The 57,671-nt window shown below is 42.9% G+C and carries 50 protein-coding genes and 6 tRNA genes (1 of these 56 running past the window's edge); 12 read left to right on the forward strand and 44 right to left on the reverse strand.

The window, feature by feature from the left end; all coding sequences use genetic code 11:
• Positions 1-397: 397 nt before the first annotated feature.
• From clpB to rluD, 3 genes are all read right to left on the reverse strand, one after another.
• Entirely contained in the window at positions 398-2,971 is a 2,574-nt protein-coding gene (gene clpB, locus Xets_RS01185; RefSeq protein WP_187651065.1) for an ATP-dependent chaperone ClpB, read from the reverse strand.
• 129 nt (positions 2,972-3,100) lie between these two features.
• Positions 3,101-3,832, reverse strand: coding sequence for a purine nucleoside phosphorylase YfiH (yfiH, locus tag Xets_RS01190; RefSeq protein WP_099131072.1), 732 nt, complete (start codon positions 3,830-3,832; stop codon positions 3,101-3,103).
• Between the two features lie 4 nt (positions 3,833-3,836).
• Entirely contained in the window at positions 3,837-4,814 is a 978-nt protein-coding gene (gene rluD, locus Xets_RS01195; RefSeq protein WP_187651066.1) for a 23S rRNA pseudouridine(1911/1915/1917) synthase RluD, read from the reverse strand.
• A gap of 147 nt (positions 4,815-4,961) precedes the next feature.
• On the opposite strand from rluD, the gene bamD reads away from it, so the two are divergent.
• From bamD to pheA, 3 genes are all read left to right on the forward strand, one after another.
• Complete coding sequence (gene bamD, locus Xets_RS01200; protein ID WP_187651095.1) at positions 4,962-5,684, forward strand: outer membrane protein assembly factor BamD; 723 nt, start codon at positions 4,962-4,964, stop codon at positions 5,682-5,684.
• Positions 5,685-6,136: 452 nt separating this feature from the next.
• On the forward strand, positions 6,137-6,469 hold the full coding sequence (gene raiA / locus Xets_RS01205) for a ribosome-associated translation inhibitor RaiA (RefSeq protein WP_099131069.1): 333 nt from the start codon (positions 6,137-6,139) through the stop codon (positions 6,467-6,469).
• Positions 6,470-6,783: 314 nt separating this feature from the next.
• Entirely contained in the window at positions 6,784-7,938 is a 1,155-nt protein-coding gene (gene pheA, locus Xets_RS01210; protein WP_099131068.1) for a bifunctional chorismate mutase/prephenate dehydratase, read from the forward strand.
• Between the two features lie 47 nt (positions 7,939-7,985).
• Here the strand turns inward: pheA and tyrA are convergent, their stop codons facing one another.
• Entirely contained in the window at positions 7,986-9,107 is a 1,122-nt protein-coding gene (gene tyrA / locus Xets_RS01215) for a bifunctional chorismate mutase/prephenate dehydrogenase (protein ID WP_099131067.1), read from the reverse strand.
• 5 nt (positions 9,108-9,112) lie between these two features.
• Complete coding sequence (locus Xets_RS01220; protein WP_304952506.1) at positions 9,113-10,207, reverse strand: 3-deoxy-7-phosphoheptulonate synthase; 1,095 nt, start codon at positions 10,205-10,207, stop codon at positions 9,113-9,115.
• Positions 10,208-10,741: 534 nt separating this feature from the next.
• On the opposite strand from Xets_RS01220, the gene Xets_RS01225 reads away from it, so the two are divergent.
• Positions 10,742-12,085 (forward strand): anaerobic C4-dicarboxylate transporter, encoded by a 1,344-nt coding sequence (locus Xets_RS01225; RefSeq protein ID WP_187651068.1) that lies wholly within the window; start codon positions 10,742-10,744, stop codon positions 12,083-12,085.
• A 117-nt stretch (positions 12,086-12,202) separates the two neighbouring features.
• On the opposite strand, the gene rplS is transcribed toward Xets_RS01225, so the two are convergent.
• From rplS to ffh, 5 genes are all read right to left on the reverse strand, one after another.
• Positions 12,203-12,556 carry a 50S ribosomal protein L19 gene (rplS, locus tag Xets_RS01230; protein ID WP_074020138.1) on the reverse strand — a complete coding sequence of 118 codons (354 nt, stop codon included), beginning with the start codon at positions 12,554-12,556 and terminating at the stop codon, positions 12,203-12,205.
• A gap of 62 nt (positions 12,557-12,618) precedes the next feature.
• Positions 12,619-13,371 (reverse strand): tRNA (guanosine(37)-N1)-methyltransferase TrmD, encoded by a 753-nt coding sequence (gene trmD / locus Xets_RS01235; RefSeq protein WP_099131065.1) that lies wholly within the window; start codon positions 13,369-13,371, stop codon positions 12,619-12,621.
• Between the two features lie 37 nt (positions 13,372-13,408).
• Positions 13,409-13,957, reverse strand: a complete 549-nt coding sequence (gene rimM / locus Xets_RS01240) for a ribosome maturation factor RimM (protein ID WP_099131064.1) — start codon at positions 13,955-13,957, stop codon at positions 13,409-13,411.
• 18 nt (positions 13,958-13,975) lie between these two features.
• Positions 13,976-14,224 carry a 30S ribosomal protein S16 gene (gene rpsP / locus Xets_RS01245; protein ID WP_074020141.1) on the reverse strand — a complete coding sequence of 83 codons (249 nt, stop codon included), beginning with the start codon at positions 14,222-14,224 and terminating at the stop codon, positions 13,976-13,978.
• A 136-nt stretch (positions 14,225-14,360) separates the two neighbouring features.
• Positions 14,361-15,722, reverse strand: coding sequence for a signal recognition particle protein (ffh, locus tag Xets_RS01250; protein WP_099131063.1), 1,362 nt, complete (start codon positions 15,720-15,722; stop codon positions 14,361-14,363).
• Positions 15,723-15,920: 198 nt separating this feature from the next.
• Here ffh and Xets_RS01255 point away from each other — a divergent pair, with 198 nt between their 5' ends.
• Positions 15,921-16,712 carry an inner membrane protein YpjD gene (locus tag Xets_RS01255; RefSeq protein WP_099131212.1) on the forward strand — a complete coding sequence of 264 codons (792 nt, stop codon included), beginning with the start codon at positions 15,921-15,923 and terminating at the stop codon, positions 16,710-16,712.
• A gap of 52 nt (positions 16,713-16,764) precedes the next feature.
• On the forward strand, positions 16,765-18,039 hold the full coding sequence (locus tag Xets_RS01260; protein WP_143707506.1) for an HlyC/CorC family transporter: 1,275 nt from the start codon (positions 16,765-16,767) through the stop codon (positions 18,037-18,039).
• 252 nt (positions 18,040-18,291) lie between these two features.
• Here Xets_RS01260 and luxS read toward each other — a convergent pair whose 3' ends face one another.
• From luxS to gpt, 20 genes are all read right to left on the reverse strand, one after another.
• Complete coding sequence (gene luxS, locus Xets_RS01265) at positions 18,292-18,807, reverse strand: S-ribosylhomocysteine lyase (protein ID WP_099131062.1); 516 nt, start codon at positions 18,805-18,807, stop codon at positions 18,292-18,294.
• A 162-nt stretch (positions 18,808-18,969) separates the two neighbouring features.
• Positions 18,970-20,529 (reverse strand): glutamate--cysteine ligase, encoded by a 1,560-nt coding sequence (gene gshA / locus Xets_RS01270; RefSeq protein ID WP_099131061.1) that lies wholly within the window; start codon positions 20,527-20,529, stop codon positions 18,970-18,972.
• Between the two features lie 193 nt (positions 20,530-20,722).
• Positions 20,723-20,799: transfer RNA gene (locus tag Xets_RS01275), tRNA-Arg, on the reverse strand.
• 86 nt (positions 20,800-20,885) lie between these two features.
• Positions 20,886-20,962: transfer RNA gene (locus tag Xets_RS01280), tRNA-Arg, on the reverse strand.
• A gap of 85 nt (positions 20,963-21,047) precedes the next feature.
• Positions 21,048-21,124: transfer RNA gene (locus Xets_RS01285), tRNA-Arg, on the reverse strand.
• Between the two features lie 85 nt (positions 21,125-21,209).
• Positions 21,210-21,286: transfer RNA gene (locus Xets_RS01290), tRNA-Arg, on the reverse strand.
• An 82-nt stretch (positions 21,287-21,368) separates the two neighbouring features.
• Positions 21,369-21,445, reverse strand: a tRNA-Arg gene (locus Xets_RS01295).
• Positions 21,446-21,452: 7 nt separating this feature from the next.
• Positions 21,453-21,545, reverse strand: a tRNA-Ser gene (locus tag Xets_RS01300).
• A gap of 429 nt (positions 21,546-21,974) precedes the next feature.
• On the reverse strand, positions 21,975-22,160 hold the full coding sequence (gene csrA, locus Xets_RS01305; protein ID WP_010845367.1) for a carbon storage regulator CsrA: 186 nt from the start codon (positions 22,158-22,160) through the stop codon (positions 21,975-21,977).
• Positions 22,161-22,407: 247 nt separating this feature from the next.
• Positions 22,408-25,035: an alanine--tRNA ligase gene (alaS, locus tag Xets_RS01310; protein WP_187651069.1), complete on the reverse strand. Its 2,628-nt coding sequence runs from the start codon at positions 25,033-25,035 to the stop codon at positions 22,408-22,410.
• A gap of 338 nt (positions 25,036-25,373) precedes the next feature.
• A complete protein-coding gene (gene recA / locus Xets_RS01315; RefSeq protein WP_099131059.1) occupies positions 25,374-26,450 on the reverse strand; it encodes a recombinase RecA in 1,077 nt (358 codons plus the stop codon).
• 103 nt (positions 26,451-26,553) lie between these two features.
• Entirely contained in the window at positions 26,554-27,057 is a 504-nt protein-coding gene (pncC, locus tag Xets_RS01320) for a nicotinamide-nucleotide amidase (protein WP_099131058.1), read from the reverse strand.
• Between the two features lie 25 nt (positions 27,058-27,082).
• Positions 27,083-28,267: a lysophospholipid transporter LplT gene (lplT, locus tag Xets_RS01325; RefSeq protein ID WP_187651070.1), complete on the reverse strand. Its 1,185-nt coding sequence runs from the start codon at positions 28,265-28,267 to the stop codon at positions 27,083-27,085.
• Between the two features lie 4 nt (positions 28,268-28,271).
• Positions 28,272-30,422 carry a bifunctional acyl-ACP--phospholipid O-acyltransferase/long-chain-fatty-acid--ACP ligase gene (gene aas / locus Xets_RS01330; RefSeq protein ID WP_187651071.1) on the reverse strand — a complete coding sequence of 717 codons (2,151 nt, stop codon included), beginning with the start codon at positions 30,420-30,422 and terminating at the stop codon, positions 28,272-28,274.
• Between the two features lie 128 nt (positions 30,423-30,550).
• The gene (gene aroL / locus Xets_RS01335; protein ID WP_099131055.1) at positions 30,551-31,081 is read right to left on the reverse strand and encodes a shikimate kinase AroL; all 531 of its coding nucleotides are present in this window, start codon (positions 31,079-31,081) and stop codon (positions 30,551-30,553) included.
• 167 nt (positions 31,082-31,248) lie between these two features.
• Entirely contained in the window at positions 31,249-32,502 is a 1,254-nt protein-coding gene (gene proA / locus Xets_RS01340; RefSeq protein WP_187651072.1) for a glutamate-5-semialdehyde dehydrogenase, read from the reverse strand.
• Positions 32,503-32,531: 29 nt separating this feature from the next.
• Complete coding sequence (gene proB, locus Xets_RS01345; RefSeq protein WP_099131210.1) at positions 32,532-33,635, reverse strand: glutamate 5-kinase; 1,104 nt, start codon at positions 33,633-33,635, stop codon at positions 32,532-32,534.
• A 129-nt stretch (positions 33,636-33,764) separates the two neighbouring features.
• Positions 33,765-34,166 (reverse strand): sigma factor-binding protein Crl, encoded by a 402-nt coding sequence (gene crl / locus Xets_RS01350; RefSeq protein ID WP_099131053.1) that lies wholly within the window; start codon positions 34,164-34,166, stop codon positions 33,765-33,767.
• A 71-nt stretch (positions 34,167-34,237) separates the two neighbouring features.
• Positions 34,238-35,485: an esterase FrsA gene (frsA, locus tag Xets_RS01355; RefSeq protein WP_187651073.1), complete on the reverse strand. Its 1,248-nt coding sequence runs from the start codon at positions 35,483-35,485 to the stop codon at positions 34,238-34,240.
• A 15-nt stretch (positions 35,486-35,500) separates the two neighbouring features.
• Positions 35,501-35,962, reverse strand: a complete 462-nt coding sequence (gene gpt / locus Xets_RS01360) for a xanthine phosphoribosyltransferase (RefSeq protein WP_099131051.1) — start codon at positions 35,960-35,962, stop codon at positions 35,501-35,503.
• Positions 35,963-36,225: 263 nt separating this feature from the next.
• Here gpt and pepD point away from each other — a divergent pair, with 263 nt between their 5' ends.
• The gene (pepD, locus tag Xets_RS01365; protein WP_187651074.1) at positions 36,226-37,686 is read left to right on the forward strand and encodes a beta-Ala-His dipeptidase; all 1,461 of its coding nucleotides are present in this window, start codon (positions 36,226-36,228) and stop codon (positions 37,684-37,686) included.
• A 62-nt stretch (positions 37,687-37,748) separates the two neighbouring features.
• On the opposite strand, the gene dinB is transcribed toward pepD, so the two are convergent.
• Together dinB and Xets_RS01375 are read right to left on the reverse strand one after the other, a co-directional pair.
• Positions 37,749-38,804, reverse strand: a complete 1,056-nt coding sequence (gene dinB, locus Xets_RS01370) for a DNA polymerase IV (RefSeq protein ID WP_187651075.1) — start codon at positions 38,802-38,804, stop codon at positions 37,749-37,751.
• A 259-nt stretch (positions 38,805-39,063) separates the two neighbouring features.
• Positions 39,064-41,100, reverse strand: a complete 2,037-nt coding sequence (locus tag Xets_RS01375; RefSeq protein WP_187651076.1) for a choline transporter — start codon at positions 41,098-41,100, stop codon at positions 39,064-39,066.
• A 209-nt stretch (positions 41,101-41,309) separates the two neighbouring features.
• Between Xets_RS01375 and betI the strand changes: the two genes are divergently transcribed.
• Genes betI through betA form a run of 3 tightly spaced genes read left to right on the forward strand, consistent with a single transcriptional unit; the run spans position 41,310 to position 45,113 of the window.
• The gene (gene betI / locus Xets_RS01380; RefSeq protein ID WP_099131044.1) at positions 41,310-41,906 is read left to right on the forward strand and encodes a transcriptional regulator BetI; all 597 of its coding nucleotides are present in this window, start codon (positions 41,310-41,312) and stop codon (positions 41,904-41,906) included.
• A 36-nt stretch (positions 41,907-41,942) separates the two neighbouring features.
• Positions 41,943-43,421, forward strand: a complete 1,479-nt coding sequence (gene betB, locus Xets_RS01385) for a betaine-aldehyde dehydrogenase (RefSeq protein WP_099131043.1) — start codon at positions 41,943-41,945, stop codon at positions 43,419-43,421.
• Between the two features lie 27 nt (positions 43,422-43,448).
• Positions 43,449-45,113, forward strand: coding sequence for a choline dehydrogenase (gene betA / locus Xets_RS01390; RefSeq protein WP_099131042.1), 1,665 nt, complete (start codon positions 43,449-43,451; stop codon positions 45,111-45,113).
• Between the two features lie 138 nt (positions 45,114-45,251).
• Here the strand turns inward: betA and Xets_RS01395 are convergent, their stop codons facing one another.
• The 3 genes from Xets_RS01395 to Xets_RS01405 form a co-directional block, all read right to left on the reverse strand.
• Entirely contained in the window at positions 45,252-45,692 is a 441-nt protein-coding gene (locus Xets_RS01395) for a GNAT family N-acetyltransferase (RefSeq protein ID WP_099131041.1), read from the reverse strand.
• 185 nt (positions 45,693-45,877) lie between these two features.
• Complete coding sequence (locus Xets_RS01400; protein WP_187651077.1) at positions 45,878-46,315, reverse strand: YtxH domain-containing protein; 438 nt, start codon at positions 46,313-46,315, stop codon at positions 45,878-45,880.
• 32 nt (positions 46,316-46,347) lie between these two features.
• Positions 46,348-46,500, reverse strand: a complete 153-nt coding sequence (locus Xets_RS01405; protein WP_167450544.1) for a hypothetical protein — start codon at positions 46,498-46,500, stop codon at positions 46,348-46,350.
• A 22-nt stretch (positions 46,501-46,522) separates the two neighbouring features.
• On the opposite strand from Xets_RS01405, the gene Xets_RS01410 reads away from it, so the two are divergent.
• A complete protein-coding gene (locus Xets_RS01410) occupies positions 46,523-48,820 on the forward strand; it encodes a TonB-dependent hemoglobin/transferrin/lactoferrin family receptor (protein ID WP_099131039.1) in 2,298 nt (765 codons plus the stop codon).
• Positions 48,821-48,951: 131 nt separating this feature from the next.
• Entirely contained in the window at positions 48,952-49,467 is a 516-nt protein-coding gene (locus tag Xets_RS01415) for a sigma-70 family RNA polymerase sigma factor (protein WP_187651078.1), read from the forward strand.
• An 88-nt stretch (positions 49,468-49,555) separates the two neighbouring features.
• Here the strand turns inward: Xets_RS01415 and nqrM are convergent, their stop codons facing one another.
• The 9 genes from nqrM to Xets_RS01460 form a co-directional block, all read right to left on the reverse strand.
• Complete coding sequence (gene nqrM / locus Xets_RS01420) at positions 49,556-49,780, reverse strand: (Na+)-NQR maturation NqrM (RefSeq protein ID WP_074020165.1); 225 nt, start codon at positions 49,778-49,780, stop codon at positions 49,556-49,558.
• Positions 49,781-49,796: 16 nt separating this feature from the next.
• Positions 49,797-50,777 (reverse strand): FAD:protein FMN transferase, encoded by a 981-nt coding sequence (locus tag Xets_RS01425; protein WP_370588194.1) that lies wholly within the window; start codon positions 50,775-50,777, stop codon positions 49,797-49,799.
• A 159-nt stretch (positions 50,778-50,936) separates the two neighbouring features.
• Positions 50,937-52,163, reverse strand: a complete 1,227-nt coding sequence (nqrF, locus tag Xets_RS01430; RefSeq protein ID WP_099131036.1) for an NADH:ubiquinone reductase (Na(+)-transporting) subunit F — start codon at positions 52,161-52,163, stop codon at positions 50,937-50,939.
• A 15-nt stretch (positions 52,164-52,178) separates the two neighbouring features.
• On the reverse strand, positions 52,179-52,775 hold the full coding sequence (nqrE, locus tag Xets_RS01435; protein WP_038235359.1) for an NADH:ubiquinone reductase (Na(+)-transporting) subunit E: 597 nt from the start codon (positions 52,773-52,775) through the stop codon (positions 52,179-52,181).
• An 8-nt stretch (positions 52,776-52,783) separates the two neighbouring features.
• Positions 52,784-53,413 carry an NADH:ubiquinone reductase (Na(+)-transporting) subunit D gene (locus tag Xets_RS01440; protein ID WP_047769693.1) on the reverse strand — a complete coding sequence of 210 codons (630 nt, stop codon included), beginning with the start codon at positions 53,411-53,413 and terminating at the stop codon, positions 52,784-52,786.
• Entirely contained in the window at positions 53,406-54,200 is a 795-nt protein-coding gene (locus tag Xets_RS01445; RefSeq protein ID WP_099131034.1) for a Na(+)-translocating NADH-quinone reductase subunit C, read from the reverse strand. Before Xets_RS01445 ends, Xets_RS01440 begins: the two co-directional genes overlap by 8 nt.
• A complete protein-coding gene (locus Xets_RS01450; protein WP_187651080.1) occupies positions 54,193-55,431 on the reverse strand; it encodes an NADH:ubiquinone reductase (Na(+)-transporting) subunit B in 1,239 nt (412 codons plus the stop codon). Before Xets_RS01450 ends, Xets_RS01445 begins: the two co-directional genes overlap by 8 nt.
• Positions 55,432-55,434: 3 nt before the next feature.
• Positions 55,435-56,778 (reverse strand): Na(+)-translocating NADH-quinone reductase subunit A, encoded by a 1,344-nt coding sequence (locus Xets_RS01455; protein WP_187651081.1) that lies wholly within the window; start codon positions 56,776-56,778, stop codon positions 55,435-55,437.
• 559 nt (positions 56,779-57,337) lie between these two features.
• On the reverse strand, positions 57,338-57,671 hold the final stretch of the coding sequence (locus Xets_RS01460) for a class II glutamine amidotransferase (RefSeq protein ID WP_099131031.1). 434 nt of this gene lie beyond the right edge of the window; the window shows 334 of its 768 coding nt (coding positions 435-768); its start codon lies off the right edge, out of view; its stop codon occupies positions 57,338-57,340.

Raw genomic sequence — 57,671 nt, forward strand, 5'->3', positions numbered from 1 at the left:
CAGGTCACTCTTTAAGACTTTAATCTTTTTTGCCTTTCGGCATATCGATAGTGTCTTGCGAGTGCCCACACAGATTGTCTGATTAATTTGTTAAAGAGCGTTGGCAACCGGAAGTGCCTTCCGGGTTGCGAGGCTGCGTATCTTACGCTTTCCTCTTATCGTGTCAAGCCTTATTTTCCAAGGCTTTTCACGTTGTCATCCCGACAGGTTTGTGTGTTTGTCGTGACAACGGAAGCGCATTATAGGGAGTTTTATGATACTGGCAATAGTTATTTTGAAAAAAAGCCTCAACCGCTTATTTATCATCCAAAACAACCCGATTTGGTGTTTTTCCAATCTAGAAAAAGAAAAAAGAGGTGCAAAAAACACCTCTTAAAAACTTTCTAAGTAATCAATATCATTGTGTTGCAACAATACGATTGTCTTCTAACCCTAAAGTCACTAATTTACCTGGGATCAATTTGCCAGAAAGAATTTGCTGGGCCAGTGGATTTTCAATCTCTTGCTGGATAGCTCGTTTCAATGGACGGGCTCCATATACAGGATCGAAACCAGCTTCGCTTAGTTTTTCCAGCGCTGGAGGTGTTATCTCCACCTGATAACCGTGCTCTTCCAAACGCTGATATAAACGCTGCAATTGAATATTCGTAATAGACTTCAGATGCTCTTTTCCTAATGGGTGAAACACAACAACTTCATCAACCCGGTTAATAAACTCAGGCCTGAAATGGTGACTAACCACTTCCATCACCATATTTTTCATACCTATATAATCCAATGTACTAAAGCGTTCTTGAATCATATCGGAGCCTAAGTTAGAGGTCATAATTACAACGGTGTTACGAAAATCAACTGTTCTTCCTTGACCATCAGTCAAACGGCCATCATCCAATACCTGCAACAAGATATTGAAAACATCTGGGTGGGCTTTCTCTACTTCATCCAGCAAAATGACAGAATAAGGACGACGACGCACCGCTTCTGTCAGATACCCACCTTCTTCATATCCAACATATCCGGGAGGCGCTCCCACCAACCTTGAAACGGTGTGTTTTTCCATAAACTCCGACATATCAATGCGCACCATAGCATCATCACTGTCGAATAAGAAATTAGCCAACGCCTTACACAATTCTGTTTTACCCACCCCAGTCGGCCCCAAAAACATGAAAGAACCGATCGGACGATTGGGATCAGATAATCCCGCTCTACTACGACGAATTGCATTCGATACAGCATCAACCGCTTCATTCTGCCCTATTACGCGCTTATGCAATTCTTGCTCCATGCGCAGTAATTTATCTTTTTCACTTTCCAGCATTCTGGATACAGGGATCCCTGTCCAGCGTGCGAGTATTTCAGCGATTTCAGCATCTGTGACTTTGTTACGCAGCAGCTTCATATGACGATTTTCTGCTGTTGTTGCTGTCGCTAAACGTTTTTCCAATTCCGGAATTTTTCCGTACTGAATTTCAGACATTTTGGCCAAGTCACCACTACGGCGAGCTTTCTCTAATTCAATACGAGTATTTTCTAATTCAGCCTTGATATTCTGGGTGCCACTAAGTTCAGCTTTCTCCGCTTTCCACTCTTCTTCCAATTCAGAATATTCACGTTCTTTTTCTGCTAATTCTTCGTTCAGCATCTCTAACCGTTTTTTACTGGCATCATCAGACTCTTTTTTCAGTGCCTGCTGCTCAAGCTTTAATTGAATAACGCGGCGCTCAAGGCGATCCAATGCTTCTGGTTTAGAATCCATCTGCATACGCAAGCTTGCCCCTGCTTCATCAATCAGATCAATGGCTTTATCAGGTAGCATACGATCAGAAATATAGCGATGAGATAGTGTTGCAGCCGCCACGATTGCCGGATCAGTGATTTGGACGTGATGATGCAATTCATATCGCTCTTTCAGTCCACGTAAAATAGCAATCGTGTCCTCAACCGTAGGTTCTGCCACATAAACTTTCTGGAAACGACGCTCTAAGGCCGCATCTTTTTCTATATACTGACGATACTCATCAAGTGTTGTTGCCCCAACGCAATGCAGTTCTCCACGAGCCAGAGCGGGTTTTAACATGTTACCTGCATCCATTGCGCCTTCGGCTTTGCCAGCTCCTACCATGGTATGCAATTCATCAATAAATAGAATGACTGAACCTTCCTGTTTGGCAAGATCGTTCAAAACACCTTTCAAACGCTCTTCGAATTCACCACGGTATTTAGCACCGGCTAATAATGCTCCCATATCAAGAGACAGAACACGTTTGTTTTTCAGCCCCTCTGGAACTTCACCATTGACAATACGCTGTGCCAAACCTTCAACAATCGCGGTCTTCCCAACTCCTGGCTCACCAATGAGAACTGGGTTATTTTTGGTTCTGCGCTGCAATACCTGAATAGTTCGACGAATTTCTTCATCACGCCCAATCACAGGATCTAATTTTCCTTGTTCAGCACGCTCAGTCAGATCAATGGTATATTTCTTTAACGCTTGGCGCTGATCTTCTGCGCCTTGCTCATTCACTTTTTCACCACCGCGCATTTGTTCTATTGCCTTAGTGATTTTATCTTTGGTTGCTCCCGCCGCTTTCAACATGTCACTTAATGTTCCACGTTCTTCTATCGCTGCCAGAACAAAGAGTTCAGAAGAAATGAAGTTATCACCTGATTTTTGTGCAAGTTTGTCACACAGGTTTAAATAACGTCCCAACTCGTTGGATACCTGCACATCTCCACCATTGCCTTCTACTTTCGGCAATCGGTTCAGAGCTTGATTCAGTTGATTATTGAAGTTTCCCGTATCCACCCCTGCCGAGGCCAATAAAGGACGCACTGAACCGCCTTCTTGATTAATTAATGCACTCATCAAGTGGATAGGTTCGATGAATTGATTATCACGCCCTAATGCGAGGGATTGGGCGTCAGCAAGAGCAAGCTGGAATTTATTGGTAAGACGATCCAGACGCATAACACCTCCAATACTGGTCAGAATTTGCTACTGGAGACTAGATAAGGTCATTCCTTAAATATTCAAGGTCTTCTGAAAAGTTAATTGGAAACTTACCGCTATACGCCAAAGATCGTCCTGTAAAGTAGGTTATCGCAACCAGATTAAAGTTGCCATTCGCCCGGTATTACCATCACGACGATAGGAGAAAAAGTTTTCCCCCTCCGTGACTGTACATGCGGCTCCACCAAAAATTTCTGTTATTCCTACTGACTGTAACTTTAATTTAGCCAGTAAGTAAATATTTGCCAGAAACTTATCGCCATAAGGCGTAAAAGCTTGTTCCAGATCAGGATTGGTTGCGATGAAAGCTTCCCTAACCTCAGCCCCCACCTCAAATTTTTCAGGGCCAATAGCAGGCCCCAACCACGCACGGATCATGTCAGGTTTTGCGCTAAATCGAGACACAGTATTCTCCAACACTCCGGCACATAATCCGCGCCATCCGGCATGAGCCGCCGCAACCTCATCACCAGAAATACTGCAAAAAAGAACTGGCAAACAATCTGCTGTCATCACAGCACAAACCTGATCAGGTATATTCGTGTAAACAGCATCGGCCTGATTATTCACCAATGGCTGACCATCAAGTGTGATCACACGTGTTCCGTGTACTTGCTCCAACCATGTAGGTTGCTGCGGTAATTGGGCATATTCAACCAATAGCGTTCTATTCCGTTCCACGTATTCTGGAACGTCCCCAACATGATTACCCAGGTTTAAACTGTCATATGGGGGCTGGCTTACTCCACCTAAACGGGTAGTACTGCAAGCACCAACATTATCAGGCTGTGGCCAATCAGGAAAAATCAGTGGCGTCATTTACCTACCAATCCATCTCGTCTTTGAAAGTCTCAGCATCCACTTTCATCACTTCAATCAACTTAACCATATCGTCCGGTAATGGAGCATGCCATTCCATCTCAATTCCAGTGATCGGATGGTAAAGACGTAACATGGTTGCATGCAATGCCTGACGATCAAAATTGCGCATCGCTTCGCGAAATTCATCAGAAGCTCCTTTTAAGGGACGAGGCCGCCCACCGTACAGAGGATCACCCACCAACGGGTGTTTTATATGTGCCATGTGCACACGAATTTGGTGTGTTCTGCCTGTCTCCAAACGCAGACGCAATCGAGTATGCGCCCGGAAATGTTCCATAACACGATAATGGGTAACAGCAGGTTTACCCATAGGGTGTACTGCCATGTGTGTCCGTTTTGTTGGATGGCGGGAGATAGGTTCTTCTACCGTTCCTCCAGCCGTCATACATCCCAGAGCAACCGCTTCATATTCACGGGTTATTTCACGTAATTGCAAAGATTCCACCAAACGAGTTTGTGCCGGAACGTTTTTTGCCACAACCATTAGCCCTGTCGTATCTTTGTCAAGACGATGAACAATACCTGCACGGGGAACATCTGCAATTTCAGGATAATGATATAATAAGGCATTCAACACTGTACCGTCAGGATTACCTGCTCCCGGATGAACAACCAAATCACGTGGTTTATTGATTACCAAAATATCGTTATCTTCATAGACAATATTCAGTTCGATATCCTGAGGCTCCCAACGTGCATCTTCTTCAATGATAGCATCAACGGAGATTTCTTCACCGCCCAGGACTTTTTCTTTTGGTTTGCTAATTAATTTGCCATTAACTTGAACTTTATTATCCAAGATCCACTCTTTTATACGTGACCTGGAGTAATCAGGGAACAATTCAGCCAAAGCTTGATCTAAACGTTGACCAAGCTGAGATTCAGCGACTATTGCATTAAGTCGGATTTGTTGTGCCATATATAACTTCTATATTTTACGTTGAGTTTTGACGGCGAGGCCGTTTCATTTAAAATAGTGTGTTATTGTAACCCCATATTTTGCCGGGAGCTTCACGGACAGTCTCCCAGAAAACACTCAGAGGATAATCAACACGTGATGATTCGCATGAAATATCTGGTGGCAGCGACCACATTGAGCTTGGTTCTATCTGGATGCTCCAGCAATAAAGATGCTGTTCCTGATATTCCGCCATCTCAAATTTATTCAATTGGACAGGAAATGCTGCAAGAAGGTAACTATAAAGCGGCTATCAAGCAATTGGAATCCCTTGATAACCGATATCCTTTTGGCCCTTACTCCCAGCAAGTTCAACTTGATCTGATCTACGCCTATTACAAATCAGCGGAATACCCATTGGCTCTCGCATCCATTGACCGTTTCATGCGCCTAAATCCAACCCATCCTAATATCGACTATGTACTCTATATGCGTGGTTTGGTTTCGCAAGCTCTGGATGACAGTCTATTACAAGGCCTTTTCGGCATTGATCGATCAAATCGTGATCCTGAACATGCCCGTGCGGCATTCCGTGATTTCAACCAACTGGTACGCTATTACCCAAACAGTCAATATTCAACTGATGCTACCAAGCGGTTAATCTTCCTCAAAGAACGTTTAGCCAAATATGAACTTGAAGTTGTTCAATATTACACTAAACGCAATGCTTACGTAGCTGTTGTCAATCGGGTAGAACAGATGCTACGAGACTACCCTGATGCTAATGCAACTCGGAAAGCACTCCCTTATATGGAGTTAGCTTATAAAGAATTAGGATTGACGGCTGAAGCCAATAAAGTGGCACAACTGATCGCTGCCAACCCCGTATAAAATCTCATTCCATCAGGTTTGAACAAGTAATCAAAAACAGTAGCTAAATGGCTGCTGTTTTTTTATCTATTGTTTTTTATCTAATCATGAAGTTGCCAGGAATATCACTGCTGGGATGTGATTTTGTAAGACTTGCCTTTTTGTTTTGTTTAGCCAACAAACCGAACGCATCAGCACATTTTGTTCATGTTTGGCTATATCTTCATTATTTTCACCTTGAAAATAACTCAAGCTCTGTAATTATAACTTGATTTAATAATCCCATAACTGACTAATAATGACGCATAACTCTTTCCTTCGCAACAAATATTCTCCATATCTTCCTTAGCTATCACAATTCCGTCACTTACTGCCAAAATCACTCAATAAAAGTGATTTAGATCATTCTTTTTATGCCAAATGGCGCTATGCTGAATACATCAGAGACGGAGTAACATCAAAGAGGTAACTATATGTTAGTGAACATTACCAGCAAACAAATGGAAATTACCCCCGCAATTCGTAGCCATGTAGAAGACCGTCTAAGTAAGTTGAGCAAATGGCAAGTTAATCTAATCAATCCACATATCGTACTATCAAAAGAACCGCAAGGATTCTTAGTTGATGCCACAATTGGCACACCAAATGGCACGTTAGTGGCCAGCGCTAAACATGAAGATATGTACGCAGCAATCAATGATCTACTGACAAAATTAGAGCGCCAGCTCAATAAAGTGCAGCATAAAGCAGAAGCTCGTCGCACAGACAATAGTGTTAAAGAGTCCAATATCAACTTAGAAGTATAATCCCCCCTGATTCTTGTCCTAACGCGCTCATTGAGCGCGTTTTTACTGCCTGTTGACACTCCAAGCTAAATAGGTTAATTAAAATACATTATTGAAACCATAAAGTAGCATGCTAACAGGTCAAATGATTATCAAACCGTCTTTGTTATTTTTCTTTTTTTTCACCTTCTCATAAGGAGGTTGATTCGTTTCAAAGAAACTTTAAGAAGACGAATAAAAGCCTCCCATCGACAGGGAGGTTTTTTGTTTTACTGATCACAAACATATCTACGATACACAGGCTACACTCATAATAAGAATATCAGGAACATACTATGGAACGAGACTTAGTGAGTTTACGAGAAGAAATTAGTCATATTGATGCGGAATTGCTGGATCTACTTGCTAAACGCCGACAATTAGCCAGTGACATCGCCCAGACAAAACTGCTCGATCATCGCCCTATCCGAGATAAAAATCGTGAACGAGAGTTATTGAATGTATTGATTGATAAAGGAAAATCACGTGGATTAGATGGATTTTACATTACACGATTATTTCAGATGATCATTGAGGATTCTGTTCTCACCCAACAGGCATTATTACAACAATATCTGAATCAGACACCTTACGATTCTGCCCGTATTACTTTTTTAGGGCCAAAAGGTTCATATTCTCATATTGCAGCTCGACAATTTGCTGCTCGTCACTTTAATCAGTTGGTTGAATGCAGTTGTCACAAATTCTCAGATATTTTCTCACTGGTTGAGATTGGTCAGGCTGATTATGGCATCCTGCCACTGGAAAATACCAGCTCAGGGGCAATTAATGAGGTTTATGATTTATTGCAACATACCCCCTTATCCCTTGTTGGAGAGATAACTCTGCCAATCAACCACTGTCTATTGATTGCTGGGCAAACTGATATCTCAAGGATAAAAACCGTTTATAGCCATTCCCAACCTTTTCAACAATGTAGCCAATATCTCAATAAATATCCTGACTGGAATATTGTTTACTGTGAAAGCACTGCTGCTGCTATGCAAAAAGTGGCAGAACTCAACTCACCAGAAATAGCAGCATTAGGCAGTGAGGCTGGCGGCACTCTTTATGGATTACATGTTTTAGAAAACAACCTAGCAAATCAGCAAGAGAATAGCACTCGCTTTATTGTTGTTTCCCGCAAATCTATTGACGTATCCGAGCAAGTTCCTGCCAAAACCACGTTTATTATGTCAACCGGACAGCAAGCAGGAGCACTGGTTGATGCTCTCATTATCCTAAAGAAACATGATATCCCTATGAGTAAATTGGAGTCTCGCCCAATAAATGGCAAACCGTGGGAAGAGATGTTTTATATTGATGTACAAGCCAATCTACGTTCCATGAAAATGCAACAAGCATTGAAAGAATTGACGGAAATTACTCGTTTTCTGAAAGTGTTAGGATCTTACCCATCAGAAAATGTCATTCCTATCGATCCTATCTAAAGTAAAAAAACAAAACCGGATATTTCTATCCGGTTTTAAAATAAAACCTATACTCGGTTGTCACTTGCCTGCTGCAAGAGCACTCGACTTTCCTTCATAAATCGAGCTGCTTCATCGCCAAACCAATCACTCACTTGGTTAAAGCTCTCAATAAAAGCTGACTTATCTTGATGTTCCAAGATTTCCAGCACCTGCCCGAAACTTTGGTAATACCGACGTATAAGTGCAATATTTTCAGGACTAGACATAATAATATCAGCATACAATTGGGCATCTTGTGCAAATAATCGTCCTACCATCGCTAGCTCCAATCGATATATCGGTGAAGATAGTGAAAGCAATTGCTGTAAGTCGATATTTTCCTTTGCAAGATGTCGTCCGTAAGAGAAGGTAGTGAAATGACGCAACGCCTGAATGAAACTCATATTTTTATCATGCTTCTCTGCGGTGATTTGATGCAACCTCGCTCCCCATACTGATATCTGTTCCAAAAACCATTGATACGACTCTGGATAGCGTCCATCGCAATACACAACCACTTGCTTAGCAAAGCTACCTACATCTGGCCCAAACATAGGGTGCAACCCTAAAACAGGCCCTTTATGTACTTCAAGCATCGCATTTAACGGTCTTTGCTTGATTGAAGCCAAATCAACTAGAATGCACTGTTCTGGCAAAGGAGGTAATCGACGGATAATCTTGTCTGTCAAGTGAATAGGAACACTGACGATCACCATCCCTACTCCGGCTAATATATGTTCGGCGTTATCCCAATCGTCAGCTTCGAGCACCCTGACTTCATAGCCAGACAGCGTCAACAATCGACTGAATAATCGGCCCATTTTGCCTGAACCACCTACAATGACCACAGATCCCAAATGAGTACCGAGTTTTTTAAAGCCCTTGTTATTTTCACTGACATAAGACTCTCGCATAATTCGGCGTAATATATCTTCAATCAAATCAGGTGGAATTCCCATATTTTCCGCCTCCTGACGGCGGGAGGCCAACATAGTAGCCTCCCTATCAGGATCATAAATCGGTAAGCCGAGTTGACTTTTAACTTCACCAACTTGCGCTACTAAATTCATTCTTCTTGCCAGCAACGATAATAAGGTTTTATCTACCTCATCAATTTGAGCTCTCAACTGTGACAATTCTGTTGTCATATTGGTTATCCTGCTTTTTCCATCATTATGTTTCGATTAACCAAATATGGAGCGATTTGTTGGTGCAGTTTTCTCAATATTTGCTCCGTAGTCTGCCAGTTAATACAGGCGTCTGTCACCGAAACACCATATTTCATCTCAGAGCGAGGCTGTTCGGAGGATTGGTTGCCCTCATTAATATGGCTTTCCAACATAATCCCAATGATGGATTGGTTTTTGGACATCATCTGTTCAACAACAGAATCCACAACGATACTCTGGCGACGAAAATCTTTATTGGAATTACCGTGACTGCAATCAATCATCAGTGATGGTATCAGCCCTGCTTTAATCATTTGTCGTTCACAATCAGCAACATGTTCTGCACTGTAATTCGGCCCTACGCCGCCCCGCAATATCACATGTCCATTCGGATTACCCTGAGTTTGCAGCAAACAAACTTGACCTGACTGATTTATCCCCATAAAGCGATGAGGCATTGCTGCTGCTTTCATGGCATTAATTGCGGTATTCAAACTACCATCTGTGCCATTTTTAAATCCGACGGGTACAGACAATCCTGATGCCATTTCACGATGAGTTTGAGATTCCGTTGTTCTAGCACCAATTGCTGACCAACTAAATAGATCCCCTAAGTATTGTGGATTATTGGGATCAAGTGCCTCATTAGCCAAAGGCAATCCCATTTCTACTAGGTTCAACAGCAGGCGACGGGCAATATGCAGCCCCGCATCCATATCAAATGAACCATCCATATAGGGATCACTAATTAGCCCTTTCCAACCAACGGTTGTACGAGGCTTTTCAAAATAGACACGCATAACAATATACAGACAATCACTCAATTCAGAAGAAAGCGCTTTCAAACGACTGGCATAGTCCAGGGCAGCATCCACATCATGAATTGAACATGGACCACATACCACTAATAAACGAGGATCACGATGCTGAATAATGTCAGCGATAGTATTACGCGCGTTTGTGATGGCATGTCGATCATGGCTATTCAACGGATATTTCTGTTTCAACTCTTCCGGTGTGATGAGGACTTGCTCATCAAGGATATGAACGTTATTCAGAGCGTCTTTTTGCATGATCATTTCTACCTGCCTTGTCTGTTTAATGTTTGTCTAAGTGTCTGCTGGATAACATACCATGAGCCGTAAAGAATACAATCCAAAAACGTAAATATTTTCCACATACCGTAAATAATATTTTACATTAAAATGCAAAGACTATTGATATAGTGGAGATACTAACAATCCATTGAATTTTATTTTCATGTCAAAATATATAAATAATTTTTAAAGTTAATTCATTGTAAATGACAACTAACAATCGCATCAAAATAGAAATAATTTATTAACCACTTACATATAATTTATTACACAAATAAATACCTTTATAATCAAATAATAAAAACAAGATCTCAATCTCATTTTTATATAAATATTCTAATAATATTAAATATGTGTTTTTAATGTTTATATGAAACTATAAAAAAATTTTTATAAACAATAGCCATATCCAATAGATCTAAAGCTATGACTAACAGCATGTATATAAGTCATGCAGATGCAAAAATCCGTATTACCAACTTTTATTTATTTTTTAAACATTTGTTAAGGATAGATATGATAACGCTGCAATTTATTGTAATAATCATTTGCTTATTGATAGGTACGCGTTATGCGGGAATGGGATTGGGACTGATCAGTGGTATTGGACTCTTTATACTGACATTTGTCTTTGGCTTGGAACCAGGTAACCCTCCCGTTGATGTAATGCTGACTATTCTTGCTGTAATCGGTTGTGCATCCGTTTTACAAACAGCAGGTGGGCTAAATGTTATGATGCAATTTGCAGAACGCTTACTGCGTCGTCACCCGCAACATATCACCATTTTGGCACCACTGACTACTTGGATGCTCACTTTTCTTTGCGGTACCGGTCATGTGGTTTATACCATGTTCCCAATCATTGGCGATATTGCCTTGAAAAAAGGTATTCGCCCTGAACGGCCAATGGCTGTTGCTTCTGTCGCTTCCCAAATGGCAATTACCGCTTCTCCTGTATCTGTCGCCGTTGTTTCTTTGGTGTCAATTATTGCTGCCAGTCATGGTATTGGGCAGGCGTACGGGATCTTGGACATTTTGGCTGTTTCAATACCAGCATCACTCACTGGAGTAATACTTGCTGCATTATGGAGCTTACGTCGAGGAAAAGATCTTGATCAGGACGAAGAATTCCAGGCGAAAATCAAAGATCCAAAGCAACGTGAGTTTATTTATGGTGGTTCTGACACTCTATTGAATCAAGTCTTTCCTAAGCAAGCTTATTGGGCAACCTGGATTTTCTTTACCGCAATTGCTGTCGTAGTCTTATTTGGTGCATTCACCGAATTACGTCCTGCTTTTGAAGTAAAAGGTACACTAAAACCCCTTTCTATGAATCTGGTGATCCAGATGATGATGTTAATTGCAGGCTCCATTATATTGATGGCCTGTAAAATCAAAACCAGTGAAATCGCCAATAGTGCCGTGTTCAAAGCAGGTATGGTTGCGATTTTTTCTGTCTTTGGTGTGGCATGGATGAGTGATACCTTCTTCCACTCACATTTAGGTGAATTAAAACTAGTCCTAGAAGATGTGGTCCAGGCACAGCCGTGGACTTATGCCCTTGTACTGTTTTTAGTATCAAAACTGGTTAACAGCCAAGCCGCCGCCTTAACGGCCATTGCGCCAATGGGATTACAACTTGGAGTTGATCCTAAACTTCTGATTGCTTTCTTTCCTGCTGCCTATGGCTATTTTGTTTTGCCTACTTATCCAAGCGATTTGGCTTGTATTGGTTTTGACCGTTCAGGTACAACAAAAATCGGGAAATTCATTATCAACCACAGCTTTCTTTTACCAGGATTGCTTGGCGTCAGTGGCGCTTGTACAGTAGGATATATTTTAGCCAGTACGTTTATGTAACTTACTGTCTCCCTAACCTGACTTACAACTGAAAAAATAAGTTTCCTGATTTATAGCATGTAAAAAGGCCAGCATATGCGCTGGCCTTTGATAACTTTCGGATGTAGCGAAAGCGTATTATTTTGCGTTCAGACGCTCTTTAATACGAGCAGCCTTACCAGAACGCTCACGCAGGTAGTACAGTTTAGCTCTGCGAACAGCACCACGACGCTTAACGCTGATGCTGTCTACGACTGGGGAGTGAGTCTGGAATACACGCTCAACGCCTTCGCCGTTAGAAATCTTACGAACAGTGAATGCAGAGTGCAGACCGCGGTTACGAATCGCAATAACCACGCCCTCGAATGTCTGCAGACGCTTTTTAGAACCTTCAACGACCCATACCTTAACTTCCAAGGTGTCACCCGGACGGAATGAAGGTACGTCTTGCTTCATCTGCTCTTGTTCAAGTTGTTTAATAATGTTGCTCATAATAACTCTCTTACCCTAGGTAAACTGATATATCAAAGACATCCCTTTAGGATATGTCTGGATTAATTCGTTGCTTGATCTTGATATTCCCGTTGGAACTCAGATAGCAACATCCTTTGCTCGTCAGTCAGAGCTAGGTTTTCTAGAAGTTCGGGCCTTCTTAGCCAGGTTCGACCAAGCGACTGTTTCATTCGCCAGCGATTAATTTCAGCATGGTTTCCCGACAGCAAAACTGGGGGGACTTCCATACTATCTAACACTTCAGGGCGAGTATAATGTGGGCAATCCAACAATCCATCAGCGAATGAGTCTTCTTCTGCCGATGCTTGACGCCCTAATACGCCCGGAATAAACCGCGATATCGAGTCAATCATCGTCATTGCAGGAAGCTCTCCCCCGCTAAGAACGTAATCACCGATAGACCATTCTTCGTCAATTTCGGTTTGGATGATACGCTCATCAATACCTTCATAACGCCCGCAAACCAGAATTAATTTCTCATTTGCTGCCAGCTCACAAACTCCCTGTTGATCGAGTTTGCGTCCCTGAGGTGAAAGATAAATCACCTTTGCACCATCACCTGCCGAAGCTTTAGCTGCATGAATGGCTTCTCGTAATGGTTGCACCATCATCAGCATGCCTGGACCACCGCCATAAGGGCGATCATCAACAGTACGATGCCGGTCGTAGGTAAAATCCCTTGGATTCCAGCATTCGATACTCAACAGGCCATTTTTTACTGCCCGACCAGTTACCCCGTAATCGGTTATTGCGCGGAACATTTCAGGAAACAGGCTAATAACCCCAATCCACATACTGTGTCCCACTCATTTAAACCGTTTTTACCGGAGATTAAAAACCAGGATCCCAATCTACCTCGATGGTTTTGGTAGCGAGATCAACTTTCTTGATAACCTGCCCATCAAGAAACGGAACCAACCGCTCCTTGATACCGAATGCATCTTTCAGGTTTGCTTTTATTACCATCACATCGTTAGAACCTGTTTCCATCATGTCATGAATAGTTCCAAGGTTATAACCGACTGTATTTATTACTTGGCAGCCAATAAGGTCTTTCCAGTAATAATCACCCTCTTCCAGTGCTGGTAACTGGCTACAATCCACCACAACTTCACAGTTAGTGAATAAATTCGCCGCATCCCGATCGTCAATACCTTTGATTTTGACGATAATATCTTGGTTATGGTATTTCCATGCTTCCAGTTCAATGTGTTGCCACTGGCCTAAGCGTTGAATAAACCACGGTTGATATTCAAAAATGTCTTCGGTGTGTTCGGTGGAAGAAAAAACTCTGAGCCAACCACGAATGCCATATGCAGACCCTAACTTCCCCAATACAATTGGCTCAACAGGGTGCTTCAGGCCAGATTGTTTGCTCATTGTTACCACCGCGACAGATTAAGCTGCTTTCTTAGCGTCTTTGATCAGTGTAGCAACACGATCAGACACAGATGCACCCAGACCAACCCAGTGTTCGATACGGTCCAGATCTAAACGCAGAGCTTCTGCTTTTCCTGAAGCGATTGGGTTGAAGAAACCAACACGCTCAATAAAACGACCATCACGCGCATTGCGGCTATCGGTCACGACTACTTGATAAAACGGACGCTTTTTTGCGCCGCCACGAGCTAAACGAATTGTTACCATAACATCCTCATTAGTTAGCAAAACAACCAGACTCCATCGAGGAATGGAGTCCGGCTGTCCATTAAAAGCCCGAAAATTTTACTCACTTTGGCGCAAAAAGCAATCCAAAGAACATTTTCTTTCGCAACTTTGTCGATTATCGCCCCATAAATCCCGGTGGCAGCATACCTTTCATGCCTCGCATCATTTTTGCCAAACCACCTTTCTTCATCTTTTTCATCATACGTTGCATTTCATCAAACTGTTTCAGCAAACGGTTGACATCCTGCACCTGTGTGCCCGATCCCATCGCAATACGGCGCTTACGCGAACCTTTGATGATTTCTGGTTTTTCCCGCTCTTTACGGGTCATGGAATTAATGATGGCTTCCATTTTAACCAGAAGCTTGTCATCCATTTGCGATTTGACGGCATCAGGGATCTGCGACATTCCCGGCATTTTGCTCAACATGCTAGCCATTCCGCCCATATTACGCATCTGTTTAAGCTGTTCCAGAAAATCGCTTAAATCAAAGCCGTCACCTTTTTTCAGTTTAGATGCCAATTTTTCCGCTTGGGTACGATCAACTTTGCTTTCAAGTTCTTCGATCAGTGAAAGCATATCCCCCATACCCAGAATGCGGGATGCAATGCGATCAGGATGGAAAGGTTCTAATGCATCCGTTTTTTCACCAACGCCGAGGAATTTGATAGGCTTACCAGTGATATGACGGATAGAAAGCGCAGCACCGCCACGCGCATCACCATCTACCTTGGTCAGCACAACCCCAGTTAATGGCAATGCTTCATTGAATGCTTTTGCTGTATTTGCTGCATCTTGACCCGTCATTGCATCAACAACAAACAGGGTTTCAACAGGATTAATAGCCGCATGAATCGCTATGATTTCATCCATCATAGCTTCATCAACATGCAGACGGCCTGCTGTATCGACTAACAATACATCATAAAATTTCAGCTTAGCATGTTGGATCGCTTTATTGACAATATCAACAGGTTTTTCCTGTGGATCAGAAGGGAAAAAGTCAACTCCAACTGTTTCAGACAAGGTTTCAAGCTGTTTGATCGCCGCGGGTCGATATACGTCAGCAGAAACAACCAAGACTTTTTTCTTGTTTTTCTCTTTCAGCAACTTACCTAATTTAGCAACGCTGGTCGTTTTACCTGCACCTTGCAAACCGGCCATAAGAATCACAGCGGGAGGCTGTGTGGAAAGGTTCAGTTCACTGTTAACCTCTCCCATCGCCTTAACCAATTCATTTTGAACGATTTTGACGAATTCCTGACCTGGAGTCAGACTTTTGTTAACCTCATGTCCCACAGCGCTTTCTTTGACTCGTGCAATAAAATCACGCACGACAGGTAATGCAACATCCGCTTCGAGCAAAGCCATACGAACTTCGCGCAGCGTATCTTTAATATTATCTTCAGTCAGCCGTCCGCGACCGCTGATATTGCGCAATGTGCGCGATAGTCTGTCAGTTAAATTATCAAACATTGTCTCAGCTCAGATATCTACAAGTGGGTCTACCTGTAAGGCAAATTTCGCAAATTATAGCACGATGATTATGTGATCTCTGCAAAGAGATTCCCAAGTATGATTAACAGCGGTTGGAGGCTACTCCTGCTAGCGGTATACTTAAATTTCAGGTTCAATCCATACCCAATGGATTTCATTGCGAAAACGATAAATGTTATGCTGATATTTTCAATTATTGCTTTATTTGCCTATCTCATTAGCCTGACGCTCATCGTGCCAGGTTTATTGCGCCAACAAAACAGTTATCAAAAACTGGCACTTTCTTTTGCCATTGTAGCGTTAGTCGCTCACGCGATTGCATTAAAATACCAAGTTTTTCATGTCAGCAGCGGGCAAAATCTCACTTTATTGAATTTAGGCTCAATTGTTAGCTTGCTTATGTGCATCATCATGACAGTCGTCGCTTTCCGTGGACGTGCATGGTTTTTACTGCCGGTTGTTTACAGTTTCGCCATGATCAATTTGATACTGGCTAGCATGATGCCGGGAGAATTCATTACTCATCTTGAAGATAGTATCGAATTATTTATTCATATTGGGCTGGCATTACTTGGCTATGCTACTTTACTCATTGCAGCTCTTTATGCATTGCAACTTGGTTGGTTGGATCATCAGCTTAAAAAGAAAAAACTCACATTTACCTCTGGTATTCCTCCATTGATGACAATTGAGCGGAAAATGTTTCACATTACCCAGGTTGGTGTAATTTTACTAACATTGACGCTCTGTACTGGCATTATGTACATGGATGATATTTTCAGTAAAGAAAATATCCATAAATCTGTTTTATCTATTATTGCATGGTTTATTTACGTTATTTTGCTTTGGGGGCATTATCATGAAGGGTGGCGTGGCAAGCGTGTTATTTGGTTCAATTTGATTGGTGCATTTATTCTGACACTTGCTTTTTTCGGTAGCAGGCTATTACAGGAAATGATGGTTTATTAATAAGTTAATTTATCATCGCCAATCTATATAATTATTAGGAAGGAATTCTGTTTTGGAGAATGTCTCAACAAGTACACTGATTATAATTCTTGTTGTTATGGTTATTGTTTCGGCTTATTTCTCTGCCTCTGAAACTAGCATGATGACAATCAACCGATATCGCTTACGCCATTTAGCTAAACAAGGGAGCAATCCCGCACGCAGGGTGGAATCTCTGCTGCGTCATCCAGACAGACTCATTAGCCTGATACTTATCGGTAATAATCTTGTCAATATTTTGGCGTCCTCCCTTGCTACTATCGTTGGTATGCGACTCTATGGCGATGCCGGTGTTGCTATTGCAACAGGTGTACTCACATTCATTATTCTTATTTTTTCTGAAGTGATGCCAAAGACCATTGCAGCGCTTTACCCTGAAAAAATTGCATTCCCAAGTAGCTTCCTGTTACGCCCACTAGAAAAAATTATGCTGCCCCTTGTTTGGTCATTTAATAAGATCAGTTTGCTGTTTATGCGCTGTTTGGGTATCAAAACCTCTAATATCCGCAGTGATGCCGTCAGTAAAGACGAGCTACGCACAATTGTAAATGAATCAAACGTCAATCTATCACGCCGAAATCAAGATATGCTGCTCTCAATATTAGATCTTGAGAAAGTCACCGTTGGTGACATTATGATCCCACGTAATGAAATTGTCGGTATTGATATTAACAATGATTGGAAGTGCGTTATCAAGCAACTGACACACTCTCCACATGGACGTATTGTGTTATATCGAGATTCCCTTGATGATGCTATCGGTATGCTCCGAGTACGTGAGGCCTATCGACTGATGATGGAGAAAAAAGAATTTACAAAAAGAAATTTACTCAAAGCCGCAGATAAAATCTATTTCATCCCAGTTAGCACGCCATTAAATATCCAGCTTATTAATTTCCAACGTAACAAACAAAAAGCTGGCCTAATCGTTGATGAATATGGCGATATTCAAGGATTAGTGACTGTCGAGGATATTTTGGAAGAAATTGTCGGCGATTTTACCACTTCCATGTCACCAACTCTGGCAGAAGAAGTCCTTCCACAAAGTGACGGCTCCGTTCTGGTTGATGGCACAGCCAATATCCGTGAATTAAATAAGGCTTTCGGTTGGGCGCTTCCCGAAAACGGTCCAAGGACAATGAATGGAATGATTTTGGAAGAACTAGGTGAAATTCCTGAATTAAATGCTAACGTACAGATTAATAAATACAATTTTGAGGTTATTGCGGTGCAAGATAATGTTATCAAGCAAGTTCGTGTAACGCCGATACACCAAAATACAGAATAAAGTATAAAATTAATTCAGTGAATAATTTAACCACTATAAAACATTCAAATTAATACTCAATCTAATTTGTCTATGTAACTAAAGGAAAATAATCAAAAAAATCTGGTAATTTCAAAAATATAAAGAGAAAAGAACACCAATGCAGGGCTAGCAGAATAAGCTAGCCCCTCAATAATATAAAACAGATCTGACTACTTAACCAAAAGCTCCATCACCAAATGTAATAGTCGTTGAGGTACCATATCTAACAAACTAAACTTGAAGCCCCACCAGTTTTTCTTCAGGCAATGCCAATTCATCGTTATAATTGACACGAACACCAGAATCAAGGATACGCTGAGCAATATCTTGAGCTTCTTTCAATGAGTGCATTTCATATGTACCGCACTGATAAATGTTTAATTCTGGGATCTGGTTCTGATCTTGAACTTTTATCACATCTTCCATTGCCGCTTTCCAAGACTCAGCCACTCTCAATTCTTCTGGAGCACCAATTAAGCTCATATAAAAACCAGTACGACATCCCATTGGAGAAATATCAATGATTTCAACACCGTCACCGTTCAAATGATTGCGCATAAAACCCGCAAACAAATGCTCAAGTGTGTGAATACCTCGTTCTGGCATCACTGCTTTATTAGGAACACAAAAACGTAAATCAAATACTGTGATAGTATCGCCGTGAGGCGTTTTCATTGTCTTGGCAACTCTAACAGCAGGTGCCGCCATACGAGTATGGTCAACTGTAAAACTATCCAACAAAGGCATAATACTACCTCCTAAGGTATCAGATTTTTTACGAAGATTTTTTCAGATAGATGAAACCTTTTCATTTGCGGCTGGTCATAAGATATGAAGACGCGCAAAATTGTTATCATCCCTATTCTCTAAGATATTTTATTTGGCCACCAGTGGTGGCCATTTTCTTTTTTAACGCCCTGCATGAAGTTTTAAATACTCTTCAAAGCTCATGTTATCTTGCTGTTCAAGGTCATGCTGACGCGACACAGAAGCTTCACGCTCAACAGAAAAATTTTCATCATTCAGAATTGAATAATGTTCTTCAATCAATTCGTTATGATACTGACCTGCCAGTTCCAACCCAAAACCAACTATCCCCTGAGATTTCATCTTGTCCAGGACACGCGCTGAAAACGTCAGTGATGGATCTTCAAACATGTTAACCAATTCTTTACAGACTGATTGATATTGAGTCCCTGAACAGGCATCCAGAATTTCAGCGACTCGCTCTAAATCCCTGAATAACTCCTGTCCTACGATCTTCAGCGGCTGTTGCTCAACCCCATAACCAAGGTCGATAGATAACTCTGGTTTGCGCCCTTCTAAGATAACCTTATTCCAGTTTCCACGACAACAGGCAAGTTCCTCATTTCCCATTTCAGGGGCATCAGCCAGAGCACACCATATCAAAAATAAGTCAAGAAAACGAATTTGCGTCTCATCAACCCCAATGGAGGAAAAAGGATTAATATCTAAAGAACGCACTTCAATATATTCTATACCACCTCTCAACAAAGCATCTGAAGGTGATTCTCCCTCTTTCGTGACTCGTTTTGGCCGAATTGGTGCGTACAACTCATTTTCAATTTGAAGAACATTAGTATTGAGCTGTAAGTACTTATTTCCTTTTTTGATACCGATTGCCGCAAATTCTTCAGATGGCTTATGAATTGCTTTCTTAAGCCCCTCTACATAGGTATGAAGATGATTAAAAGTAATATTCAGATCACTTTGCGATTTATTGGTATACCCCAAGTCACTCATCCTCAACGAAGTCGCATAAGGCAGATAACAAGTCCCTCTTTCTGTTTCCTCAAAAGATAATGCTGTATTTCGCCCACGTAAGAATGAAGAACAGATTGCCGGTGATGCACCAAATAAATAAGGGATCACCCAGCCAAAGCGGTAATAATTACGAATTAAACGAAGGTAGCCATCTGAAATCTGCTCTTTTCCTGTTTCGGCGTCTTTAATACCTAACCACGCCTGCCAAAAACTCATTGGCAGAGAAAAGTTATAATGCACACCAGAAATTGTTTGCATTAGTGCGCCATAACGGCTCTTTAATCCTTCACGGTACAAGGTCTTAAAGCGGCCCAAGTTAGACGTACCATATTGAGCCAAAGTGATATTTTCTTCTTCGTCGATAAAACATGGCATACTTAAAGGCCACATTTTTTCATTGTCCAGATTCCGGGCGGTATAGATATGCAAATCTTTAAGGAAAGCAATGGTTCTATCTATATTACTATCAACAGGGGTAATAAACTCCAATAGAGATTCAGCAAAATCAGTTGTAATCCATTTATGCGTTAAAGAAGCACCAAGTGATTTTGGATGCTCCGTCTTAGCTAAATGACCGTCTGGAGTAACACGCAATGTTTCACGCTCAATGCCACGACAAATACCGTTTAATACAGTTGGGTTTGCCTCTAACCATGACAATGCTTTTGATACGTCCGGGATCAATTTGTCCTCCCGTGGAGTTTAAAAGATTATTACTAAAAGTTTACTTTATATGAAACAAGTCAAGTTGTCGCTGATTACATAGAGGTAGCAATGCACTTCCGCCCAAATTATAAACAGAATTAATAAAACAAATGTTATATTTGAACGGAAATAAAAAGAAAAACCCCTGCCTTATCGGGCAAGGGTTTTAAGCTGGTGCATCCAGGAGGATTCGAACCTCCGACCGCTCGGTTCGTAGCCGAGTACTCTATCCAGCTGAGCTATGGATGCATTGTCGGTTTTCTATTTCTTTTCAGGCACTATTGATTGCCTGACTTGATAGAATTAGGTCATCCCAAAAATCAGGATATTTAAAATGGTGCATCCAGGAGGATTCGAACCTCCGACCGCTCGGTTCGTAGCCGAGTACTCTATCCAGCTGAGCTATGGATGCATTGTCGGTTTTCTATTTCTACTCAGGCGCTGTTGATTGCCTGACTTGATAGAATTAGGATCTCCCAAAATCGGGACATCTAAAATGGTGCATCCAGGAGGATTCGAACCTCCGACCGCTCGGTTCGTAGCCGAGTACTCTATCCAGCTGAGCTATGGATGCATTGTCGGTTTTCTATTTCTACTCAGGCGCTGTTGATTGCCTGACTTGATAGAATTAGGATCTCCCAAAATCGGGACATCTAAAATGGTGCATCCAGGAGGATTCGAACCTCCGACCGCTCGGTTCGTAGCCGAGTACTCTATCCAGCTGAGCTATGGATGCATTGTCGGTTTTCTATTTCTGCTCAGGCGCTGTTTATTGCCTGACTAGAATTGAAGATACCTAAAAAATCGCGGTGTTTAAATGGTGCATCCAGGAGGATTCGAACCTCCGACCGCTCGGTTCGTAGCCGAGTACTCTATCCAGCTGAGCTATGGATGCATATTAATGGCGGTGAGGGAGGGATTCGAACCCTCGATGCAGCTCTTAACCACATACTCCCTTAGCAGGGGAGCGCCTTCAGCCTCTCGGCCACCTCACCATTTTTAAAACCTGCGACTTAGATGTTTTCACTTCGTAGCTCTTCGAATCTTTACTTCCGGTATTTACTCAGAAGCTTCTCTTCAAGCCCTTCGTCGCTGCGATGGCGCACATATTACTTTCCCTGCCTGATAAGTCAAACAATTTTTCGAAACTTTTTTCCGTTTGAACACTTAGCACACAAAATGCTTGGTTTAGCATCTAACGGACTGTTTTATCAACAATGAAATTGTCTAAAAACCGTTAAAATTGATGAAAATGATTATTCATCTCTATGGCCTCATGAACGATGCTTTTTCAACAGATAGAAAATAAAAAGACATGAGAGAATAGAATCAAGGTATCAAAAAGAGATAAACATAGTAGGGTGACAAAAGAAGGAAGTAGAGTAGCGCCCAAGTCTTAAAAAAGCATGGACGCCATTCTTGAATTAAAAAGTTGTAGGCTGAGATTTCTCCGCCTGAATCCGTTGATAAATTTCTTCACGGTGAACAGAAACTTCCTTGGGCGCATTTACACCAATGCGAACTTGGTTGCCTTTAACTCCCAGTACTGTGACTGTTACCTCATCGCCTATCATGAGCGTTTCACCAACTCGACGAGTCAGAATAAGCATTCTTTGCTCCTTGAAAATTTAAAAGAGTCGGGTCTCTAGGTTTCCCCGCTATTATCCATCAAACACCGTGAAAACGTAAAGCAATGGTATCTACTTAAAGTATAAGCAGTTTTGAACACATTTCCTATATCTATAGGATAGCTAAAATATAAGTATGTGCCCAACATTTCAACAATTTCACAACAAAAAACATTTGACACCATAAAAAAATGCTTTCATGGTGCCACTGCTGTCACGGCAATACCAACTATAACCGCAATGTTACCCACTCTTCTACACTAGCTAATGCGGAAGGAAGAGCTGTTACATCGGTCCCGCCAGCCTGAGCCAGATCAGGACGTCCTCCTCCTTTACCTCCAACCTGTTGGGCAACAAAAGAGATTAAATCGCCTGCTTTTATTCTAGCAGTCAAATCCTTCGTTATACCAACAATTAGACTGACTTTATCACCAGTCACTGTAGAAAGCACAATAATTGCTGATCCTAACTGATTTTTTAGATCATCAACCATCGTCCTAAGCATTTTCGGTTCTATATCACCTAATTGTGTCACCAGTAGACGAACACCTTGGATTTCCTTGGCTTGGTTTGCCAAGGAAGAACTTTCCTGAGCTGCTTGCTGAGATTTCAACTGTTGCAACTCTTTTTCCAACTGTTTCGTTCTATCCAGTGTCGTTTTCACTTTCTCATTCAGGCTACTGATATCACCTTTCACCAGATGAGCGATGTCTTGCAGTAAATCAGCCTGCTGATAGATAGAGTTTAATGCAGTTTGCCCCGTAATAGCTTCAATACGGCGAATTCCTGCTGCTGTACCTGATTCACTGGATATACGGAACAACCCTATATCACCTGTGTGACTCGCATGAGTACCACCACATAATTCGGTAGAAAAACCTCCCATGCTAAGTACACGTACTTTTTCGTCATACTTCTCGCCAAACAGCGCCATAGCACCTTTGGTTTTTGCTTCTTCCAGCTCCATTAATTCTGTAACAATTGGTGAATTTTTGCGAATCTCTTCATTCACCAAGTTTTCGACTTGACGGATCTGTTCTGGCTTCATGGCTTCAAAGTGAGAGAAGTCAAAGCGCAGATACTTATCATTTACCAAAGAACCTTTCTGGGCAACATGTTCTCCCAAAATTTGACGTAATGCCGCATGTAACAAATGGGTCGCTGAGTGATTCAAACGAATCGCACCTCTGCGTACCACATCAATTTCAGCATTAACTGTATGATTAACGCTCAAACTACCACTTGTTAATTTACCAATGTGACCGATTGCCTGAGCATATTTTTGTGTATCGACGACGTCGAATACACCATTGTCGTACGACAATTTACCCGTATCACCAACCTGTCCACCAGATTCAGCGTAGAATGCAGTTTTATCAAGTACAATGATCGCTTCTTCACCAGCGTGAATTTGCTCAACGGCTTGGCCATTGCGGAAGATAGCGATAACAGCAGCTTGCTGTGAATTATGTTCATAACCACAAAAATCACTACGTCCATCAACTTTGATCAGTTCATTGTAATCAGTACCAAAGCCACTGGATTCACGAGCACGACGACGCTGGTTTTCCATCGCTGCATCAAAACCAGCCTCATCTACTTTAATATTACGTTCGCGGCAAACATCCGCAGTCAGGTCAACAGGGAAACCATAGGTATCATACAAGCGGAAAGCGGTTTCGCCGTCGAGCGTATCACCAGATAATTTAGCCAGCTCTTCATCCAGCAACTGCAAACCACGTTCCAAAGTACGAGCAAACTGTTCTTCTTCGGTTTTTAATGCCTGCTCAACCAAAGTCTGCTGCTGTTTCAGCTCTTCACCAGCCGCCCCCATGAATTTAATCAATGGTGCAACGAGCTTGTAGAAGAAGGCCTCTTTTGCCCCCAACATGTTGCCATGACGAACAGCACGGCGAATGATACGACGAAGTACATAGCCACGGTTTTCGTTGGATGGAATAACCCCATCGCAAATCAGGAACGCACATGCACGAATATGGTCTGCAACAACACGCAGAGATTTATTGGTAAGATCTCTTGCTCCTGTCACTTCTGCAACCGAAGCAATTAAGCTTTGGAATAGGTCAATCTCGTAGTTGGAGTTGACGTGTTGCAAGACGGCTGTGATACGCTCCAGCCCCATGCCAGTATCAACGGAAGGTTTTGGCAACGGCTCCATAGTGCCATCGGCATGACGATTGAATTGCATGAAAACGATGTTCCAAATTTCAATATATCTGTCACCGTCTTCTTCTGGGCTGCCTGGAGGGCCTCCCCAAATATGTTCACCGTGGTCGTAGAAAATCTCCGTACAAGGACCACATGGCCCAGTATCCCCCATTTGCCAGAAATTATCTGACGCATATGGAGCACCTTTGTTATCCCCTATACGAATGATTCTTTCTGCTGGAACACCGACTTCTTTATGCCAAATGTCATAAGCTTCACCGTCTGTCTCATAGACAGTAACCCACAGCTTTTCTTTTGGCAGGTTAAACCACTCTTCGCTGGTCAATAACTCCCATGCGTATTTAATTGCATCTTGTTTAAAATAATCGCCAAAACTGAAGTTACCCAACATTTCGAAGAAAGTGTGGTGACGGGCTGTATAACCCACATTTTCTAAATCGTTATGTTTACCGCCAGCACGAACGCAGCGCTGAGCCGTTGTTGCTCTAGAATAAGGTCTATTATCCAATCCTAAAAAAACATCTTTAAACTGGTTCATCCCTGCGTTAGTGAACAACAATGTTGGATCATTGGTTGGCACCAACGAGCTGCTTGGTACTATCTGGTGCCCTTTAGTATGAAAAAAGTCAAGAAACGCTTGACGGATCTCAGCGGTGCTTTTGCTCATAATTGTCCCGAAATCAAGCTGAAAAAACAGATCTATGAATGGTTGAGGTGGTATATCGCGTCACCATTTCAACTCACGAATAAATTAAAGTAGGGTTAAGATAGAGTGTCTTCCATAAGAAGTAAAATCCCATATAAATCCATTCGCTTTCCAGCATTGTAATTCGTCTAAAGATTTTCTGAAAGTCTGTTCGTTACACCTGTTTCAATACGCCTATTTCAAGGATGTTTATTTCCTCCAGGAAAACAGGCATAAAAAAAACCACACCGGATATGGATGTGGTTTTTAAAAGCCAAATTAGTTCTGTATTATGACTGAATTGGAAGACAAATAAGTAATTAAAACTCTTCGTGATTCACTTCTTCGCCGTTGTCTTCATAATCTGTCACGTAATCCGTAGCTGCACTACTGAACTCACCTGTATTATTCAACAATAAGTCGCGCAGTTTTTTATCCAACCCGGATGCAATTTCTGAGTGTTCTTTCAAATACATAGTGGCATTGGCTTTACCTTGTCCAATTTTTTCACCATTATAGCTATACCATGCACCTGCTTTTTCTACCATTTTGTGTTTAACACCCAGATCGACCAACTCACCAAAAGTGTTGATGCCTTCACCATAGAGAATTTGGAATTCGGCCTGTTTAAATGGTGCAGCAACCTTGTTCTTGACCACTTTCACACGCGTTTCGCTACCAACCACTTCGTCGCCATTTTTCACCGAACCAGTACGGCGAATATCCAAACGGACAGATGCGTAGAACTTCAGCGCATTACCACCTGTGGTCGTTTCGGGGTTACCAAACATTACACCAATTTTCATGCGGATCTGGTTGATAAAAATCAACAGAGTATTCGAGTTTTTCAAATTCCCCGCTAGCTTACGCATCGCTTGGCTCATCATACGTGCAGCCAGGCCCATATGAGAATCGCCGATTTCACCTTCAATTTCTGCTTTTGGTGTTAATGCGGCAACAGAGTCAACAATAATCACATCAACCGCACCAGAACGTGATAGGGCATCACAGATTTCCAATGCCTGTTCGCCAGTATCAGGCTGAGAACACAACAGATTATCAATATCTACACCCAGTTTTTTCGCATAAACCGGATCAAGAGCATGTTCGGCATCAATAAAAGCACAAGTTCTGCCTTCGCGCTGGGCAGCGGCAATGACTTGCAGTGTCAGCGTTGTTTTACCGGAAGATTCTGGTCCGTATATTTCAACAATACGGCCCATTGGCAAACCACCCGCACCCAATGCAATATCCAGTGACAGGGAACCGGTAGAGATGGTTTCAACATCCATTGAGCGGTTTTCACCCAAACGCATGATGGAACCTTTACCAAATTGTTTCTCAATTTGGCCCAGCGCTGCTGCTAGTGCTTTTTGTTTGTTTTCATCGTTAGCCATGTTTACTCCTTCGCAAGCAATGAAGGGGCTGCCTCACTGCTGATAAACTGTTTCTGATACCAAAGTGCCGTATGATTATACTGTATAATCATACAGCATCAAGCTAATTTTTTATGATTTCATCCAATAAGGTTTTCAAAGAAAAAAGGACGGCTTGCAGACGCACAGCATTGCGCCCCCCCGAAAAATGCTGGCGATATGTTACAGTCTGGATGTTTTCATTAACGTAAAAGGCAAACCCAAACCAAACTGTGCCAGTCGGTTTTTCCTCACTTCCTCCTTCTGGCCCAGCAATGCCGCTGACCGCAACAGAAACATCGGCCTTAGCGACAATTAATGCCCCTGTAGCCATCTCTTTTACGATCTGCTCACTTACCGCACCAAATTGCGCCAATGACTCTGGCAAGACGCCCAGCATTTCATGCTTAGCATCATTACTGTAAGTCACAAAACCACGATTAAAGTAGGCTGAACTTCCCGCAATATCTGTGATCACTTTAGCTATCCAACCCCCTGTGCAAGATTCTGCACAGGTCACGGATAATTTTTTCCGTTTTAATCTCTTTCCAAGTTCAATACTAAGCTGATTCAGGATTTTTTCATCCATAACAGGCCTTCAATTCTATAAGAAATTAATTTTTCCGAAGCAGATCCCAAATCCACAGCCCCCCAATTGCCAAAGAAAGCAAGATACCAAAACCAATGCCAACAGCAACGACCGAAGCTCCCGCCATAACGGAAACCGAATACAGCCCTAACATTACCAGCATAGCACTATTTTCGCCCAAATTTTGCACAGCAACGGCTTTGCCTGCCCCCATCGAATGCTTTCCATGTTCTTGCAATAGCGCATTTAATGGAACGACAAAAAGGCCACCAAATACGCCAAGGACGATCAAAATTAAGTAGGAAAATATGATTGATTGCTGAGTAGCAAAAAGAATGACCATGAACCCAATTAAGATCCCCGCAGGCATACAGCGACGCACGGTTTTCAATGTAATAAACCGCGCAGCTAAACCTGCTCCAACAATGATACCAATCGCAACTACTGCATTCATCAATGTAGGGGTCGTATTGCCATCAATCCCCAGCATAACAGGAACCCATGCTACTAACAGGAAGCGCAGCGTGATACCCGCTCCCCAAAATAGGCTAGTACCTACCAGTGAGAAGCGCGTTTCCTGATTACGCCAAAGTGAAGCACAAACCGTCATGCAATCCCCCAACATTTTTTTGGGATTCCAACCCTTTCCTTTACGAGCCGCCGCCAGGCGAGGTATAAAGAAATTGGATACGACTGCAGCACCATACGATAAGGCACAAAGCCCTAATGCCAGTACCAGGCTAACATCAGAGAGGAAACCGCCAGCAACTGAGCCAATCAAGATAGCTGCAATAGTAGAAGCCTCCATCATGCCATTGGCTTTTACCAAACGCCCACCATCTGTTAACTCCCCCAATATCCCATACTTAGCAGGAGAATAGGCCGCTGCCCCAATTCCCACTAAGGTATATCCCAGAAAAGGATTCATATCGATACAAATGCTGATGGCGCCAAGCAATTTGACGCCATTAGAAAAGAGCATGACACGCCCTTTTGCAAACCGATCAGCAATTTGCCCGACAAAAGGGGCAAATATGATATAAGCCAGAACAAAAACAATTTGCAGTGCTGGCCAACTCCATTCAGGGTAAGACTCTGCCTTTAATTGGGCTAAGATGGCAAAGAACAGAGCATTATCAGCAAAAGCAGAAAGAAATTGTGACAGCAATACTGCTTTCATTCCGCGGGTTAGTAGAGGTTGTGTCTCCATTTCCTTACTCCTGTTCGGCCATTTCTCTTAGGGTGACAAAATCCGGTTTGCCACTGCCAAGCAAAGGAAGTTGCTTCACATAACGAATATCACGTGGAACCGACAACTCAGGCATCCCTATTTCACGCGCCACTCCCAGCATTCTGTTTCTATTTAGATTCGCATCTGTAGTGAACAATACCAGTGCTTCGCCTTTGCTTCGATCACTCCTGGTTGTAGCCGCATGTAGCGCATCAGTAGAAACGTGAGAAGCTATTTGTTCTACCGCTTCAAGAGAAACCATTTCCCCTGCAAGCTTGGCAAATCGTTTCACCCGTCCTTTGATCGTACAGAAACCCTCTTCATCAATAGAAACGATATCTCCGGTATCATACCACCCGATTTGATTATTCCCTTCGGCGTCTTCGGCAGATGGTGGTTCCAAACGATCAGGTGCTTCAACTCGCAGATATCCTTTCATAACATTTAGCCCACGTAGCTGTAAGCGGCCTCCTCCTTCAATACCCTGTATAGGCAACAAACGGGCTTCCATACCAGGTAAGATCCGCCCGACTGTTCCCGTTTTTGCCGCCATCGGTACATTGATTGCCACTACCGGCGCACACTCCGTCACCCCATAACCTTCCAGAATACGGATACCAAATTTATCTTGCCAAACTCGCTTGGTGTTTTCGGACAGTTTTTCTGCTCCAGCCACCACATAACGCAGACGGGCAAAATCATAAGGATGGGCAAAACGAGCATAATTGCCTAAGAAAGTCGAAGTTCCGAATAACACGGTACAATTTTGGTCATAGACCAGTTCAGGCACGACACGATAATGTAAGGGGCTTGGATAAAGGAATACACGACTGCCTGTCATTAATGGAGTAAATAGACCAACTGTTAGGCCAAAAGCATGAAACAGTGGTAATGAAGACATAAAGCGATCCAGCGGAGTAAAATCAGCAACAGTTTTTATCTGCTCCACGTTCGCCAATAAGCTGGTATGGCTGTGAACAACACCTTTTGGTGCACCTTCTGAGCCTGACGTAAACAGGATCAATGCATCATCATCCGGCTTTTGCGAAGTCAAAATGGCTTTGGAAGGGAAAATCAAATGCCACAATATCCAAAGCTTATCTTCCCGCGTGATCGTGTCCTTTAAATCTTCGAGATATACCCAATTAGCTTCAGTCACCTGTTCTGGCAGATGAGACAATTGTCCTTTTTCCAGAAATTGGCGGGATGTTACGATGGTTTTAATGGTTGCCGCCTGCATGGCATTCTTAATGCCGCGGCTTCCTGCCGTATAGTTCAAAAGAGCCGGTACTCGCCCTTTTAACGAAGCACCATATATGGTAGCCGCCATCACAGTCGCATTCGGCAACAGCAGGCCGATGTGTTCACCTTCTTGTGTAAAGCGTTCTAAGATCCGGCTAATTCCCAATATTTTTTTCAGTAATGAATGATAGCTATCTTCTTTAAAATTCACATCTTCAATACAGAACTTAAAACGGCCAAAGCGTTTTTGTGCAGTTAGGTAAGCGCTGAATAACGTCTCCTTTGGGCGCGTCTGCATTCTCACATCCATCATAATAGCGTGGAGATGTTCTCCTGCTAAACGACGACGTGTTGTTGAATCAGGTGCATCCGGCATTGGCAGATCAACGGCAGGTAAAATTTTGAGGGTGATTTTCGGGAACCAATGCAGCTTCACAATGCCTTTTAACCGACCAAAAACCGTTTGTTCTGCCCCCTCAATTCGGATTGGTACCACTTTTGCGCCTGATTTCGCGGCAATAAAAGCGGCACCATCATAAATTTTCATAAGGGAGCCAGTTACGGTGATCCTCCCTTCAGGGAAAATCACAATCGGACGCCCTTTCTCCACTTCTTTAACCAATGTCCTGACTGCCATTGGGTTATTAGGATCCAAAGGTACAACATCCGCATAAGATTTGATAAATTTGAGAAAGCCGCGAGTTGCAATATTAGAATAAATAGCAAATACAGGCTTTATCGGCAGGAATAGCCCAATTAACAGGCCATCCAGAAATGAAACATGATTGGGAGTAATAATGCATTTGGTGTGTTGTTGTAACTGTTTGGTATCACCTTCAATGGTAACCCTGAAGAGTACACGAATAAGTAATCGAATAAAATTTAAGAGCATATCCATATCTCAAATATAATTAATAAAATTAAAGTGAGTAAATAGAACGATACTATAAGTTGTATGGGCGATTTGTTATATCAGATTTCCCTGTCAGTTAGAAAATAAACTTAAACGCCGTTGATATATCAAATTCGTTTGTTTTTCTGGTTTAAAATATAAGATTTAACGTGAGATACGATATCTTCTGTTGCGAGATTGGCATCAACGATGAAATTGGCACACTCTTGGTATAGCGGCTCTCTTTCAACCAATATTCCCTCCATTTCTTCTATAATGGACTTCCCTGTCAGACTGGGACGCTGTGAATTTTCTGGGTTAAGAGATAATCGCTGACTCAAAACTTCTGCGGATGCCTGTAAATAAATCACAATACCATTTTGTTGCATATACTGGCGATTCTCAAGCGACAGCACCATTCCTCCACCTGTTGAAATGATACGTTCACTTTGGCTAACTGCTTTCAACGTTTGGCTTTCTAATTTTCTGAAATGTTCCCAGCCATATTGTTCAACAAGATCAGCTATCGTCATTTTACTCATGGTCTGAATACTTTCATCGGTGTCAATAAATTTATACGACAGCGCTTCAGACAACAACTTACCTATTGTCGTCTTCCCTGCACCTCGTGCACCTACGATGAATAGAGTTTGTTTCATTTCGTTGTTTTCCCGAAGAGTCTATAAAATTAAGCCTAAACACAGAGTGTAGTCACTAAATATTTACACTAGTGTAAAAAGGTATTTTTGATGGATTAAAAAGTCACACTGAAAATTTAAGTGTGACCCAACATAGTTCAATAAAATCTAATTAAAGTAGGATATGGTCAACTACGAGGCAAATAATCACCATAACCGATCCACTTATACGTTGTCAGTGCATCAAGTCCCATTGGGCCTCGGGAGTGTAATTTCTGAGTACTGACAGCCACTTCAGCCCCCAAACCAAATTGTCCGCCATCAGTAAAGCGCGTGCTGGCATTTACATATACTGCGGCTGAATCCACATGGCGTACAAAGTAATCAGCTTGCTGCAAAGATTCCGTCAGTATCGCATCGGAATGGGCTGTGCCATAAGTACGAATGTGCTCAATAGCTCGATCGATATCGCTAACAATTTCCACATTCATATCTAAAGATAACCATTCATCACAGTAATCTTCCTCTGCCACTTCAACGACAGTTGCAGGGCCATCTTTCAGCAATGTCATTGCTGATTTGCTTGCGTGTAATATCACGCTCTGCTCTTTCATTTTGGTACTCAAAACTGGCAGAAAATCGGCTGCTATTTTTTCATGCACCAATAATGTTTCCAGTGAATTACAGGCACTTGGACGCTGGACTTTCGCATTAGTAATGATTTCCAGTGCTTTTTCAATATTGATGGTTTCATCCACAAATGTATGACAAACGCCAATACCGCCAGTAATCACGGGAATAGTCGATTGTTCCCGGCACAATTTATGTAACCCAGCCCCGCCTCGAGGGATCAACATATCGACATAACGATCCATTTTCAGCAATGCAGCCACCAATTCACGATCAGGTTTATTGATAGCCTGAACCGCAGCTGCCGGCAATCCACTTTGTTCCAATGCCTGCTGGATGACTTTAACCATCGCTTGATTTGTATGGTGAGTTTCTTTGCCACCACGCAATATCACTGCATTACCCGTTTTCAGACATAACGACGCCACATCAATGGTAACATTGGGGCGGGCTTCATATATCACGCCAATCACGCCCAATGGAACTCGGCGACGGCTCAATTGCAATCCATTATCCAATAATTGCCCATCAATAACTTGCCCTACAGGATCAGCCAAACGGCAGACTTGGCGCACGTCATTGGCAATGGTATTCAGCCGTTCCGGTGTCAGTAATAACCGATCGAGTAGTGCTGCACTCATTCCCTGTTCGCGGGCTTGCTTCATATCTTGCTGGTTGGCAGCAAGAATCACTTCAATCTCCGTCTCCAACAAATCAGCAATGTGATTCAACGCTTGGTTTTTCTGGTTGGTACTCAATTGCGCCAACTGCCACGATGCTGCTTTGGCTGCTTTTCCCATCTGCTCTAGCATGGTGAAATCCTTAACTCACGATCAATGCATTAAATTACGATCAAATCATCACGGTGAACCGCAACAGCGCCATATTCATAACCTAATATCTGGCTAATTTGCTGTGAATGATGGCCTGCAATCAGGCGTAATGCATCACTGTTGTAACGGCACACGCCATGAGCCAAATCTTTGCCCGATAAGCTACGGATACAAATAACTTCACCGCGGGAAAAATCACCTTTAACGTTTTTGATCCCTTTTGGCAGCAACGAACTGCCTTTCCCAATAATCGCCGCTTCTGCACCATGATCGACAATAATTTCCCCTGCCGGAGGTGCCCCAAAAATCCAACGCTTACGGTTTTCCATTGGGCTAGCCAGGCCATGAAAGCGTGTTCCAACCGACTTTCCTGTAATAACATCAGCAATAACATCCGGCCTATTACCCGCAGCAATAATGACATCAATTCCAGCACGCCCTGCCACACCTGCCGCCTGAAGTTTTGTTGCCATTCCTCCCGTCCCTAATCCCGAAACACTGTCCCCGGCCATCATTTTCAGCTCATCACTGATGTCATGCACCTCAGAGATCAATTTTGCATCAGGGTTACTACGAGGATCTGCGGTATAAAGCCCTGCTATATCTGTCAGAAGCAATAGCTTATCTGCACTACCCAAAATAGCAGCCAGTGCAGAAAGATTGTCATTGTCACCCACTTTAATCTCTGCTGTCGCAACGGCATCATTTTCATTAATAATGGGAACGATGTGATTATCAAGCAAAGCCTGAAGGGTATCTCTTGCATTCAGAAAGCGTTCACGATCTTCTAAATCTGCGCGGGTCAGGAGCATTTGCCCAACATGAATACCATAAATAGAGAAAAGCTGCTCCCACAATTGGATCAGGCGACTTTGCCCAACGGCTGCCAGCAATTGTTTTGAAGCAATAGTTGCCGGAAGATCAGGGTATCCTAAGTGCTCACGCCCAGCGGCAATCGCACCAGAAGTCACAATAATAATACGGTGACCTTTTTCATGCTGTTGAGCACATTGACGAACCAGTTCCACAATATGGGCACGATTCAAACGACAAGAGCCACCGGTCAAAACACTCGTTCCCAGTTTTACAACCAATGTTTGGCTGCCATTCATCATATTTCTGCCATTACAGTTAATTTGAAAAAACAATTTTTAAAAAAACAACGTTCAGTTTTAACAGGAGAGAAGCGTTATGCCAACTGACATAACGCAAAATTTAGCAAAAGCAGGTTAAAAACAAAATCACGCTATCACTTGCGTTTGCAGGGTGACGGTATTCTCAGATGGGATCAATGTCAGTTTGAGAGTTGCAAAAGAATCAACCAGACGTTTGTGGAATGCCTGTAGTGTTGATTCAAGATGCTCAAGATCGGCCTTTTTTTTGATATTCATGATATTCCATTCACCCTGCTTATCAAACAAGCCTATCTGATAGTGATAAACAAAACCTTGATCCTGCTCTTCCAGCTCTAACCACCATCCCCAAAATTCACGTTTTTCCGGGGCCGCTTTGGCACTGACACAAACGGCCAAACAGTCGAAGAAAAAATAACCGTTTTGGCACTTTAATTCACGTACATACGGCCCTAATGCAGAAAAACGCTTTAACAACCTATTTTTAGAATAACTTACAGGTAAAGTCATACCAAGGTCTCCTTATATACAGAACACCTTTGTATCAAACGATTAAAAAATATCAAGTTATAAATTTTGTTTTATAAAACTTTATCTTTCAACCATACACGTATTTCGTGTAATGCCTTATTAAAACCACTATAAACTGATGTTGCAGGAATAGCTCGTACTGAACCCTCTATTGATGACATAGCAATCAACTTCGAGTCTTTCCTTGGGCTGAAAATATCATCTTCCCAATACACCGAAAACATGGGTACAGTACAACGACGGCCCAATAACCCTTGATTCTTCAACGAATAACACGCTAATTCTGAACGCAATCTCTTTTCATCAACGTGATAAATCCCTAAGCGACTGGCCAAGACATCGATATACATTGACGGAATTTTCTGCTGTAATTTTTCATCATGCAGTAATTCATGCACAATCGGGCCTACCACCGATACTCCTTTAATAAGTTTCGGCTCCAGATAAGCAAGCCGAACCGCGATATTTGCCCCAAAACGAAAACCAAATACACCTACACGGGTATGATCAATCCACGGCACGCTATTTAGTTGTTGTAAAACTTGTTGATGAAGTACACATGTATCCTGCGTCAAGGTAAATTTAGCGGAATAACCAACAGAAGGCATATCCAGCGTTAACATGGCAAAACCAAGAGGCGAGAAATGTTCACGAAACAACCGCCAGCAATCACTCTGGACATTATCAAGGCTGGCACAAACTAATATCGTTGGACAAGGCCCCTGTATATGGGAAGGCAAGTGCAATAACCCAGTAACACTTTTACCCCCTTCCAGCTGGAATTCCAGTTTTTTTAATTCATAGTCAGAAAAACGTGCCGCGTTTTCATAGGCTTTATTAGCCAGCACAATGGCCTGATCTGCCAGTTCATCACCGCGTAAATGAGGATAAGCTGCAATACTATATAGCGTTGCAGCCTTTAACCAACATGCTCCGGCTTTTTCCGTCTCTTCAGTATGCAACGCTTCCTGTTGCCAGTACATTGCCTGCTGAGACCACTCAAATGCCCAGTTTCCTTTCCGATAGCCGACCACAGTATCCAACAAATGTTCAGTGCTGCGTTCGGCATCTGTCACAGCAATCCGACTGAGGACATCTTGAATTTCTAGCGGATTGACTCCCCTCCAGATCCAAGCGAGCCAATTAATCATACGATACCAACGCTCGCGGCGCTCCCCACCAAGCATACTATCACTGGTAGTTACAGATTGTGGGCGAGTATATTTCACCAGTGTAGAAGTTTCCCGATGTTTAAACCGAGGCTTAAACAGCGATTCTGAAAGGTTTTGTTTCGTCATGACAAAAGAAAAATCTTACTGCTTTTCACAAACTGGTGGAACAAACACGACTCCCATATCCCATGGCTGCTCAATCCATGTGTTTTGGGGAATGTCAATAACATAATCATCCACGAGAGGGCGACCGGCGGGTTTAGCAAAAATTGTTACAAAGTGAGCTTTCGGATACATTTCACGGATTGCCTGGGCAGTGCCTCCGGTATCAACCAGATCATCAACGATAATAAACCCTTCGCCGTCACCTTCTGCTTTTTTCAACACTTTCAACTCGCGCTGATTATCGTGATCATAGCTGGAAATGCAGACAGTATCGACATGGCGAATGCCCAATTCACGAGCCAGTAACGCTCCCGGAACAAGGCCACCACGGCTAACGGCAATAATGCCTTTCCACTGTTCTACGGGAAGTAAACGTTGCGCCAATTGACGGGCATGTATTTGCAACATATCCCACGTTACAACATATTTTTCACTCATAAAATTAGATCCTGGAAACTAAATAAAGAATATTTCAGAAAAGTGTTTTTGCGGAAAAAAGGTTGCGCGAGATTATAGTGATTTGAACCAACAAAAACCAGTAAAAACAAGGTAAGCCCTCATTCTTACTGCCCATTGCTGGTAATAAAATGATATTCTCAAGCATAGCATGGATATTAGGTCAATGCAGATGACAAAAATTCCCTGATATGTCAAACATTACCACTTTCTTCTCACTAAGATCCAGTTACAGGAGATTCGCCGTGTCCGAATTATCAACGCTATCCCCACAACCCTTATGGGATATTTTTGCCCAAATTTGTTCCATTCCTCATCCTTCTTATCATGAAGAAGCGCTCGCATCCCATATTATTGAGTGGGCAAAAAATAAAGGATTCCATGTAGAGCGGGATGAAGTGGGTAATATTTTGATCAGAAAACCAGCTTCAAAAGGTATGGAAAATCGCAAGGCTGTTGTACTGCAAGCGCACCTTGATATGGTTCCACAGAAAAATAACGATACCCAACACGATTTCACAAAAGATCCTATTCGCCCTTATATCGATGGTGATTGGATTACAGCTGATGGTACAACTTTAGGCGCGGATAACGGTATTGGTATGGCTTCCGCTCTGGCGGTCTTGGCGGACGAATCCGTTAAACACGGCCCATTGGAAGTTTTACTGACCATGACTGAAGAAACAGGTATGGATGGCGCATTCGGCTTGAAATCCGGCTGGCTGCAAGCTGATATTCTGATCAATACCGATTCGGAAGAAGAAGGCGAAATCTACATGGGTTGTGCGGGTGGCATTGATTTTTTCACCACCTTACGCCTGTCCCGCGAAGCGCTGCCGACTAACTATAAAACGCTGCAATTAACTATTAAGGGATTAAAAGGTGGTCACTCTGGTGGCGATATTCATCTTGGATTGGGTAATGCCAACAAATTACTGGCTCGTTTCCTAGCTGCGTATTCCGATGAGTTGGGTCTGAAATTAATTCATCTGCAAGGTGGAACCCTGCGCAATGCCATTCCTCGTGAAGGTTCTACCGTGATTGCTGTTCCTGCTGATAAAGTTGAAAAACTCTGTCAAATAAAAGACAGCTATCTGGAGACATTGAAAAACGAATACTCCGTGGTTGAACATAACCTCACTCTCTTGTTAGATGAAACCGAAGCACCATCACAAACGCTAACAATGGATTGCCAGGCTCGCTTTATATCCATGCTCAATAGCATGCCGAATGGTGTTATTCGTATGAGTGATGTTGCCAAAGGTGTTGTAGAAACTTCACTGAACGTAGGCGTTGTCACCATGGACGAAGAGAAAGTCGAAATTATCTGCCTGATCCGTTCACTTATTGAAAGTGGCAAGGTGTACGTTGCTGAAATGTTGCATTCTCTGGCAAAACTGTCTGGAGCAGAAACCGTGGCAAGTGGCAGCTATCCAGGCTGGCAGCCTGACGCCAATTCTCCAATCATGCATTTAGTACGCGAAACTTATCACCAACTCTTCGATAAAACGCCGAATATTATGGTGATCCACGCTGGTTTAGAGTGTGGCCTATTCAAAAAACCGTATCCTGCTATGGACATGGTTTCTATCGGCCCAACCATTCGGGGTGCCCATTCCCCTGATGAGAAAGTACATATTAAGAGTGTCGGTCAATATTGGCAGCTACTCACTGCAATTCTAAAAGCTATTCCAGCTAACGAGTAATAGAAAGTTATATTGCCTCTCCCCTGCCATCTGATTGTGGGGGAGACTTCGTTCTTTACATCTTACCATTCCAATAAAAGCTGACGCTCCAGTTGTGGGTTTTGTAATGTCACATGCAGCCCAACCAACCTGACTCCTCGCCCTTCCCTGCGTGTTTCCCAGGCCCGTTTTGCTATTTGAATCAGATCGAGTTTATCCAACATAGGATGGACATGTTCCTGTGTCGTCAATTGAAAATTATCAAACTTTAATTTGATACCTTGACGGGCAATGCGGAGATCGGGTTTTACCTTTTCTAGCCGTTTTTTCAGTTCAGGATAAAGTTTTTCAATCAGCTCCACACATTCATGCCATTGATGGATATCCTGCGCCAAAGTTCTTTCTACCCCAACCGATTTACGCAAGCGTTCCTGTGTAATTGGTCTTTCATCAATACCGTGACAGCGTTCCCAAAGTGACAATCCAAACTTACCCAAACTTTTTATTAGTGTCAGCTTGTCATAACGTTGCACATCAGAACAGGTTTCCAATCCCATGTCTGATAAACGCTTGGCTGTGACTTTTCCGACACCAGGAATTTTGCGTAATGGCAATGAGTTAACAAAAGCCTCTACTTGTTCAGGAGAAATAACATATTGCCCATTGGGTTTATTGATATCAGAAGCAATTTTGGCTAAAAACCTGACGGGTGCAACGCCTGCGGAAGCGGTTAACTGCAATTCATCAAAAATTATCTGACGAATTTCTTGAGCAATCAACGTGGCAGAACCATGACAATAATGGCAATTCGTCACATCCAAATAGGCTTCATCTAAAGAAAGAGGTTCAATCAATTCAGTGTAACGGGAAAAAATTTGGCGGATATGTTGAGATATTTCTTTATAATGCGCCATTCTGCCAGGAATAACTTTCAATTGGGGGCAAAGCTTTAATGCCATGGCGGTGGACATCGCACTATGCACCCCAAAACGACGGGCAGGGTAATTTGCCGTGCTAATTACCCCCCTTCGATCAGCGCTCCCGCCAACTGCAACCGGAATACCGCGAAGGGAAGGATTATCCCGCATTTCGATGGCAGCAAAAAAGCAATCCATATCAATATGAATAATTTTTCGCATCTGCTCTCCCCATGCCAAACAACTGTATAAATATACAGAAAGAGATCATGAAACTCTAGCTAATTTTTCAGCAAAAATTCAACGCGTTGATTTTTCCGAATGCAAACATGTACTCAACTCCCGTCAAGATTGAATGATAAAATCAATACATGATTTATTTTAGTAAAAAAATCGCCTGTCACTTCCTATAACACAGACGATTTTTTATCAGCTACTCTTATTCTCTACTATATTCCACTTATCTTTCTTCCACTTATCCTCAACTAGGAAAAATCAGTGTTTGCCCCGGTGCTTCTCTGTTCAAGTGAATAAAATTCAGATGTTTTTCATAGTGGTCAAGAATATCGCTAATGATTTGCTCTTTCGTATAGTCCATCAAATCATTGCCCTGAGTTCCTTCCATCAGAAAAGTCTCCAACCGATAATAGTGAGACTTGCCCGCCCTCGCTCGATAGGTAAATCCAGGCACAGAATAGCGTTGCGGCCAGATTTGATAGATAAAATTCTGTTCATCACCTAAATTAACAATCAATTCTAATGGATTCAGCCGCTTGTCCTCTTTGGCTGGCAGTGCATTAAACTGAACTTTTGCACCACGCACAACTAACTCTTTAGCCACTTCTAACATCGCGGGGCGGCACACCATATCCAGCATTCGCTGAGTGTTTTTCGTACCAGGAAAGTGCATCATACGGCTCAAACGCTGCTTCCAGTTCAATGAACCATTGTCATGCATAAGAGTGGGTGAGGTATTTTGCAGTGAACTGGCTTTACGGAAATCTTCCACCCGCAAAGACTTGTATAGCCCCGCCATCACAAAGAAGATCACAAAACTAAAAGGAAGCCCCATGATGACCGTGGTATTTTGCAAAGCAGAAATACCATCCGTCATGAGTATACCTAACGTTAATACGCCAATTGCCACAGACCAAAAAACACGCAACCAATTCGGTGCATCATTATTAATATCACTCAGATTAGAGGTGAAATTTCCTAACACTAACGAGCCAGAATCGGCCGATGTGACATAAAACAGTAGTCCGGTAATGGTAGCCACAGAAGCACTGAATGTGAATGCCGGATAAAGTGACAGCAAATTATAAAAACCTTGTTCTGGGTGTTGTAGCACGGTCTCAGCCAGTTGACGATTACCATGCAGAATTTCATACAACGCACTGTTACCAAAAATCGATAGCCACAGCAGTGTAAAAACAAATGGAATGACTAATGTTCCCATAACAAACTGACGAATGGTTCTGCCACGGGAAATACGCGCTAAGAATAACCCTACAAACGGCGACCAGGCCACCCACCATGCCCAGAAAAACAGCGTCCAGTTATTCATCCATTCAGTTGGGCGTTCAAATGCAAAACTGTTCAGTGTCATGCTCATAAAACGGCTGATATAATCCCCGACGTTCTGCACTAATCCGTTAAGCAGGAATTCGGTATCGCCCATAAACAAAATGAACAAAACCAAGCCAAGAGCCAGCAGGACATTTAATTCAGACAAAAATCGAATGCCTTTGTTTACTCCAGAAGTGACAGAGATAATGGCTATCACCACAGATAATGATATCAATCCTCCCTGAACCCCCAATCCTTGCGGTAATCCGAAAAGTACTTTCAGACCATAATTCAACTGCACAACCCCAATTCCCAGCGTCGTTGCAATACCAAAAATGGTCCCTATTACGGCTGCAATATCCACAGTATGACCGATTAATCCTTTAATGCGGTCACCAAAAATAGGATAAAGTGCCGAGCGGATAGTCAGGGGCAAATTATAACGATAACTAAAATATCCCAGTGCAATTCCCATCAAAGCGTACATAGACCAGCCCGTCAGGCCATAGTGGAACAGTGTCCACACCATCGCCTGACGAGCTGCTTCAATGGTTTCCCCTTGACCCGTTGGCGGTCGCATATATTGCGTAACAGGTTCAGCCACCGAGAAAAACATCAAATCAATGCCGATCCCAGCAGCAAACAGCATTGCCGCCCAACTCAGCAAACTGAATTCCGGCTTAGATTGCTCCGGTCCCAATTTGATTGAACCGAAACGGGAAGCCGCAACAAAAACAACAAACACAATGTAAAGTGTCGCGGCCAATAAATAGTACCAACCAAAAGTTTTAGACACCCAATTCAGTGTATTTTTTATCCAAACACTGGTTGCATCTGTGAAAAAAATAGTGAACAAAGAAAATGCAATAATCAGTCCGGCAGAGGTGAAAAAAACGACAGAATTCAGGGTGTCCTTCTGGGTGTTTTTTGGACTGTCTTGTGTATTCATAGGCAGTTCCTGAAATTAATAGCATTAAAACAGATGAAAAGCATAATTCATATAACATATTGAATTAAATATAAAATTTAAGATATCTTAAACAAATTCACTCCCTCATTGTAAAATTATTGTGATAAAACATATTTAATTTTGATTGAATATTCAATTAAAAAAAAGTTTAATACTGTCCGAATAATTGATTTTCTGAGCATAAAATCATGCCCAAAATTGGAATGCAGTCGATAAGAAAACAGCAACTCATTGATGCAACATTAATCGTTGTGAATGAAGTTGGAATGCAGGAAGCAACTATTGCGCAAATAGCCCGAAAAGCGGGGGTTTCCAACGGAATTATCAGCCACTATTTCAAGGACAAAGACGGCTTATTGGAAGCTACCATGCGTTATCTATTACATCAGCTGAGAATGGCTGTAGCACGCCGATTACGCTTGCTAGATAACGCAACTCCCACGCAAAGGTTGAAAGCCATTGTCGAAGGCAATTTTGATCCCAGCCAGATCAACAGCGCAGCAATGAAAACCTGGTTAGCATTCTGGGCGAGTAGTATGCATCAACCAAACCTGTATCGGTTACAACAAGTCAATGAACGCCGTTTGCATTCCAATCTGTGTGTTGAATTTAAACGTGCCATGCCAAAAGCAGAAGCACGGCTAGCTGCACAAGGTCTTGCTGCATTGATTGACGGCATTTGGCTGCGAAGTGCATTAAGCAGGAAGCCTTTTGATATAGCAGGGACATTCAAAATTACTATCGATTATATCGAACAGAAACTCGGAGCATCTGATAAGTTCTGACTTATCACCTAATGGATAGACTCTTAAGGAGAATCTATGGCTCATTTTGGATTACAAAAACTTTATATCCACGGTGCTTATGTTGATAGCACCAATCCTGATAATACAATTTTTGACGCAATTAACCCAGCTAATGGTGAAGTTATTGCTCAATTTCAGTCTGCGACAAAACAAGATGTTGATCTAGCAGTTGAAAGTGCCCATAAAGGACAGAAAATCTGGGCAGCCATGACCACGGTGGAACGTTCACGGATCTTACACAAGGCGGTGAACATCTTGCGTGAACACAATGATGAACTGGCTGAATTGGAAACACTGGATACCGGCAAACCCCTTTCTGAAACCCGGCAGGTTGATATCGTCACGGGTGCCGATGTACTGGAATACTATGCTGGCTTAATTCCAGCCCTTGAAGGTCAGCAGATCCCATTACGTGAATCTTCTTTTGTGTATACACGCCGTGAACCATTGGGGATCGTAGCAGGCATCGGCGCATGGAACTACCCTATCCAAATTGCCCTCTGGAAATCAGCACCCGCTCTGGCTGCCGGCAATGCCATGATTTTTAAACCCAGTGAAGTCACCTCCCTTACCGCTTTGAAGTTGGCTGAAATCTATACTGAAGCCGGTTTGCCTGATGGTGTTTTCAATGTGTTAACCGGAGCCGGTCATGAAGTCGGACATTATCTGACTGTTCACCCTAAAATCGCCAAAATGTCTTTTACCGGCGGGATTGTGACCGGCAAAAAGGTGATGGCAAATGCTTCCGCTTCCACCCTAAAAGAAGTCACGATGGAATTAGGTGGCAAATCCCCGCTGATCATTTTTGATGATGCCGATCTGGATCGTGCTGCTGATATTGCCATGATGGCAAACTTTTTCAGTTCAGGTCAGGTGTGTACGAACGGAACACGAGTCTTTGTCCCCAGGGCACTGCTCCCACAATTTGAAACAAAAATTCTTGAGCGTGTTAAACGCATCCGAATTGGTTCACCTCTCAATCCCAACACTAACTTTGGTCCGCTGGTGAGCTTTCCACACATGGAGTCTGTTTTACGCTATATCGAAAGCGGTAAAAACAGCAATGCCCGCCTGCTTTGTGGTGGCAAGCGTCTGATGGAGGGCGAATTAGCAAAAGGTGCATTTGTTGCACCGACAGTATTCAGTGACTGTACCGATGATATGTTGATCACACAGGAGGAAATCTTTGGGCCCGTGATGTCTATCCTGACTTATGAAACGGAAGATGAAGTCATTGTCCGTGCCAATAATACACATTATGGCCTGGGTGCAGGATTAGTCACCAAAGATCTTTCCCGCGCACATCGCGTGATCCACCAGCTAGAAGCCGGGATCTGTTGGATCAACACCTGGGGAGAATCTCCGGCAGCCATGCCTGTCGGTGGCTATAAACATTCTGGTGTTGGCCGGGAAAATGGGCTGGTCACACTACAAAATTACACACAAACCAAATCAATACAGGTGGAATTAGGCAATTTTGAATCCCTATTTTAATCCACGCCTGAAACAGAGGAGATAACAATGGTTTTTGATTACATTATTATCGGTGCTGGTTCAGCGGGTAACGTGCTTGCAACTCGTTTAACGGAAGATGCCAATGTGACTGTCCTGCTGCTGGAAGCAGGTGGGCCAGATTACCGATTCGACTTCCGTACTCAAATGCCAGCAGCGCTGGCATATCCCTTGCAGGGAACCCGTTATAACTGGGCTTATGAAACCGATCCCGAACCCTATATGAATAACCGGCGCATGGAATGCGGGCGCGGTAAGGGGCTGGGTGGATCTTCACTCATCAATGGCATGTGCTACATCCGTGGCAATGCGCTGGATTTTGATCATTGGGCAACACTATCTGGTCTGGAAGACTGGACTTATCTTGATTGCTTACCCTATTTTCGCAAAGCTGAGTCAAGGGATATTGGCGAAAATGAGTATCATGGTGCAGACGGGCCTGTCAGTGTCACAACACCCAAGGCAGGAAACAATGAACTCTTTCACGCGATGGTAGAAGCCGGTGTCCAGGCTGGTTATCCACGTACTGACGATCTGAATGGCTATCAGCAAGAAGGCTTTGGGCCGATGGATCGCACCGTTACCCCTCAAGGACGCCGCTCCAGTACAGCCCGCGGTTACCTGGATCAAGCACGTTCACGCTCCAATCTCACTATCATGACTCATGCGTTAACGGATACCCTCGTATTTGAAGGAAAAGCAGCCGTTGGCGTCAATTTTTATCAAGGCAATAGCTCAGATTTAACCCAGGCAAAAGCGCGTAAAGAAGTTTTACTCTGCGCCGGTGCGATCGCATCTCCACAGATTTTGCAACGTTCAGGTATTGGCCCCGAAGAAGTATTAAACGAGCTTGGTATTCCTGCGGTGCATGTCTTACCAGGTGTTGGGCAAAACTTGCAAGATCACCTTGAAATGTACTTGCAGTATGAATGCCTCAAACCCATTTCCCTCTATCCCGCATTGAAATGGTATAACCAACCTCAAATTGGTGCTGAATGGCTATTCAAAGGAACAGGTATTGGTGCCAGCAATCAATTTGAAGCAGGTGGCTTTATTCGTACCGATGAAAAATTTGCCTGGCCAAATATTCAATTTCATTTCCTGCCTGTTGCCATTAATTACAATGGCAGTAATGCCATCAATCAACATGGTTTTCAGGCCCATGTAGGCTCTATGCGTTCCCCAAGCCGTGGTCGGGTAAAAATTAAATCGCGAGACCCTCGTCAGCATCCCAGTATTTTATTCAACTACATGTCAGCAGAACAAGATTGGCAGGAGTTCCGTGCTGCTATTCGCATTACACGGGAAATAATGGCGCAACCTGCACTGGCGCCATATTGTGGACGTGAAATCAGCCCAGGTGTTGAAAATCAATCAGATGAGCAGTTAGATACCTTTATTCGTCAACATGCCGAAACCGCATTTCACCCATCATGCAGTTGCAAAATGGGAACAGATGAAATGGCGGTCGTGGATGGTCAAGGACGAGTGCATGGCATTGAAAATCTACGTGTTATTGATGCCTCTATTATGCCAATAATTATTACCGGTAATTTAAATGCTACAACAATTATGATGGCTGAAAAAATTGCTGATAAAATCAGGGGAATTTCTCCTCTGCCCCGCAGTCAGGCAAAATATTATGTTGCCAGTGATGTTCCTGTCCGGCAATGAGTAAAAACAGTTGATCAATCAATTTATTCTCACAAAAACTGAATAAATCACTAATACGGGAAATTGAGATATTCAAGCAATATTATTTGAACACTCATCTTTCCCGTATTTATATTACGAATAGTAATAATTATCTTGTTACGATATTAAATTCAAAGTCATAAAGATATGTTCTGCACCTTCTTCCAAATAAATTCCACCTTGGGCCTGATAACCAAGGCTTTCATAAAATGGCTGGGCATGGCATTGTGCAGATAGAACGATAGTCTCAATGTTATTTTTCCTGCCATAATCTTCAATAAATTCCATAACTTTACGACCTATTCCCTGCCCGCGATAGTACCTCAATACCGCAACACGTCCAACTTTGAGCATGTTATTATCTTTCGGGATCGCCCGTAATACCCCTATTGATTTTTCACCATCAAATACCACCACATGCAAAGCAATATCATCATATTCATCAATATCAATCTCTGCATCAAATCCCTGTTCATCCGTAAATACTTGTTTGCGAATGGCAAATGCTTGCTGAATTAATTCGGGATTTTGTCTTCCTATGCTGTACTTTATTTTCATTATTATATCCTGATTATAATTTACAAAATCTATCCACAACCTACTTTTAAATAGATAAGTAAGTCAAGCCAAAATAATAAATCAAGACTCGATTTAAGTTACAAATAATAAGGGCGACCCTTGTTAGATCACCCTTATGATGCAATCCACTTTATACCAATAATATATTGAAGTAAGAAGATAAATTAATTTTCCTCTTTTTTATCACTGTCACCTTTAAGATCATTACTTTTAAGACGATTAATTAAGTCATCTGCCTTTTTATCAGCCTCAGACTTTATTTCTTCCGTCTTCGACTTCATAGTATCTGAAAGCTGATCGAGTTTATCATTAGCCTGATGCTGGATATCATCTGTTTTCGCTTTCATCGCCTCCATCACATCATTCGCTGTTTTAGTCGCTTGACTCTGTATATCCGTTACCTTGGATTTCATTTGTTCAGCAACTTCATTCGATTTATCAACCAAACTATGGCCTTCGCGCGAAGCGTTTTCCTTTATCTCCTGTGCGCTTTTTTCAGTTTGCTGGCCCGGATCTTCCGCTTTTTTAGATGCGTCATCACAGCCAGCGAGCAAGGCTACGATAGCAGCCAAGATCAGAGAACCAAGAATCTTTTTCTTCATTGACGACCCCCTTGTACGTAAGGAAATTGAACTTAAATTTCAATGCCAAAAATCTCACTATCCATGGGATAAACCTCATCATCGTATGGTATGCTTCCCAAAACCCCAAGCAAACAAAAATAATTCTCATTTTTATTTACCTTTTTTAATTTCTCAGGTGACTTATTACTTTGAAAGTATTTCATTTGATCACATTTCAGGAAATTTATGGCAAATAATAGTCAAAAATTAGAAAAACGCCCAATCGCTACCATGGTTCAGAAAATTTTAACCGGTACATTAGTATTGGGAGCGGCATTCTCCAGCGCTGTTTACGCAACTGAAGATCTCAAAGAACAAAAATCTGAAAAGAAAAATGAGGTGATAAAATTACCCACACTTTCCGTTGTTAAAAGTTTACACAACAGCACCAATGCAGGAAGTTCAGTGCTCAAAAAGGAGGATATTGACCGCACTCAAGCCGACAATGTTGCTCAGTTACTCGACCAACTCCCTGGTGTTTCAATGTCAGGCTCCCCGCGCCCTGGTGGACAAACGCTGAATATCTGGGGAATGGGAGACCAGGAAGATATCAAAATCACGCTGGACGATGCACCAAAAGGATTCGAGAAATATATGCAGGGTTCCATCTTTATTGAGCCTGAATTAATCAAACGGGTCGAAGTTGATAAAGGGCCACACAATTTACTCAACGGTAATGGTGGATTTGGTGGTTCTGTCAAACTCGTGACAAAAGATGCGAATGACTTACTGCGTCCTGATGAGAATTGGGGTGGCTTTGTTAAACAAAGCTACCATACGAATGACAGGCAGTGGATCAATAGTGGCGCAATATACGGCAGAGATCCTAACGGCTTTGCTGATGGGTTGCTTTATGTAAGCAAGCGGGATGGACACAATATTAAACTCCCTGATGGCACACGTTTTGAGTTTTCACAAAACAACCAAACATCTTATTTATTGAAAACCAACTTTTATCCCAGTGACGCTCATACGATTAGTCTGTCCGCTATGCGATCTGAATCGGATGGCTGGCAGCCTTGGGCGGCTAAACGAGGTAAGATTGCCGTTCCATCAGCCCTTGATGTAAAGCAATACGGTTGGGATGGCGCCTGGAAAAGAAAATTGGTCTTTCGTGATCAAATTGATCAAAACTACACTGCCAAATGGAATATCGCACCAGAAAATAATCCATGGCTAAACCTGACGATGCTCTATGCGTATTCCAAAACCAAACAAGACGATAGTCGCCCAGAAAATGCTTCCTCCTATTTCAGTGTATTAATGGGTAATAAAAGCTGGGTTGATTACACCGATAATCTGGTTGATATCAACAATAAAAGCATATTCTCAACAGGTATCATTGAACATGAATTATTGGTGGGAACCCGTTGGCATAAAAACGAACGTAATGTACTGATGTTCGATAAAGGCAAAATAAAGAATAAAAACTATAACTATGGTTATTATCAACCAGGCTATATGCCTGCTGGAACTCAATTAGCTTACAGCTTCTATATTCAAGATTCCCTGAAAATAGGCAGCGTCACCGTCACGCCGGGTGTTCGCTATGATCATGTCAAAAATAGGGGGAAAGAAAATAACGCATCCGTATATAACGATGCATCACCAGAAGTTAATCATGACTATAGCAATGTAACCTATACTGGTTGGTCACCTCATTTAGGCATTCTGTGGCAAACCAATAAAAACCTTTCATTGTTTGCAGATATCAGCCGTACATGGCGTGCTCCAATAGTCGATGAACAATATGAGGTACAAGGGAGCAATAGTAACCTTAGAGGCTCCAGCCGCGATCTTGCCGTTGAAAGAATGGCAGGAATACGCCTCGGTGCAATTCTCGATTTCGATAACTTAATACTTGAAGATGATAGCCTGCAAATTCGTACCACATTATTCCGTAACCGTGGTAAAGATGAGATCTTTAGAAGGCGTGGTATTTACTGTAAAGCCCAACTTGATAGTGGCTCAACCAATTCATGTAGAACATCATTGGGAAATTACCGCAACTTACCGGGATATACTATTGAAGGCTTAGAAATAGAAACCTTCTACGACAGCCGCACGCTGTTTGGAAAATTCTCGTTCTCTACTATTCGTGGACAGCGTGACGCTTCTCCACGTGATCCATGGTTAGGGCATAAAACTTGGATTGCAGAAATACCGCCAACTTCTGCACATGCCATGTTAGGGTTTAAAATTCCGCAATGGCAGATGGCAATGGGATGGAAAGGTGATTTTATCCGCAAACAAGATCGATCCCCCGTAGATGGAGATCCAGACGCAGGTTCTTGGTCATTCCATAAAAGTAAGGGCTACGCCCTGCACGGTCTGTTTGCAAGCTGGCGTCCTTCTTTTATAAAAGGATTTGAAGCACGAGTCACTATCGATAACCTGTTCAACCGTGATTACTATCCTTACTTAGGAGATAAGATTTCAGGTATTGGCCGGAATTACAAATTCAGTATTTCACAACAATTCTAACTGACACTTAACCATCCAATCCCTAACCCTCTTACCTTAAGAGGGTTAGGTTTCCAAACGCTGCATTGACTTCCGCTTATCAAATACAAATAATAACTATTATCAGTTATATCCTATCAGGCAATATCATTATGGCGGTGCAAAAAAGCACATTTAAGCACAATCAAATCACCCAGAAACTCTATGCCGATTACCATCATTGGTTATGCAACTGGCTCAGACAAAACAGTGTTTATCCCAATCAGGCTGAAGATCTCGTTCATGAGGTTTTCATCAAATTGATGCAATCTTCGGATCTTGAAAATATCCGCCAGCCAAGAGCCTTTTTAATGACGATAGCGCGCAGAACTCTCTCCAATTACTGGCGCAGAAAAAAACTGGAAGATAATTATCTGAAATATGTCAGTGAACAGCCTAAAATCTCAGCAAATTCTTCTGAGAATCAACTTATGCTGTTAGAACAGTTAGAAAAGATAGATAAAACCCTGGATGAGCTTCCGGCAAAAGTCCGGCAGACATTTCTACTCATTCAACTCCAGGGCTGGCGTTATAAAGAAGTTGCGGAAAGTTTGGGTATCTCAATAAGCTCAGTGAAAAATTATTTGCATCAAGCCCACAGGGAATGTCACCTTTTTAATACGCATTGAACAGCCATCCCTGAACAAACAACCCCGCTGTTTATCTGGCAGCAGGGCATTTGTTTTAACTGCAAATTTACTTGACGGAAAAACAGTGTCAAAGAATGCGATTCTTCTCCAACTGGGCTTGACGGGCAGTTTCCCTCGCCATACGTTTTTTGCGGGCATCACAAGGTTCAGGACAATCACACACTTTTTCTACGCCAATACTTCCCAAGCCACCACAGCTTCCTTGAATGCTTTTGCGCTTAAAAATATAGCCCAGTGCCATGCCTGCAAAAGCCAGCAAGAAAAAGATAAAAGTGGCAATAAAGACTTCCATCGCCTTTCCCCCTTTCTTATTTCTTCTGTAAATATGCCTTAAAAGCGGTATTATAGCGCTCTTCAAAGCCTTCTTTGGTTTTAACAATCATAAAGACCGGAATATTCAGCTTCTCAGCCACTTCCATACCTTTCTCTGGCCCTAATACATCTAAACCTGTAGAAAAACCATCAGCACTCATACACGTCGGTGCTATCACGGTAATTGAAACCAAATTATGCGTTATCGGCCTACCGGTTTTCGGATTAATAGTGTGAGAATAACGCACGCCATTCTGTTCAAAATAGTTGCGGTAATCACCCGATGTTGCCACAGACATATTGCCCGGTTCAATAATCTCCTGAGCGCTCTGTGCCATGCCGTTGTCTGATGGTTTTTCAATCGCTATCCGCCATGGATTTTTCTTGCCATTGTTGCCCGATGTGCGAACTTCACCGCCAATATCAACCATGTAATTTTTGATGTTACGAGATTCCAGATATTCAGCAACAACATCAACACCATAACCTTTGGCGATGGAAGAGAGATCAACATACAGTTCAGGGATGGATTTAATCAGATTATTGCCTTCAACAGACAAGTTATCGATCCCCGTCCAGGCACGGCGTATATCTAATTCTTCATCCGTCGGTGCCTTGGTAATGCGTCCTTCCGGCCCAAATCCCCATAGATTTACCAACGGGCCAACAGTCACATCCAGTGCACCGTCTGTCAGTTTATTAATTCGAATAGCTTCTTTGACAACTTTTGCCGTAGCAGCAGATACCGGAAATGGTTTATTCACTTCACGGCTTTGATTAAAACGACTCAATTCAGAATTTGGCCGATAAGTGGACATCTGATCGTTCACTTCTTCTAACAGACGATCAATCTCTTTTTGCAGAACTTCTGGGGCAGGTACAGACGAATCAGCAACATATTTAACGGAGTAATAAGTCCCCATTGTCTGTCCATTCAGGTTTTGCTGTTTAGGGCCATCACATGCCGCCAGCATCATAGTTGCAAACAGCAATGCACCCCAATTGATAATTTTTTTACTCAGCATAACTTACTCTTTCTGACTTATTGTGGCTTTTCTAAATCGCAGCGCCCACAAAATGTGGGCGCTTATCGTTAAATCATGTTAGCTGCAACCCAAAATTTATTGGGTATACCATCAACCGCCAAAATCATCCAACATGATGTTTTCATCTTCTACGCCAAGATCTTTCAACATCTTAATGACCGCAGCGTTCATGACTGGAGGCCCACACATATAGAATTCACAGTCTTCAGGTGCTGGATGATCTTTCAGGTAGTTTTCATACAGGACATTGTGGATAAAGCCTGTATAGCCATCCCAATTATCTTCCGGCAGAGCATCTGACAGTGCCACATGCCATGTGAAGTTCTCATTTTCTGCTGCCAACTGATCAAAATCTTCGGTATAGAACATTTCACGCTTAGAACGCGCACCATACCAGAAGGAAATCTTACGTTTGGAGTTTAAACGTTTAAGCTGGTCGAAGATGTGAGAACGCATTGGTGCCATACCTGCACCCCCACCGATGAAGATCATTTCTGCATCCGTGTCTTTCGCGAAGAATTCACCAAACGGACCAGAAATCGTTACCTTATCACCTGATTTCAGCGACCAAATATAAGAAGACATGATACCCGGAGCAACATCTGGGTTTCTTGGTGGTGGCGTTGCAATACGCACGTTCAGCATGATAATGCCATGCTCTTCTGGATAGTTCGCCATTGAATATGCACGAACCGTCGGCTCTTTGACTTCAGAGACATAACGGAACAGATTAAATTTATCCCAATCTTCACGATATTCTTGTGGAACATCATAATCAGCATAACGGGCAACATGGGGAGGACATTCAATCTGAATGTAACCACCGGCACGGAATGGCACCACTTCCCCATCAGGAATTTTCAGCTTCAATTCTTTAATGAAAGTGGCTTTGTTATCGTTGGAGATAACTTCACATTCCCATTTCTTAACACCAAAAATTTCCTCTGGCAGTTCGATTTTCAGGTCTTGTTTAACATTGACCTGACATGCCAATCGGCAGCCTTCTTTTGCTTCACGCTTGTTGATGTGGGAAAGTTCCGTTGGCAGAATATCACCACCGCCTTCCTTAATTTTCACCCGGCACTGGCCACAAGAACCACCGCCACCGCACGCAGAGGAGACGAAAATCCCCTGATTGGAAAGCATACCCAACAACTTATCACCGGCGGGAGCAGAGAAACTTTTATCCTCATCGCCATTGATTTCAACTTTAATATCCCCGGTGTTCACTAACTTAGATTTTGCGAACAAAATCATTGCCGTTAGTACTAACACAATCAGGGTAAACATGACTACGCCTAGAATAATTATATCCATGAATTCTTCTCGCCTTTAGAGCTGCACACCGGAAAAGGACATGAAGCCCAATGCCATCAAACCGGTGGTGACAAAGGTGATCCCCAATCCTTTCAGACCTGCCGGAACATCCGCATATTTCATTTTTTCACGGATAGCAGCCATCAGAACAATTGCCAGCATCCAGCCCATACCTGAACCGAAACCGTATACGATGGATTCACTGAAGTTATAGTCACGCTGTGCCATAAATGAAACACCACCGAAAATTGCACAGTTCACCGTAATCAACGGCAGGAAAATTCCCAATGCGTTGTAAAGTGCCGGAACATAACGGTCTAAGATCATTTCCAGAATCTGTACCAGTGCAGCAATGACCCCGATAAAGGTAATGAAATTCAGGAAGCTCAAATCCACCCCATCCATCAGCGCTCCATCACGGAGTACCAGATTGTAGACGAGGTTATTGGCAGGAACGGAAATGCCCAATACAACGGTTACAGCTACACCAAGGCCAAAAGCCGTCTTAACGTTCTTTGATACCGCCAAAAACGTACACATACCGAGAAAGAAAGATAACGCCATATTCTCGATAAAGACTGCGCGGACAAACAAACTAATATAATGCTCCATTTTGTTTGTTACTCCTTCTCAACCTGCGCAGGTTTCAGAGTCCGTAAACCCCAAATCAGCATACCAATAATGAAGAATGCACTCGGTGCCAGCAGGAACAAACCATTGGGTTGATACCAACCGCCATTCTTGACAGATTCCAGCACCGTAACACCGAACAATTTTCCTGAACCAAACAGTTCACGCAAGAAACCAACCAGCAACAGGATGACGCCATAGCCCAAACCATTGCCGATACCATCCATAAAACTTTCAACGGGTGGTGCTTTCATGGCATAAGCTTCAGCACGTCCCATGACAATACAGTTTGTAATGATAAGGCCCACAAATACCGATAGCTGTTTGGAAATTTCGTAGGCATAAGCCCGCAAGATCTGGTCTACGACGATAACCAGAGACGCAATGATCGCCATCTGTACGATGATTCGCACACTGCCGGGGATGTAGTTACGAATTAATGAAATGAAAAAGCTAGAAAACGCTGTGACCAGGGTAACTGCAATGGTCATGACTAACGCAGTTTCCAATTTGGTAGTCACAGCCAGCGCTGAACACACCCCCAGAACCTGCAATGCAATTGGGTTATTATCAAACAGCGGCCCTAGCAGGACGCGTTTTATCTCTTTACTATCAGCCATCTTTCAAGGCTCCCTCACGTACTTTTTTCAGGAACGGGCCAAAACCGTTATCACCCAGCCAGAAATCAAACATATGCTGAACACCGTTAGAAGTCAGGGTTGCTCCGGACAGCCCATCTACACCGTAAGGGTTATCACCTGCACCGCCACGGACGATCTTAAGTGCCGGAACACCTTGCGGGTTATAGAGTTTTTTACCTACCCACTGCTTACGCCATTGTGGGTTATCAACTTCCCCCCCCAAACCTGGGGTTTCACCATGAGAGTAGTAAGTAATGCCGTGAGAAGTGACACCATCTATATCAATGGAAATAAAGGCATACATCATTGACCATAGGCCAGAGCCATATATTGGCAGAACCAGTTCAGTCGTTTTGCCGCTTTCATCTTTGACCAGATAGATTTCCGCCATATTGGCACGGCGGCGGATCTTCGCCAGATCTTGCTCAGGTAACAAAGCAATACTGGTTTCGTCACTGCGCAGGGCATTATTCAGGTCAAAATTGCCATTACTCTCTTTCAACATCGCTGTTTTCAAGTCAAGCAATTCAGGCTGGATACGGCTGTTATAGACTTCTTTAATTTCCTCAGTTGTCATACCAGGTTTTAGCAAACCAGACACATCCAGAATATTACGCTGCTTATCCAGCAGCTTCTGTTCCTGCTGCTGCGCTTTCAAACCCACGGCTGAACCAGCAACCACAATCGAACATACAAGACACAGCACAAAAACAACGAGGAATGTTCTGCCGATGCTATCATTATTTTTTGGTTTATTATCAGCCACGGGCTTTTCTCCGCTTAATATTGGCCTGTACGACCAGATAATCGAACAGTGGCGCGAACAGGTTAGCGAATAAGATCGCCAACATCATTCCTTCTGGATACGCTGGGTTTACAACCCTGATCAAAATGCACGTAGCACCGATCAGGATACCGTATGCCCATTTCCCTTTATCCGTAAACGCTGCGGATACAGGATCAGTCGCCATAAAGATCATACCAAAAGCGAAGCCTCCCAGAACCATATGCCAGTACCACGGCATAGCGAACATTGGGTTAGTGCCAGAACCAATCGCATTAAACAGATAAGACGTTGCAATCATACCGATCATCACACCAGCAACGATGCGCCATGAAGCAATACGGGAAAACAGAATGATGGCCCCACCGATAAAAATCATCAAAGTGGATACTTCACCAATTGAACCTGGAATGTTACCAATAAAAGCGTCCATCCAAGTGATTGGCTGACCGGTAACGGTATTTATCAAGCCGTGGCTACCCGCAGTTGCCCATTGGGACAAAGGCGTTGCACCAGAAAAACCGTCAGCCGCAGTCCAAACCAAATCACCAGAAATCTGGGCGGGGTAAGCAAAGAACAGGAAAGCACGACCCGCCAAAGCCGGGTTAAGGAAGTTACGACCAGTACCACCAAAGATCTCTTTCGCAATCACCACGCCGAAAGTAATCCCCAAAGCCGCCTGCCACAATGGCAGTGTTGGTGGAACAATCAACGCGAACAGAATGGAGCTAACAAAGAAACCTTCGTTGATTTCATGTTTGCGGATAATGGCAAACAAAACTTCCCAGAAGCCACCCACGACAAATACAACCGCATAAATTGGCAGGAAGTAGCTTGCTCCTAACAGCATTTTACTGCCCCACCCTGCATCTGGTGTTAATGATGCACCAAGATACTGAGCAAGCATGTAATGCCAATCAGAAGCCAAAACCTGCTGTAAGGCATCTCCATTATATAAATGAGTCAGGGCTGGTATTGCCTGATTCCCGACGTTATACATGCCCCAAAACATCGCAGGGAAAACAGACAGCCACACCAGGATCATCATGCGCTTGAGATCGATGGCATCACGGACATGGGCATTTCCTTTTGTCACTGTGCCCGGCGTATAGAAAACGGTGCTTACTGCCTCATAGAGAGGATAATACTTTTCCAGTTTGCCACCGGCCTCAAAGTGGTGCTCTACTTTTTCAAATAAATTTTTCAGGCCCATGAATTACCCTTCCAGCTCAATCTTCGTCAGCACTTCACGCAGTACTGGACCGTACTCATATTTGCCTGGGCAAACATAGGTACACAATGCCAAATCTTCTTCATCCAGCTCCAGACAACCCAGCGCCTGAGCGCTATCAGAATCACCTGCAAGCAAGTCACGCAGTAAGTGAGTTGCCATAATATCCAGTGGCATGACACGCTCATAGTTGCCAATTGGCACCATAGAACGTTCCCCACCGTTTGTCGTGGTTGAGAAAGCAAAACGTTTCTTTTTCAGGAAGTGGCCGATTGTGGTGCGGGTAATCGAGAACTTATTAGCGCCTGGCGCAATCCAACCAAACAGCTCTTTTTCCCGGCCTTCAGCAAGTACAGAAACTGACGTATGGAAGCGGCCAAGATAATGACGAACGTCATCTGATTTTGCACCACACAGTACGGAACCAGAAACAATACGGTTTTCACCCTCTTGCAACTGATTTTGCGTCAATTCCAGCAAATCAGCCCCCAACCGAGTACGTACCAAGCGTGGCGATTTAACCTGTGGTCCCGCCAGAGACACCACACGATCAGTGTAAAGCTCACCCGTAGTAAACAGTTTACCGATAGCAATAACATCCTGATAACCCAGATGCCAAACCATTTTTTGGGCACTAACAGGTTCAATGAAATGAATATGAGTGCCCACCAAACCGGCTGGGTGTGGACCAATAAACTGGTTGTAGGTGATTTGAGCGTTATTTCCCACTGTTGGAATATTTCCAGCGCCGTAACAAACGTGGATTTTCCCCTCTGTCAATATTGACAGAACATTCAGGCCATCAACAAAAGCCTCTTCCTGAGTTGCGATAACGACGAGTGGATCAGCAGCCAGTGGCTGGGTGTCCATTGCCGTAACGAAGATTGCCTTTGGTGTGGAACCGGAGACAGGGGTACGACTGAAAGGACGTGTACGCAACGCTGTCCACAATCCTGACGCAAGCAGATTTTTCTCTACTTTTTCACGGCTCAGGCCAGCAAGTTCAGCACGCTCATAGCGATCGAATGTGACTTTCTCATCACCACTCACTTCAATAACAACGGATTGCAAAACACGACGTTCTCCACGTCCAATGGTGACAACTTTCCCGCTTGCAGGACTAGTGAAAACAACCCCTGGATTCTTCTTATCTTCAAAAAGAATTTGCCCTTTTTTGACATGCTCACCTTCCTTAACCAGCATAGAAGGACGCATTCCAACATATTCTTCACCCAGTAAAGCAACATGGCGAATTGTCGGACCATCTTCTATAACTTGGGCAGGCGCTCCTGCTATCGGGAGGTCGAGTCCTTTTTTAATTTTAATCATAAGATTTGCACAAGTTTATCAGTTAAATCATATACTACAGACTACCTTGCGGTATTCCCGTGAGGTAATGCAGCGACTCTAGTAATACAAAAAACCTTGAGCAATAGTATGTCTCAAGTTATTCACTCCGATAATCGTTACAAAGTTTCTCTTAATTTTCGCCGGAGTAATTCTAACACCTCCCCCACTGACTGTCTGATTAATCAAGTGACACAGTTCAAGCAAATAAAAATAATTTCTCTGCTAAACCGTCAACCATTCGATAAAGACGAATGTTTCTATCACTTTTCTCTACGCCAGGGCGATTTTTAATCAAAAATTAATTATCGCGCCGTTAATTTGAGTCTTCCCAATGAGTTCGATAAATCAAAAGGATATTCCGGCAGGAATTTAATGGAAGCGGCACCAAAATAACGACAATGACTTGTTTTGGAAACAATCACAGCCCGCCTATGAGTATTTTGTCCAAAATAGCATTCCTGCCACAGTTAACGTCATAGACGGGCAATATGTTATTAATGTAAAACCAGAAAACCCGTTACCCTTTTGGAACAGCGAATCAAATTATTCTCTCTCCAAAATGAAATAGCACATAGTCACCTGATTCAATACGGTGCCAGACTTCATTTCCGGTTAAAGGTTGGGTGGCAATCACGGATACGACATCCCCTGGCTGGGTGTGCTGCTGGAAATCGATTTCAACATCCTGATCAAGTAATTTAGCCCTGCCGAAAGGGGCACGACGAGTAATCCAATGCAATTGAGTAGAACAGTAAGCCATGACAAACTGCCCGTCTGACAACAGCATATTGAAAACACCTTTATTTCTCAGTTGATCCGCCAGGGAAGCAATAAATTTAAATACCGCAGGCCAATTAGAAGGTCGCTTGGGA

This window comes from Xenorhabdus sp. TS4 (assembly GCF_014467265.1).
Classification (GTDB): Bacteria; Pseudomonadota; Gammaproteobacteria; order Enterobacterales; family Enterobacteriaceae; genus Xenorhabdus; species Xenorhabdus ehlersii.

Excerpts from the sequence above, each read along its gene's own strand:
- clpB (WP_187651065.1), bottom strand. The coding sequence starts at position 2,971 with ATGCGTCTGGATCGTCTTACCAATAAATTCCAGCTTGCTCTTGCTGAC.
- yfiH (WP_099131072.1), bottom strand. The coding sequence starts at position 3,832 with ATGACGCCACTGATTTTTCCTGATTGGCCACAGCCTGATAATGTTGGT.
- rluD (WP_187651066.1), bottom strand. The coding sequence starts at position 4,814 with ATGGCACAACAAATCCGACTTAATGCAATAGTCGCTGAATCTCAGCTT.
- bamD (WP_187651095.1), top strand. The coding sequence starts at position 4,962 with ATGAAATATCTGGTGGCAGCGACCACATTGAGCTTGGTTCTATCTGGA.
- raiA (WP_099131069.1), top strand. The coding sequence starts at position 6,137 with ATGTTAGTGAACATTACCAGCAAACAAATGGAAATTACCCCCGCAATT.
- pheA (WP_099131068.1), top strand. The coding sequence starts at position 6,784 with ATGGAACGAGACTTAGTGAGTTTACGAGAAGAAATTAGTCATATTGAT.
- tyrA (WP_099131067.1), bottom strand. The coding sequence starts at position 9,107 with ATGACAACAGAATTGTCACAGTTGAGAGCTCAAATTGATGAGGTAGAT.
- Xets_RS01220 (WP_304952506.1), bottom strand. The coding sequence starts at position 10,207 with ATGATCATGCAAAAAGACGCTCTGAATAACGTTCATATCCTTGATGAG.
- Xets_RS01225 (WP_187651068.1), top strand. The coding sequence starts at position 10,742 with ATGATAACGCTGCAATTTATTGTAATAATCATTTGCTTATTGATAGGT.
- rplS (WP_074020138.1), bottom strand. The coding sequence starts at position 12,556 with ATGAGCAACATTATTAAACAACTTGAACAAGAGCAGATGAAGCAAGAC.
- trmD (WP_099131065.1), bottom strand. The coding sequence starts at position 13,371 with ATGTGGATTGGGGTTATTAGCCTGTTTCCTGAAATGTTCCGCGCAATA.
- rimM (WP_099131064.1), bottom strand. The coding sequence starts at position 13,957 with ATGAGCAAACAATCTGGCCTGAAGCACCCTGTTGAGCCAATTGTATTG.
- rpsP (WP_074020141.1), bottom strand. The coding sequence starts at position 14,224 with ATGGTAACAATTCGTTTAGCTCGTGGCGGCGCAAAAAAGCGTCCGTTT.
- ffh (WP_099131063.1), bottom strand. The coding sequence starts at position 15,722 with ATGTTTGATAATTTAACTGACAGACTATCGCGCACATTGCGCAATATC.
- Xets_RS01255 (WP_099131212.1), top strand. The coding sequence starts at position 15,921 with ATGCTGATATTTTCAATTATTGCTTTATTTGCCTATCTCATTAGCCTG.
- luxS (WP_099131062.1), bottom strand. The coding sequence starts at position 18,807 with ATGCCTTTGTTGGATAGTTTTACAGTTGACCATACTCGTATGGCGGCA.
- csrA (WP_010845367.1), bottom strand. The coding sequence starts at position 22,160 with ATGCTTATTCTGACTCGTCGAGTTGGTGAAACGCTCATGATAGGCGAT.
- alaS (WP_187651069.1), bottom strand. The coding sequence starts at position 25,035 with ATGAGCAAAAGCACCGCTGAGATCCGTCAAGCGTTTCTTGACTTTTTT.
- recA (WP_099131059.1), bottom strand. The coding sequence starts at position 26,450 with ATGGCTAACGATGAAAACAAACAAAAAGCACTAGCAGCAGCGCTGGGC.
- pncC (WP_099131058.1), bottom strand. The coding sequence starts at position 27,057 with ATGGATGAAAAAATCCTGAATCAGCTTAGTATTGAACTTGGAAAGAGA.
- lplT (WP_187651070.1), bottom strand. The coding sequence starts at position 28,267 with ATGGAGACACAACCTCTACTAACCCGCGGAATGAAAGCAGTATTGCTG.
- aas (WP_187651071.1), bottom strand. The coding sequence starts at position 30,422 with ATGCTCTTAAATTTTATTCGATTACTTATTCGTGTACTCTTCAGGGTT.
- aroL (WP_099131055.1), bottom strand. The coding sequence starts at position 31,081 with ATGAAACAAACTCTATTCATCGTAGGTGCACGAGGTGCAGGGAAGACG.
- proA (WP_187651072.1), bottom strand. The coding sequence starts at position 32,502 with ATGCTAGAGCAGATGGGAAAAGCAGCCAAAGCAGCATCGTGGCAGTTG.
- proB (WP_099131210.1), bottom strand. The coding sequence starts at position 33,635 with ATGAATGGCAGCCAAACATTGGTTGTAAAACTGGGAACGAGTGTTTTG.
- crl (WP_099131053.1), bottom strand. The coding sequence starts at position 34,166 with ATGACTTTACCTGTAAGTTATTCTAAAAATAGGTTGTTAAAGCGTTTT.
- frsA (WP_187651073.1), bottom strand. The coding sequence starts at position 35,485 with ATGACGAAACAAAACCTTTCAGAATCGCTGTTTAAGCCTCGGTTTAAA.
- gpt (WP_099131051.1), bottom strand. The coding sequence starts at position 35,962 with ATGAGTGAAAAATATGTTGTAACGTGGGATATGTTGCAAATACATGCC.
- dinB (WP_187651075.1), bottom strand. The coding sequence starts at position 38,804 with ATGCGAAAAATTATTCATATTGATATGGATTGCTTTTTTGCTGCCATC.
- Xets_RS01375 (WP_187651076.1), bottom strand. The coding sequence starts at position 41,100 with ATGAATACACAAGACAGTCCAAAAAACACCCAGAAGGACACCCTGAAT.
- betI (WP_099131044.1), top strand. The coding sequence starts at position 41,310 with ATGCCCAAAATTGGAATGCAGTCGATAAGAAAACAGCAACTCATTGAT.
- betB (WP_099131043.1), top strand. The coding sequence starts at position 41,943 with ATGGCTCATTTTGGATTACAAAAACTTTATATCCACGGTGCTTATGTT.
- betA (WP_099131042.1), top strand. The coding sequence starts at position 43,449 with ATGGTTTTTGATTACATTATTATCGGTGCTGGTTCAGCGGGTAACGTG.
- Xets_RS01395 (WP_099131041.1), bottom strand. The coding sequence starts at position 45,692 with ATGAAAATAAAGTACAGCATAGGAAGACAAAATCCCGAATTAATTCAG.
- Xets_RS01400 (WP_187651077.1), bottom strand. The coding sequence starts at position 46,315 with ATGAAGAAAAAGATTCTTGGTTCTCTGATCTTGGCTGCTATCGTAGCC.
- Xets_RS01405 (WP_167450544.1), bottom strand. The coding sequence starts at position 46,500 with ATGAAATACTTTCAAAGTAATAAGTCACCTGAGAAATTAAAAAAGGTA.
- Xets_RS01410 (WP_099131039.1), top strand. The coding sequence starts at position 46,523 with ATGGCAAATAATAGTCAAAAATTAGAAAAACGCCCAATCGCTACCATG.
- Xets_RS01415 (WP_187651078.1), top strand. The coding sequence starts at position 48,952 with ATGGCGGTGCAAAAAAGCACATTTAAGCACAATCAAATCACCCAGAAA.
- nqrM (WP_074020165.1), bottom strand. The coding sequence starts at position 49,780 with ATGGAAGTCTTTATTGCCACTTTTATCTTTTTCTTGCTGGCTTTTGCA.
- Xets_RS01425 (WP_370588194.1), bottom strand. The coding sequence starts at position 50,777 with ATGATGCTGGCGGCATGTGATGGCCCTAAACAGCAAAACCTGAATGGA.
- nqrF (WP_099131036.1), bottom strand. The coding sequence starts at position 52,163 with ATGGATATAATTATTCTAGGCGTAGTCATGTTTACCCTGATTGTGTTA.
- nqrE (WP_038235359.1), bottom strand. The coding sequence starts at position 52,775 with ATGGAGCATTATATTAGTTTGTTTGTCCGCGCAGTCTTTATCGAGAAT.
- Xets_RS01440 (WP_047769693.1), bottom strand. The coding sequence starts at position 53,413 with ATGGCTGATAGTAAAGAGATAAAACGCGTCCTGCTAGGGCCGCTGTTT.
- Xets_RS01450 (WP_187651080.1), bottom strand. The coding sequence starts at position 55,431 with ATGGGCCTGAAAAATTTATTTGAAAAAGTAGAGCACCACTTTGAGGCC.
- Xets_RS01455 (WP_187651081.1), bottom strand. The coding sequence starts at position 56,778 with ATGATTAAAATTAAAAAAGGACTCGACCTCCCGATAGCAGGAGCGCCT.